A 41,375-nucleotide genomic window follows, 5' to 3' on the forward strand; every position below is an offset into this window, starting at 1 on the left:
GTATTCAGTTTTGAAGGAATGAGGCGAAAAGCTGTATTCCCGATTACTTGTAAAAGTAATGGAGAATGCAGCTTTTTTTGTTGTGTAATAGGTGTGACCGTGCTGAACGAATGCACGGTTTTTTGTTTTCTTTTTTTGTCCCTCTATTTTCCCCTAGGCTAGAAACAATGGAGAGGAGGGGGAGAATGTCTATACATCCACTACGACTATTGGCTATATTGCTTTTTGCTACATGTATAGGTGTAGCGACCTACATCATTTTGAAGCCGCATCAAGTGACCTATATACAATTGCGATCAACAGTGGAAAAAGAAAGTGGCCAATTACTTGAAGCGAGGGATATGGAGCCATTAACACTAAGACTGGGAGGGATCTTTCAACAACCTATTGCCCCAATTCCAGGTTTGATTCCATGGGAAGAAGGACAGAGTCTTGTCGGTTTAGCATTCAACCGTCAAGTGAAGGGAGGCCGACCGTTATTGCAAAGTGATTTGGAGCAAAAAAGCAAGGCGCAAGGCAGCGGAGTGCTATCAGAAAAAATGACAGGTATGAGCATTCCCGTAGACAATGTAGCAGGAGTTTCACCGCATGTATCAAGCGGAGAAAGGGTGCATGTCTATGCTTCCTTTGAAGATGAGTCAGGAGCACATTCTGGACTCCTATTGCAAAACATGCCGATCATAGGCGTTCAACGCGAAATGGAAGGTGATCATCCCAATCTGGTAGCTGTTACTCTCTCCCTGACAAGTGATGAGGCTGTTCTGCTAACACATGCACTTCATTATGGAAAAATCAGATTAGGCTTGGCGGCAGTGAAGGATGGGGGAAATCCGGGAATAGGTGATGCAAAATTCGCTGCAGAGTTAATGAGAACGAAAACACGTTGGGGTATTCAAAAGGAGGAGCATGAGTGAAAAGGCGTTTGCTCATAGTAGATGATGATCGAGATTCAGTTCGCTTGTTAACGGCTCAACTTATAAACAGCAAATGGATAGAAGTGTGCGGGGAAGCACTTGGAGTGGAAGAAGCATGGGAAAAGTTACAGGCAAACCAACCGCATTTGGTGTTGCTGGGTGGTATAAAGGGAACGGAAAGAGGTGTGTTGTGTCAGCAATTTCGGTTAGCCTTTCCTCATCTTTCATTTATTGCTGCTTGCTCAAGCAATGAACTGATGTGGGAGCCATTTTTCCGGAACTTAGGCTTATGGGTTATTGCCAAGCCCATTGAACCAGGGCAAATTGAAGCGTTAGCCATGATGATACAGCCTCAAGGTATGGTAGCAGAAGCCGCGCCACAACAACACCAGTACGTAATCCAGGAACAAACCAGAGGCTATCCGAGCCAGCCGCCCTCATACTCCGAGCCGATCACAGATAGACCAGTTCCTGAATTGACTCGTCCCAAGCAGCTTATTACTGTTTACGGTCCAAAAGGTGGCGTAGGAAAAACATTTATTTCTCGTGAGCTAGCTATTTTCTTTTCCATGCAAAAAAGCGAGGGTCTCCCATTGCGGGTAATTGCTGTTGACTTCAATCTTGATCTCGGTACATTTGCGACTACCTTGAATCTTCCTCGTACCCCTAATCTTTTTACGTGGGTAAAGGATCTTGATGCTCAGTTGCATTCGTTTATTCAGAGTCAAGGAAAAGACCCGTATTCCATAAGCAACGAGGAATGGCAGGAATACGCACAAGCCTTGCCGTTATCTCCGCAACAAATCGAGAAATATATTGTTTCTCATCCTGATACGGGATTGCATGTACTTACCTCTCCCCGTGATATTCGGCAAAGCTTTGAAATCCGTGACTATCATTTATATCTGATTCTCGAAACGTTAAAACAAAGCAACTACGACGTCATTCTCATAGATACGGCACCTGATACAACAGATGCAACGATTCAAGCTCTGTTTTTTGCAGAACATGTTGTGATGGTGGGAAATCCGGTGGTAGACTCCATTGAAAATATTCAACGATTGCTAAAACTGTTGAGAGAAGCAGAGTACCCTGAAGAACGCATTCAAATTTGCATGAATCGTTTGCAGCGGAAAGAAATGTTTACCTTAGATGAAATTCGCGCCTACTTCCAACTTCACCCTAGCAAAAAAATCTTCTCGATACCTGACGATGTGGAAGTAAAAAAATCGATTAACACAGGAACGCCGGTCATGCTCCAGTCAGGAAGAATTCCGGCCAAGGAAGCCATTGAGACACTAGGAAAAGCACTGTTTCCCGTAGACGGGGAGCAAGTGAAGGCTACTGGAAAAGAGAAACTAAAAGAGAAAGCATCTCTCTTTAAGTGGTTATGGGGATGAGGGAGGGTGTCATGTTCGATAAAAAACAGTTACTCGGCATTTCTAATCAAGTCCGCACAGCGCAAGAATTACGATCAGCAGGGAGGGGAATGGCGGGAGTTCCTTCGACGCTTCAAGAACAAATGCAAGCTCCAGATCATGAAAGGACGAATGAAAAATGGGTCGGGACAGATCGAGAAACATCAATTCGTACCCAGATTGTTGAGAAATACGGAAAACGATTATGGGAAGAAAAGCATTCCGCACTCTTTTTAGATGAGCTGACGACAGATATTCGAATGCTGCTGGAGTCGCAAACCACACTGACATCCATACAAATGGAAGCAGAAGTAAAACGACTGCTGCATTCTTTGACGGGTTGGGGGCCATTAGACGCTTTATTAGAGGATAACGACATCACGGAGATTCTTTTTCATCGCTATAACTATCTCGTTATTGAAAGAAAAAGTACTGGTCGTCTTGAATCGCCGGACATTGCTGTTTTTCGAGATGAGGAAGAGCTGCTGCGCTTATTGGAACAAATTGCAGCGACAATGGGGCGTGAGTTTAATGAAACAAAAGCAGAGTTGCATACACAGCTACCAGACGGTTCCCGGGTTGCTGCTACGCATCGCTCTATTTCTCCCGATGGTCATATGCTCACGATCAGAAAACACCGTGAGCTACTCAGCGAGTCCAACTACTTGCGGTATGGTTCCATTTGCGAGCCGATGCTTCTCTTTTTAAACAGAGCAGTCCGTTTATCTCGTGCATCTGGCATTGTCACTGGAGGAACAGGCTCAGGCAAGACACACATGCTCAATCTTATTTCCCAGTATGTTCCTGATTATTTAAGTATTATTACGATCGAGGACGTTTTGGAGATGAAGCTTCAGCATCCTTTTGTGCGCAGATTTTTAGCGAAACCTGCAAATTACGAGGGGAGGGGTGGGTTTTCGATCAAGGATTGTGTTCGTTTGTCCTTGAGAAAAAGGCCGGATGTCATTATGGTCGGTGAGACACGAGGTGGAGAAATCGTAGATATGCTTTGGGCGATGAATACGGACCATCCTGGTAGCTGGAGCACAGCGCATGCAAACTCACCGCGAGCTTTGGTCGATTCAACATTGCCCATTTTATTTGGAAAAGCAGATGAAGGGTATAGTGCTGAGGAGCGCAATTTAATGATCGGTTCAGCACTGGATCTGATTGTTCAAGTAAAACGTTTTGAAGAAGATGGCAGTCGTAAGGTGGTCGCGATAACGGAGGTAGTGGGGACGGGTCAATCGCATGAAGAATGGATAAAACGAGCTTGCAACATTAAACAGGTTCTCCCTGATCGGGTGTATTTGCAGGATATTTACGTGTACGAAGCAACAGGGGTGGAGAATGGGAGAGTAAAGGGTCACTTCAAATGGACAGGCTATCGCCCGGAGCGACTTATTAAGCGATGGCTAGAGAAAGGACTGTCGCGAGAGGAGATTGAGCAAGTCTTTTTTACCACACCAATACCGCTGTAACCGCTATAGGAGGGGAAAGCATGGACATTAGCTTACCTGTTGCGATAGGGATGGGGATGGCCATCACGTTACTGATCATGCCCAACAAATTGTATATGCGAGAGCCGCCGGGGAAGCACGAGATCGTAGAAGTGCTGCAACAGGACAGAAAAACAATTTGGAAGCAGTTTGAGGAGAGGTTGGCGAAATCACGCTCAGGATGGGGGGTAAACCAGTATGTGACCCTCTCTTTTTTATTGGGGATCGCGTCCTTTGGTGTGAGTAGTCAGATCTTGCAGTCTTGGTGGATGGCATTACCTGCTTTGCTGGCAGGGATTATGTTTACTGAACGGTTGGTTAGTGTATGGGGGGCTCGTCGTAAGGACGATTTCGAAGCAGGCAATGTAAAAGCGATTCGTCTCATGGCCAGTTCTTTACGTACTTCTCCATCGTATTTGCATGCGTTTGAACAGGTAGCAGCCAGTCCATTTTTATCTGAAATCGTATTAGAGGAATACAGGCGTGTTGTAGAGCTATTGCGGGCACAAGTCCCATTAGAGCACGTAATGAATCGGTTTTTTGAACGTACAGGATCTGCTGATGTCAAATATTTAGCGACCATTGTTCACATTCAACGTGAAATGGGGGGAGATATGGCCAAAACGCTCGATTTGGCTTCCTCCTCAATATTGCGGCGCCGACAGTCGCTCCGTAGACAAAAAGCAGCTATGGCTCAGATCGTGGCACAAGTGAATTTACTAAGTGTCATGCCGTTTGTTTTTGTCACTGCTTTGTACGTCAACAATCCGAATCATTTCGATCCACTAACGGCCACAATGGGGGGACGGCTGCTTATTTTGGGAAGCTTGGCTTCTATTTTGATTGGGGGAGAAGCAATTCGTTATGTTGCGCATAAAAGCATAAGCAGGGGAGCATAGGAGAGGATGCAATGTTCGTTCTTGTTATTAGTATATGGGTGGGTTTTGCTATATTTTTGTACGGCTTACCGTCTTGTGTGAGTAAGGGAGAACCATTCTCCGCCACACTTTTGGGCAGGATTGATTCCGAGAAACAAGCCAAGCTTGAGCAATCGTTTCACCCAGGGAGAAAAAAGTGGACACTGGTTCGAAGCTTGGAGAAAAACCAGGCGCTACAGCACTTCTACAAATGGACGGGTATTGATAAGAAAAAAATAGAGGAAACATTGGCGCGTCTTGGGATCGATATAAGCCTGACAGAGATTGTTTTGTTTCGGCTCATCAGTATGTGTTTCATTGTTTCATCACTATTTTCATTGTCAGTTAGCATGGTTAACGGTGAAAAAATCGGTATGGCGAATGGGCTTCCCTTAGCGTTTAGCTTATTTTTGTATTTGTTGCCGAACATGCTGCTAGATTGGGCGGACAAGCGAGCAAAAGCTGAAATTCGAGAGCAGGTCCCTATTTTTTTCAGCATTGTGCAATCGCTGGTGGAAGCAGGTATGCCATTGCAGCAGGCTATTAAGCAAACAGCGAGACGCTTTGATACCAGACTTGGCAGAGAGCTTGAGAGCTTAGAAATAGGAGAAAAAAGGCATGGGAACTGGAGAAAGGCGCTTGAAGAACTGGCCTTTCGGTGGGAGGTAGATTCGTTGACTACCATCGCGTTGGAGATGAACGAGGCGATGAAAAAAGGGGTTAGCATATCACAAATGTTGTCTGTCCAAGTAGAGGAGCAAGTGAGACAACAAGAAGACGAGGCCGCTACCCATATGAATCGGTTAAATATCAGGTTATTGCCTTTTGTCATTTTGTTAATGGGACTGCCGTTATTGTTCTTGGTAATGGGTCCTGCATTTATCGGCATCGGAGAAAGCTTGTAGAAAATCAAAAACTAGCGAATGTAAATATTTTTGCGAGAGGCACTGTCTTTTGGCAGAGTGAAAATAGAACCAAAATCTCAATGAGGAGTGAATGGGATGGGAGCTATCGCAGATTACGTCAAGCGTTTTTGGTATGAGGAGGACGGTGTTACGATCGTGGAAATGGTCATTATCATTGCCGTCATCTTGATTGTGCTTATTCCGACACTGACACAACTAGGCACTGCCGAGGATGAGAAGCTGAAGGAACTGCAAGAAAAAATAAGCAAATGACAAACGTTGTCTTGCTTGGTGTGTTAGGAGCGGCAGCGTGGATGGATTGGAGACAAAGGAAAATACCGAATACTCTTGTTTTTCCAGCGATAGCTGTCGGCTTATGGTCTCAGTGGGAAGGTGAGTTATTAGGTGGAGCATTGTTAGGTGTGGCAGGAGCCTTTTTGTTGACAGTTGGTCCCGTCATCTTAAAAGGGATGGGGATGGGGGATCAAAAGCTACTGATGGCTGTTGGTGCTTGGACGAGCTGGAGTGTGGTGTATTCTTTGTTTTTACATTCCATTGTTTTGTGTCTGATTGTTATGGTGTTCTATCCGCAAAATTGGGCTCGACTACGCAACAATTTTCAAATCATAGCAGCCGGATGGACGGCTCATCGACAAGTATGGCTTCCAGGCAGGGAAAGAACAGCCTTTTCATTCCCCTACGCGGTATATTTGCTGGGTGCTTTTGTGTTCCAATCCGTACGTGATGTCATCGGAGTAAGCGGATGATCACACGAATGGGACGCGTGTTACGTACGAGGGTGAAAGATGAGCGAGGTAGCCAAATGATTGAGTTTATTTTGGTGTTTCCTTTAGTTTGGATCCTGATCGTATTCTCCTTTGACCAATTCAGCATGATGTACAACAAGCAAAAGGCATTGGCGGCCGCGTATGAGGCAGGGAGAATTGCTGCAGTGCAGCCCAATTTCGGTTTGGCCAAATTTCATGCGAAAGAGCGAGGCATATCGGAGTTAGCGCAAGGTATCGGAGTCCTTCACAAAGATGTGCAGCTGGAGCTTGATGGGAACGGATGGAGAAAAGGCAGTCATGTAAAAGCTGAAGCAACAGTTTCATTTCAGCTTCTCTCTACGGGGGAATTATACGAGATAAGCGAAAGCTATCACATGATGGTTGAAAATGCGGAGGAGAAGCAATGAATGATCTGTTGCACCATTTTTTGATTCGAGTGAAGGAAGAGCGCGGGGCAACAATGATGACTGTGCTCTTCTATCTCTTCTGCTTGGGCAGCCTGCTCTCTATCCTGTTATTTTTGGAGCAGACAGATTATCTAAAAATGAAGATGCAACATACAGCAGATCTGATTACCAAAGGAGCACGTGCGGCTGGAAAATGGGAGTATGTGGATTCAAACGGTGATAAGCAAATCAGATTGTTTGCGACAACGGAAGAAGCTGATCGACGTGATGCAGATATCATTCGTGGGGCACGTGAAGAAGCGGGGATTCTTTGGAGATTAAACAGGCCGAATCTAGAGGGGACAAGTGATGAGGTCTCTGTCATTCACCAAAAAGATGAACGGCCTTATTTGTACTTGCAAGGAATCTATCATTTAGAAGTAAAGGTTGAAAAGAATATACCTGTATTTTGGGATGAGCTTTTCGTAAAGATGAACAGAGTCTCCCAGTCTGGAGTCTATGAATAAAGTCACAATTTTGAACAGAGGTAGTGTTATTTTTGTCCTAATCCCACGTGGTAATTTAGTATTATATTCCAAAAATGGGGATAGGAGTGAATGACAGTGCCCTCAAAAATAGTCGATCGGTACAAACGAATTCTTAACGGAGAGCAAAAGCGTTTTTCTCCGTATGAGTTCGAAGATGTGCAGTACCGTAAGCAAAAAGTCCAATTAGTTGTTAGATATGCGATTGAGAATGTAAAAAGATGGACGCCAGAGCAGGCGCGACGTGACTTGAGCTTCCAAGATATCAAAGAACTGAAGCTGCATTTGGTGAGAGAATTTATTGAGCCGCCCATCGAGGCAAAGGCTGAGGATGTGTATTATTTCGTTGAATTTGCTTATCCGTATTTACCTCGACTTTCAGAAGAACAACGAGTGCTATGGGTTTACCAAGAAGTGCTTTCAGGCATAAGACGCCATTTTCCCCCAGCTTATTTTCAGAGCATAAAGGGTGAGGAACGGGCAAAGATATGCGTCGATTATATGTGCAAGCATCTACTAAAGCTGGCAGATTTGCGTCAACTGCCAAGTATCTTCAGCAAAACAGAGAGAGCATACACGCTCCTGAAAACATATAAACTCAAAATTCTCGTCGACACGCTCTACTTTTCACCGTTTGATATGGTCACTGAAATGTATCCCGAACTTAGTGATCCCTCTTATTGGGAGGAAATATAAAAATATTTGCACAACCCTGCTGTCTTTTTTTACGGTAGAGATAGTTTCATTGGCTTATAAGCAGATGAAACGGCCGTACTCTACAGGTGAGAGAAGGAGGCGTTGCGTATGGCAACAGTAGAAGCTCACCAGAAATGCTCTGCATCCGTGGAGCAGCTTCTAGGGCGAAAAGTACGCTACCAGAAGCACAAACCCGGCAGGTATCTTTCAGTGGAAAGAGTTCCGCAGGGAGCGTTCCAGATCGAATCCGTACATCGATTTGGAGACAGAGTAGTACTCAATGACGGGCTGATTGTAATGGAGAATGCTCCAACCGTCATGGAGCGCGGGGGAAGGATTGCTCTTCTTTTCGCGACCGGAGAAGAACTTTACTTTGTAACTGAGTAGGTTCTCTTAATCGCCTTACACGGGTGCGTGTGAGGCGACCCATAAAGTGAAATGCCTGGTTTATCAGGCTAAATAAGATTCGACGAGTCGCGAATACTGTTGCAGAAGGTCTATCGTTCTATTAAAAGGTAAATGGGGGTATTTTGACGTGTTGGCAAAGAGTGCAATCGAATTAGTCAACCGCTGCTACGAGGAGACAAACAAGCTGACATTGTTGTCATTGGAAGAGTTTAAGGAATCCTTTATTGCTTTTGTTTTTGGAGATTACCAGGAAGAGTTTATGGTTCAGTATGATCTGGAAGAGTTTTATGAGCATCTGAATCAGCTTCAGTTATCGAATTGCCGGAGAGATTTTGATCGAGCAGTTGAGGAATGGTACATCACAGAGTATGGAAGCGGGTATAAAGGCGTTAATTATCATGACATTTTGTTTACGCTAGTAAAGGAAGCAGTCGTTCAATACCAATCTCCAAATCGGATAGCACTCATCCGAGACGTAACCAAGCTCCTTACTATGCCAAATGGATTTCTCGCCCGATGGCAAAATGGGCAGATTCGTGAGCGCCCAATCCCTACCTATTTTAAATACTTGATGAAGCTGGGAGTACGTACTCACGAAGATATTGAAACGTTGGTAGATATGTGGTTGGTAGAGTACCCAAACGCATTTAATAAGAAGCAGCAGGAGCTATTTGCCAATCCACCGAGAAGAGGAAGACCTAACAACGTCGAGCTCGCTCTGTTAATAGAGCTAGCCATGAAAGTGAGACCAGAAATGACAGCTCAGGAACGGGAGCGACTGCGCAAAATATACTATTATCATCGCAAATCCCTCACTGTTCGAGAGATGGTTGAGAAATTTGAGAAATACATTGCCAGTAAAAATAAATCAAATGATTCCCAGGTGGGATAATCATGTTTCACCAAATGAGTCGCTTTGTCTCCAGGTTCCGTGATTTGGAGCAGCAGGAGGTTTCACAGTCTATTGAGGAAGAGCGGCAATGGAGAGTACTGAAAGAAAAGCTTGCTTCGCCACAAATAGTTGAGCAACAGGAGTTATATCAGCGTAAATGTATTGCCGTTATGAGTTTGTACGCACAGGCTGGAGCTAGTTTTCTTGCAAGTAACCTAGCGTATGCTTGGTCAGGAAAAGGCATTCCTGTCACCCTTTGCGAGTTACCCAAAGTGACTTCCTATTATTATTTTGCACTTGATTTTGAACGTAGAGTTCGACAACAAGTAAGAGAGTCTCCTACACCATCGCTCCTCATGCAGAATAACCATCTTCGCATCCAGATAGAATCCCCAGCACAACTTCAGCACGAATCTTCTCAAACAGATACAGCCAACTGGTTACTACGGATTTGTAAGGATAGTCCCATAGTTGTCATTGATGTTTCTTCCAACTGGAATGATATCCACTCCAAACAAATTTTTGAGCATGCCGACGAAATATGGGTAGTATTTGATGCAGATTTGGCTAGGCTTACCCGTTTGTTCCTGGTAGATCCAGCCCCTGCATGGTGGAAGACAGAAAGAAGAAAAATAAAAATGATAGCAAACAAGTGGAATAGCCAATTATCTCGGACAAGCATCCTGAAAAAAGTAGAAGGAACGCTCTCCCTGTGGGATCAGTATGGAGCTACACAGGTAACAGACTTGATTCCGTTGATGGATGGAGAGAAAACAGCAATGGCAAGCGCCAAAGCCAATCTACTATTGGAGCTTTTCCCAGAGGAAGAGAGTGAGTTTCAGTCATTAATTCATTCTTATAAAGGAAGGATGTTATGAAGAAGCAAACATTGCTTGTCATTTGCTTGATTTCGTTTTTGCTGGCGGGGTCGTCCTTTTATGCAGCGACTCAATATATCGATGCGATGGCTGCAGAAAAGCTGTTTGCCCCAGTTGTAAAGGTAGCAGCAGGGAAAGAAATATCAGCCTTCGAGCCGATTACACAAGATGATGTGATATTGGTACAGGAGGAGGTAGATGAAATTCTTCCTGGTTCAGCGCGTGATTTGGATACCGTTCTGGGGAAAAGGAGTACGCAGACTATATATGAAGGCGAGCAATTATTAGTGGAAAAGCTGACAGATTCGCAGCTTTTACCGGAAAAAGGGGAGGCGCGTTACGAGTTCCCTCTACTATCCATTCACCCTTTAACGGAATTACGCAAAGGCGATCATGTGAAAATTTGGGTCAAATACAAGAGTCTCTCAGAACTGCAGGACTATCCTGCACCATTGCATTTTCGAAAAACAAACGATACGGCAGATTTGTTATTTGAAAGTCAGCTTGCAAGCGTGAGGGACAGTAATGGTATCGAGATATATACACTAAAGCCGAGCTTGTTGCCATCGCCTGATCAGATGAATTCCATCTTTCATGGATCACGAGAAAAGCCGTTGCAGAATGGCGAAAAACGATATCGCGACTACCGAGTTCAGCCAACAGCACTACCTGCTTTTATCGGCTTTAATTTGACAGACGAGGAATATGTGATAGTAAGCGAGGCAATGTCATATGGGATGCTTCAGGTAGGTCATATCATGGGTTCAAAGGAGCAAGCGTCATGAAAATATTAGTTTGTTATCCGATGAAGTCACTCGCCAAGACGTATATGCCTGCGCACAGTGATGTGCTGGTAGCAGAGTCGGCGGAGGAGTTTTCACGGCTTGTGCAGCTTTATATGCCAGAAGCTGTCGTGATCTTTTCCGAAATGTTCAACTCTCCCGTATGGGAATGGCTTCCAGCCTTGAAAGCACAACTCCCGACAAACTCACCGTTAATCATTGTTCCTCTGTATCGGGATGAGAAAATGATTGAGAAGGTAGCAGAGGAGTCCGGGCTAGAGCATGTATACCTGTTATCAGCCCATTTATCACAAGAAGAAATACGCCATCAAATCAGTCTGATTCTAGGCTTCGTGCAAGAGTGCGCAGATATCGGATCGTCAAAAGAAAAGGGGCTTGTTTACGCTTTAATGAGCTACGGAGCTTCTGGCATTACTACCTTTTGCATTAATTATCCTGTCATGCTAGCGAGGCAGCATCCTGAAAAGCGAATTGTCGTACTTGATATGAATGACGCTAAGCCGGATCTAACACGTTTCTTCAAACTCCAACAACATCAATTATCTTTATTTCGTCCCGACTTTATCGATATACAAACAACTGCCAAGCGTAATTGGAGCAATGTCTGCAAACAGAGCGCGCACTTGCCTAATCTGTATTACGCACATGCAGCTAGCAAATGGAAAAGCTCAGAATTAAGCAATCTAATTAATGTATTTCGCATGCAATTTGACTATGTATACGTCGATTGGGGTTACTGCTTTCCTGAGTCCGAGACTCTACAACGGCTGCTCCATACCGTTGACCGCAATCTATTATTCGTGAGGGCTGATCCCTTTAGTATCGATAGTGCCAGAGAGTGGCTTCATAAATGGAGAGAAAAAGGAGTGAAATGCGAGGTTCTGCTCAGTCATTTAGATCCTGGGCAACCCTTTCGAATAGGGGAGGATGTTTCTGTCTACGGTGTGGTACCACGCATTTCGGAGAGCAGGCTCATGCAATCTCATCAGAGCTGCAGTGTATTAATAGAGGAGCTTTTTCCTCCCAAATCGTACATCAGCAGTTTGAAGGAAATTGCTAAGGCACAATATATGGATAAAAGTGCGGTGTTTTGCTGATGAGAGGGATAGAACTAGAACATCGGGTTAGACCGGATATCCAAACCATCGAGGATATTAAACAAGCAGCAAGAGATTATTTAAATCATTTTGGCAAAACGCGAGAAGAGAAGCTAGAGATGCAACGAATTCTCGCTTTGGCAGAACAGGGAGATCGTGATAGTCACAATCATATTATTCTTCGCTTACAGCATTATTTTGAGGAAGTCCTCCAACGACCAGTAACCGAACAAATTTTGCCGTATGTCAACGGTTACGAAGGTCTCACCTTTTCTACATACGGATGGGGCATACTCGATGCTGTTCTCCATTTGTCTCCGTGGGTAGAGGAAGTGCGGATTTCTGCAAACCGCAACATTGCGTACCTGGAGCAAGGGGTCAAAAAATTTCTCTCTTACACACCAAGCTGGAAAGAGGTTGAGACTCTTCAACAAAAGCTGACCAATACAGCGGGTCTTTCTTTTAACGAGAAAAAACCTAGATTGAGCGGATACTTACATTCACTAAAAGCGAGACTGACCATGTTCACTTTCCCCTATTCCAGAGTACCAACCATTCTGGTTAGACGATTTACAACGCCCGCTTTTTCACTCGATCAGCTCCGTACACAGCAACAGCCGGCCTTCGATGAAAGAATTCAATGGCTAATGGAACAGCAAGTGTACGGACGCAGCAATGTGCTGGTTATTGGACCGATGGCTGCAGGGAAAACAACGCTAATGATGTGTATGCTGAAGCTAAAGGATCCTCGGACAGAATATATCACGATTTTTGAGAGTGAACACGAGATGCGATTTGGTGATATTTGGCCAGGTGAAGTGATTGAACTCCAAAACGTGGAGGAAATCGGCATTGAATTAGGGCATTGCTTCAAAGATATGTACCGATCAACCGCAAATACGATTTTGATTGGAGAAATTCGCGAGCCTTTAGAAGCGTACCATTTTATCAATGCTGGAATCAGAGGGACAGACGCTACGATCGGAGCGATGCACGAACGATTTGCTCATAGAGCTTTACATGATTTGACTGATCTTGTCTATCAATACGGAGGGCGGAGTGTCGAGTTGACCCAGGAGCGGATTAGCAGGGCAGTCAATTTTGTCAATTCGCTTACGTACCGCAACAACGGTCACCGTTTTATTGATGCCATTCATACAACAGAGTGGAATTCATCTTTTAACCGAGTCGAATCTATTCCCCTCGTAGGTCGCAACATGCAGACGGGAGTTTATGAATGGACGGGAAATCATCTGAGCCCACATTTAGTTGAATACATGTGTTACGTCGGTAAAGCAGACATTGAAGTGTTGAAAGAGCTACGTCTTACCGATATAGGCAGGCAGCTATGATTTACACATTTCTTTTCCCGGTGTTTCTATGTCTTTTCTCAGGCTTTTTGTTTCTCGGCATACACCTGTACAAGGGATGGAGAAGTCCACGTGTATTCTTCCCGCGTACGGTTGAGGTATGGAGAGAGAAATTTTTAAGGCATTCTACCCGGCGCTTGATGTATGAACGCTTTGAGCGTTGGTGTCTAATCGTGGGAGGTACACCAGAAGGGTACTTGATACTATCCATGACTGGCGGGATAGCGGGATTTATCTCGGGCATTTTGCTAGGAAATATGATTGTATCATTGTCGCTTTTTCTCTTATTCCTCTTGCTGCCAACACTGATTCTATACGCACGCTATACAGTACAAATGAATAAAAAAATCAGCTCATTCTGTCGTTTCGTAGAGTTGTTTGCCCGTTATTATAACAGTCGCAAAAACATCGTCCTTACCTTTCGCGAAATGATAGAGGAATGCCCCAAAGAGTTATTGCCAGACCTCCTTCTGCTCAATAATAGCCTTTCGGATGGGGGGAACTCGGTTGCGGCCGTGGAACAGTTTGCGCAGAGACTCGACCATCCATGGGCTTTTGATTTTGCAACGTATATATCCAGTGGTTTGGAAGGAGAAACAGAAGATATTCAATCACCTCTAAATCGGTTAACGAATGAGATGTTTGTACAACAAGATGAAAAGCATGAGCGTGATAGTGAAATATACTCCATTTGGATCAGCCTGCTTATCGTCATAGCGATTTGCATTTGCTTGATCCCCTACAATCAAGGATTGCTTCAAGATTCCTACCGTCTCTATTTCTACACGCCAGATGGACAAGCCATATTAGCGATTGCAGCGACTGTGTGGACATTTTCGATCCTGTTGGCGTTTATTTGGGGAAGGAGATATCGCTAATGCCAATGCTAATCATGTATACCTACCTTGGACTAGGTGCTCTATTTGTTTTTAGTGCAACGTTTTTGATCGGGAAGTATTTGTTTCACAAGCAAAAGCCTAAGCTGTTTGTTTCCGGAGTGTGGTGGGAAAAGTGGGAGCAGGCACTCAAGCCAGACGAAGACGACAAATGGGAGCAGTTACTATCACGAGCAGGAAGGCCTTTTGGATGGGGAAAACCGGAGTGGGTGTTTCTGCAATTGTTGACTGGAAGTACCGTTTGCATCCTGATTCTTATGTGGGTCGTCGTGAGTCGAATGGAATCATTTCCACTTCTGTCGATGTGCCTGGCATCTGCAGGGAGTTATATGCTTCCTTATATGGGCTTGAAGATGTGGGCAAATCACAGGGAAGACATGCTGAGCACAGATATCGCCAGATTTATCAATCGCTATGTAACCCTTCTAGAAAATCAGGTGCCCATTTATAATGCCATGGTCAAGGCAGCAAGACCGACTAGAAAGCTAAAGGAGTATATCCCTACTTTATCTGAGTGGAACAGAGACGCTAATGAAGCACTTGAGAGCTTTAAACGCAAAATTGGCGTCGACGACGGAATTATTCTCGTATCGAGTATGCGTACAATTGAGACGCTGAGCGAAGGACAAGTAAGTGCTACTATGCAACGAATGGAGTGGGCTGTGGATCATCGCCGAATGTTTCGTCATCGAAAAAAGATAAAGTCTTTGGGGATCGGCTACACCGTCATTGTCTACCCGGCATTTTACATGGGGTTATTGGTGGCCATGTTTCCTTGGTATAAGCTGCTTACAGAAATTCTGGATAAATATTTGACCTGAGGAGGAGAAACTCGTGACCAAGCTATTATCTATCATCATGTGCATCGTTTTCTCTTTAGGAATAATCGTTTCCAGCCTGTCCGAAATAAACACATCGGTAGTAAAAGAGGACGGGCTGAGAGATCGAGCAGTTGGGTGGATCGACAAAGCTATACCTTAAATCATGTATGAGCAAAGGGGAAATTCGAGATGTCGAAAATGTTTTTTATATTTTTAGCGTGCGTCATGGTATTAGGGATAGGTGTCAGCAGCTATGGTAATGAGTTAAGCCCTGCGGCAAACGATTCTGCCGAGAGCATTAACCAATCCATCACATCGCTGAACTACGATACTCGAAATGAAAACATCAACTTCAGGATGCAAAACGGTACATCCTATACGTCGTCAAAATAATGCTGCACATCCACGTTCTTCTCATCATTTCTATTATGGTAGGAAGCTTGTGCGCGGTCCTTTGGAATCTCCAGCCAGAAGAGCAGCTTAGACAAACACAACAAGAAAGGGTGTATCGAGCAGCGACAGTCATCTTCCATTAAAGAGGAGCTGGCGTTTCTAAAACGATGGTTAAAGCAAAAGTCTTTCTTATTTGTTTATTGGTCCTTCTATTGATCACTTCCGCATTGGGAGCTTATCACTTGTACGCAATGGAAAGGGCGATTGCCCGTGGAATCTATGCTGACTTACTGGATGATATGCAGGACATCGGGTATTTGGAGCCTACGTTAGCAGATTACTATCTTCTTAAAATGAAAGAACTGGGTTGGGAAGTGACAGAGGATGCGTTTGCTGGGAGCTGGCCTCGAACCGAGAATGAGCGAGCTCGCAAAGAGCGACAGGAGGCGATTACCTTGTCGGTTATCATCCAGCCTTCAAAAGTGACCCAATGGCTGCATAAGTTTGTGGAGGGGGATACATCCTTTTCCTTTACGGGAAGCCGTCCTTCCGAATACTTTGATCCAGGGTGGTAGCGCATGAATAAAATGATTAGTATTTTGGCTGTAATGGCTATCGTTTTGCCTTTGACGGTAGGTCTGCTTCTCACTGGCCCGCAAAATCTCCTTTCTGCATGCACACAGTTTTTCGGTGATTTACTCGCTGAAGTAACGCGTTTTGGTACAGGCTAATGGGTCAATTAATCGCTGTGATTCTGAACATTATGGTTATGCTACTCGTTCCATTGGGACTTTTACAGGTACATACGGTCGTTCAGGCAAGAAACGAATTATTGGAAGTGAGCGCGGCAGTTACGAAATACGTTAGCAATCACGGGGGGACGAGTGAAGCCAACTTGCAACAAGAGGTTCGGGCATTGATCGCTCGGGAGCTGACAGCGAAAAAGTTTTCCGTTCCAGATCAGGAGCTGTCTGTCAGTGTCAGTCGCACTCGTTCACTTGATCCCGTCATATGGAGCCACGAAGATGAGTTTCTCGTGAAGCTGGCTATTCCATACCCCCGCTTTACCTCATGGATTCCAATGCCAGCTGACTCCTTGCAAGTCCAAAGAACAGGCACAGTTAACATCATGGACTACGATCTGTAAAACTCCCTCCCGTTAGGAGGCTATCGTTACGGGTATAAACATCTTTTCCATTTCTACGATGCTGTTCTTTTTGCTGGTAGGCATGTTTATTGTAGACGCAGACATCGCCATGCAGAAAAAAACAGAAGTGAAGATACTCCTTGAGTTGTCTAATCATCACGCCACCTTTGCTGTTGATCCAGTATTGAAAACAGAAGGTGTGATTGATCTGCTTGAAGACGAGGCTCTTGAACGTTTTGATGACAGAATGCACGAGAATGGTGGCTACCGTCGTGAGCAAGCCATGTTCGTTCCTCAAGCAGACAGTGTGACCACTGATCCCATTCCTTTCTCGCGCCATTATGTGGATTTCCGTTCGTGGCGCAATGACCTCCAATTACGTCTACAGTACAATGGGACAACCCTCGTGACAGAGCGAGCAACGAAAGGGCCAGCTCGTCCGGGAGGCGGAATGCTGCAGATTACCGTCGTAACGGAGCGAGGGGAGGAGCTGCAGCTCGCACCGAAAAAAATGGTTGGTCCATCCCATGTCGTGGTTGCCTACATCCACGAGCGACCGTTTCTGCCGATACTGCCGTCGCATTCGTTTCCAGTCGTATCTGTAGAAGAACTGAAAGATTAGTCAGACTTATTTACAAATTGCAAATTCTTCTGGTACTATGTAGGAAAGTGCTTACCCAGCTTGCGATTGTGAGGAAGTCGCTCTCCGAACATCCCGTTTGCCGGTCCGTTAAGCATAGTAAAAGTGGGGTTATTGACTTGTTTGATAAAGATACCATTTATATCGTAGGAGATGCACAGTCCTCTTCGAACAATCCGATTACACAGCAATTCAGCGCTTTTTTTATCGGATTGGTTGTCGATACTTCCAACGACAAGATCGTAGATGCGGCCTGTTCCTCCACTGTCCAACTGACGTCTGACTTTGCTCGGTCGATCTTTATCGGTCATTCGATTATGGCGTCGGAGGAAATTGGCGAAGAGATTCGCTTTCGGTATTTTGGATCTTCCCAAAAAACATTGATCGCCGCGTTTAAAGACGCGCAAAAGAAGTACAAACAAGCTGTTTCCACGAGAAATAAAGCCACCGTCACCAAATGAATACACACGCTGCTTTATTTATTCGTATGCACGGCATACACGTAAGTAAAACCCAGCAAATGCCATGATCGCGTGCATTTGCTGGGTTTTTTGCTTATTACGAGAGGTCAGTCGCTGCCAGCAACTTGGTTTTACGGATTTTTGATGAAAAGGAGGAGAGTCCTTGCTATCTTTTGTCTTCCGCAGATTTATCTCCATGATCGTGACGTTATGGCTCATCATTACCCTCACCTTTTTCCTGATGCATGCCGTTCCAGGATCTCCTTTTGAAAAAGAAGGAAAGGCATTAAATGAAGCAGTTGCTGCCAACCTCAATGCCTATTACAACCTGGATAAGCCACTCCTTGTCCAATACGGGCTGTATTTGCAAAAGCTGGTGCAGTTTGACCTTGGGCCATCGATTGCCAACAGCTCCGATACGGTCAACAAAATGATCGCCCGTGGATTCCCCGTCTCTTTTCAACTTGGTCTGATTTCTGTCGTCTTTGCGATTGTCACCGGTATCGCGCTTGGTGTGATCGCCGCGCTACGACATAACCGTCTCATTGATTACCTTGCCATGATTATTGCTGTTATCGGGATATCTGTTCCCAGCTTTGTTGTTGCTTCCTTATTAATCAAATATTTGGCGGTCGAATGGAAGCTGTTGCCGACTGCAACGTGGGGTTCCTGGCAGCATGTGATTATGCCAGCGCTTGCCTTGGCATTTGGTCCGATTGCGATTATCGCTCGTTTGACTCGGACCAACATGCTGGAAGTGTTGACCCAGGAATATATTGAAACCGCTCGCGCCAAAGGACTGTCTCCGGTGACGATCGTGTTGAAGCACGCACTGCGTAATGCGATTTTGCCTGTCGTCACGCTTTTAGGCGCACTGATTGCCAACGTGTTGACGGGAAGCTTTGTAATCGAAAAAATCTTTGCGATTCCTGGGATGGGCAAATATTTCGTGGCTGGTATTAATAACCGTGACTACTCCGTCATTATGGGAACGACTGTTTTCTACAGCGCACTTTTGATTTTCCTGATGTTTGTCGTCGATGTACTGTACGGCATCATTGATCCACGAATTAAGCTGCATCGAAAGGAGAGCGAAGGATGATCGTTTCTGATGATTTATTTATCCCCATGCGCAAAGACAACCTCAATGCGGAAGCGATTGTGCGACCTCAACTGACGTTTTGGGAAGAAGCTTGGCTTCGCCTCCGAGGAAACAAGCTGGCCCTGATGGGGTTGGTGGTTATTATCTTGCTTGGGGTTATGGCGACGATTGGACCGATGATCTCTGGTCATGAATACGCCAAACAGTCGATTATTATGAAAAACAAACCGCCTTCTGAAGCGAACTGGTTTGGAACCGATGATTTTGGCCGCGATGTGTTCACACGTGTGTGGTATGGTGCTCGTATTTCCCTGTTTGTCGGCTTGACAGCAGCACTTATCGATTTTTTCATTGGTGTCTTGTATGGAGGAATTGCCGGATATTTGGGCGGGCGAATCGATAATATCATGATGCGCTTCGTCGACATTTTGTACGGCCTTCCTTATTTGTTGGTAGTGATTTTACTAATGGTCGTGATGGGACCTGGACTTTTAACCATTATTATCGCGTTAAGTGCGACAGGCTGGATCGGGATGGCGCGGACTGTACGCGGTCAGGTACTACAAATGAAAAACTCGGAGTACGTACTGGCGGCAAAAACAATGGGGGCAAAGCCTTTCTACATCATTCGCAAACATCTGTTGCCCAACACAATTGGCATCATTATTGTCTATGTCACGTTATCTGTTCCATCTGCCATTTTTGCAGAGGCGTTTCTGAGCTTCCTTGGTCTTGGCATTCAGGCGCCAATGGCTAGCTGGGGTGTGATGGCCAACGATGGACTCTCCACCATTTTGTCCGGTCATTGGTGGCGGCTCTTTTTCCCTGCTTTCTTAATCTCGCTGACGATGCTTGCGTTCAACGTGCTCGGTGATGGCTTGCGCGATGCGTTCGATCCGAAGTCAAGGAGGTAGGCAACATGGATAAAAAGGAAAAGCTGCTGGAAGTCAGCGGGCTTCGGGTGACATTCAAGACGCATGGTGGGGAAGTGAACGCCGTTCGGGACGTGAACTTTACCTTGAACAAAGGGGAGACACTGGCGATTGTTGGTGAATCCGGATGTGGGAAAAGCGTAACGGCGAGGAGCATTATGCGTCTGATCCCGGAGCATATCGGAAAAATCGCGGGTGGAAGCATTCATTTTAAAGGCCAGGACCTGGCAAAGCTGCCGGAAAAGCAAATGCGCGAGCTGCGTGGAAAAGAAATCTCCATGATCTTTCAAGATGCGATGACGTCGCTCAACCCGACAATCACTATTGGTGAGCAGATTATGGAAGGAATCATTCGCCATCAAAAGGTCACCAGAAGCGAAGCCAAGCGGCAAGCGATTGAAATTCTCACCTTGGTTGGGATCGCCAATCCAGAGAGTCGTCTCAAGCAATACCTTCATCAGTTCAGTGGCGGGATGCGCCAGCGGATCATGATTGCGATTGCGCTCGTTTGTAAGCCTTCCATTCTGATTGCGGATGAGCCTACGACAGCGTTGGATGTAACGATTCAGGCGCAAATCATCGAGCTGTTCAAGAGCATTCAGCAAAAGACGGGGGTCTCGATCATTATTATCACGCATGACCTGGGAGTCGTTGCCAAGATTGCGGATCGGGTCAATGTCATGTATGCCGGAAAAGTGGTGGAGTCGGGTCCTGTGCGCGACATTTTTTACAATCCACAGCATCCGTACACCAAAGGCTTGCTGGCGTCGATGCCTCGTCTGGATGCGGATCGCTCGATTCCACTGAGTCCAATCCCGGGAACGCCTCCAGATTTGTTTAGTCCCCCGATTGGCTGTGCATTCGCTGCACGCTGTGACTATGCGCTGGAAGTATGTCGGAATTATCAACCTGCGGAGACCCATGTCCATAGCAAACACGCGGTTTCCTGTTGGTTGCAGGACCCACGAGCGAAGAAGTTGCTGGTGTCGATGCAGCCGCCAACAGGGACCTGATTCATAGCTATTGAGGGCAGTGGTCAAGCCCAGCTTCATTCGTGTAAAAGAGGGTGTCGTCTGACGGCGCTATCCTTTTACGTCATACAAAAAAATAAGGGGGAAGAAACAGTGAAAAAACTATCGACATTGCTGCTAACTGCTACGCTGGGTGTGTCTATGCTCATGGCTGGATGTACATCGGGTCAACCAGCTGCACCAAGTGAGCCTGCACCAGGCAACACGGCACAGCCAAACGCTCCAACGCCAGGTGATCAAGCGGCAAAGCTTTTGCTTTTGAACAATATCAAGGAACCGACGTCATTGGACCCGCCGATTGGCTTCGACGAGCCGTCCTATAACATTTTGAACAACCTGATGGAAGGATTGACCCGTCTGGACGAAAACCAAAAGCCTCAACCAGCGGCTGCTTCCGAATGGAAAATTTCCGAAGATGGAAAAACCTATACCTTTACCCTGCGTGACAACAAATGGTCCAATGGTGAGTCGGTAAAGGCTCAGGACTTCGAGTTCGCGTGGAAACGCATGCTTGATCCTGCATTGGCTTCTCCGGCAGCATCCCTCGCGTACATTATCGAGGGGGCGGAGGCATATAACAGCGGTAAAGGACCGGCGGATGGCGTAAAAGTCAAAGCGGTGGACGAAAAGACATTAGAGGTGGTTCTCGCTCAACCAGCTTCCTGGACGCTCCTGTTGGCGTCCAACCCAGCTTTCTTCCCTGTACACAAAGCAACGGTTGAAAAAGATCCGAAATGGGCAGCAGAAGCGGCAAGCTTTGTTGGAAACGGACCATTCAAGCTGACAGAGTGGGCGCATGACAGCGAATTGAAAATGATGAAAAGCGATACGTATTGGGATGCAGCAAACGTAACTCTGCCTGGTGCCGTTTGGAAAATGATTGACGACGAGAATACCGAGTATCAAATGTTTACGAACGAAGAGCTGCACAGAACGACAACTGTTCCAGCAGACATGGCAGATCAATTGTTCAAGGATGGAAAAGTATTCGTACGTGATGGAGCAGGTACAGAGTTCTATCGTTTCAATGTAACAAAGGAGCCATTTGATAACGCCAATATTCGTAAAGCATTCAGCTTGGCGATTGACCGTCAAACACTGGTCGACCTGGTGCTGATGCGTCAACAAAAACCAGGAACAGGCTTCGTATCTTATGGTTTGCCTGATGCCAACGGTGAGGGCCAATTCCGTGAAGTAGGCGGAGAATTGGTGAACTTCAATCCAGATGAAGCGAAGAAGCTTCTGGAACAAGGAATGAAAGAAAAAGGCTACACAAAGCTGCCAGAGGTTACACTCACCTACCGCAGCGGAACGGCTAACGAAAAAACGGCGCAAGCCGCGCAAGAAATGTGGAAGCAAACACTGGGCGTCGATGTGAAGCTGCAAAAAGTTGAAGGAAAAGTTTTGACGGATATGCAAAAGCAATTGCAGTATCAAATCGCTCGTTCTTCCTGGTTGCCTGACTTCGGTGATGCGATCAACTTCCTGGATATTTTCCAATCGAAGGCAGCAAGCAATCGTACGGGTTGGAGCAATGCGCAATTTGACAAGCTGATCCAAGACGCATACAAGGAGCCAGACGATGCAAAACGTCTGAAGCTGTTGCATGATGCAGAAAAACTCTTGTTGGATGAAGCGCCAATCGCACCGCTGTATTTCTACAACACTTCCTTGCTCTCAAGCGACAAGGTGAGTGGTGTACAAAGCTCTTCACTTAGCTACACAGACCTGAGAAAAGCTGTCGTGAAGTAAGAAAGAGTGACTCGGGAGAAGTCATTTCAAGCGGATGAAATGACTCTCCCCCTTTTTTGCTGAAAATTTTAATAGTGCTATAATTTAGTATGACTATTAGAAAAAACACAGCTAAAGAAAGCACGAGTGCTGGAGAAGATGGAGGAAAACATGATTATTCAAGCCATCGAAGTAAAACGAATATCTGTTCCATTGAAAAAGCCTTTTAAAACGGCTTTGCGTACGGTGCATAGTCTGGAATCTGTTCTGGTGAAAATCACCTGCGACAACGGTATGGTCGGGTGGGGCGAAGCTTCGGCTACTGTCGTCATTACGGGAGACAGCATCGAGAGCATCGAGTCAGCGGTTATGAATACGATGAGACCTCAGCTCATCGGCTTGAATCTGCTTGCCTATGAACGAGTTTTTCAAACCTTGCATCAATCCATGGTAGGAAATACGAGTGCGAAGGCAGCAGTAGACATTGCCCTGTACGACCTCATTTCTCAGCGCGCAGGAATGCCGTTGTATCAATTCCTGGGTGGCTACCGTGACCAATTGGAAACCGATTATACCGTCAGCGTGAACTCCCCGAAAGAAATGGGCGAGGATGCGGCTCTCTATCTCAAGCAAGGCTTTAACGTACTGAAAATCAAGGTCGGCAAGGACAATATCGAGGATGACATTTTGCGCATCCAGGAAATTCGCAAATCCGTGGGCAATCAGGTGAAGATTCGTCTTGATGCCAATCAGGGATGGAATGTAAAAGAAGCGGTGCAATCCATTCGCAAAATGGAGGACATGGGTCTCGGCATCGAACTCATTGAGCAGCCTGTAAAAGCGCATGATCTGGAAGGCTTGAAGCGGGTAACCGATTCGGTCGATACGCCAATCATGGCTGACGAGAGTGTGTTTTCACCAGCGCAGGCCCTGCAGGTTTTGCAAAATCGTGCGGCTGACCTGATTAATATCAAGCTGATGAAAGCTGGCGGCATTTACAAAGCACAATTGATCAATCAATTGGCTGAAGAGTACGGTATTCCATGCATGGTTGGCAGCATGATCGAATCGCGTCTGGCTGTTTCAGCAGCCGCTCATTTTGCAGCCAGTAAGAAGAACATCACTCGCTATGATTTCGATGCTCCGTTGATGCTTTTGCACGATGGCATAGAAGGTGGCGTAACGTACGAGGGTCGCTTGATGCGCATGCCAGAAGAGTCTGGACTCGGTATTCGTTCCGTTAGTATTTGGGAGGGAGAAATCTAAGATGAAATCTGCCATTGTTTCTGTCTCTGTCGCCACTGTGTGGACCAAGCCGGAGTCGCCGCGTGCTATTGACCGAGTGGCACTCCAATCCCCGGTAGATGCGCGTAATTGGCTCGCTTCCCTTACTATAGAAGAGAAGCTTGGTTTTTACGACCAAAACGCGATTCAAACACAAGCACTGTACGGTACGCGCGTAGAAGTAGTTGAGGAGCAAGGAGAATGGTCACAGGTTCTGATTCCTGATCAGACTACGAATAAAAACGCTATAGGCTATCCGGGCTGGATTCCGTCTCGCCAGCTAGCAACGTGGTCAGATGCTTTTGAGATACAGCAAGGCCAAAAGCTGGCGATGGTCACGGCCGCGTTTACCCGTCTACATACAGCCGACCAAAAACCAGACATGGAGCTTGCCTTTTTGACCAAACTGCCGCTAATAGAAGAAAGTGCAGAGTGGATAACCGTAGCTACACCGAATGGAACAGGACTTTTGCCAAAAGCAGATGTACAAATCGTCAAAGCAAACGAGCCCATCGAGCTTTCCGGCAATCGTGGAGAGGCAATTGTAGAAGCGGGTAAGCGATTCCTCAACCTGCATTACTTATGGGGCGGCATGTCCTCTTACGGCTATGACTGTTCTGGATTTGCGTACAACATGCACCGTTCTGTCGGGCTTCAGATTCCGCGTGATGCATCTGATCAGGCAAGAGCTGGACAACTCGTGGAAAAAGAAGCTTTGCTTCCGGGCGATCTGTTGTTTTTTGCCCATGAAGAGGGGAAAGGCAGAGTTCATCACGTGGGCATTTACATGGGGAATGGCGAAATGATTCATTCTCCGGACTCGCGAAGTGTCATTGAGATCGTCAAGCTGGATGGCTACAAGCTCGAAAAGGAACATTGCGTCTCCAGAAGATACTGGTAAACGGATAACGGGGAGGAGTGGCCAGATGCAACGAAAGAAGCTAGTCCAGGTAAAGAACCTGACAAAAACCTTTACGTTGGGTAAAGGGCTCTCACTTACGGCAGCGGATCATGTTTCCTTCGATATATATGAGGGGGAGACGTTTGGACTGGTAGGAGAATCTGGCTGCGGCAAATCGACCACAGGGCGAACAATCATCGGATTGTATCAACCGACGACAGGTGAGGTCATTTTTGACGGGCAAAACGTCCATCAGGCATCATCTGCTGAGCGGAGTAAACTCACACGCCATATGCAAATGATTTTTCAGGACCCGTATGCTTCTCTGAACCCCCGAATGAACATTGCGGAAATCATTTCGGAGGGCCTGCATCTTAACGGGCTATATAAAGGGAAAGAACGGATGAATCGTGTGATTGAGCTGTTGGAGATGGTTGGTTTGCAAAAAGAGCATGCCAACCGTTTCCCGCACGAGTTCAGTGGCGGTCAGCGACAGCGGATAGGAATTGCTCGGGCACTTGCCGTCAATCCTTCATTCATCATTGCCGATGAACCGATTTCCGCACTCGATGTTTCGGTTCAGGCCCAGGTCGTTAATTTAATGAAGAAACTACAGCAGGAACAAAAGCTGACGTATTTGTTTATCGCGCATGATTTGGCGATGGTCAAACACATCAGTGACCGTATTGGCGTCATGTACCTGGGCAATATGGTCGAGATGACCGCTAGTGAAATTCTTTACGAATCACCCAAGCATCCTTACACGCAGGCGTTGTTGGCGGCCATTCCTGTCCCCGATCCCGATTTAGAGAAAAGCCGTGAGCGCACCATTATCGAAGGTGACGTTCCAAGCCCGATCAATCCACCTAGCGGCTGTGTGTTCCGTACGCGCTGTCCGGTAGCCAAACCAGTATGCGCCGAAAAGAAGCCTATCTGGCAGGAAGCGGACACCAACCACTTCGTCGCCTGTCACTTGTATCAGTAATCTTGGTTATTGTCAGAAAATTCGACATTGTCTTTTTGCCATCCTCGGCTACTGGGGATGGCTTTTTCTTCATAAACTTTTAACTCTACCGGATGAAAGGGCTTTCATCAACTATTCGGAGAGGAGAACTGTTAATATTCTGTTAACTGGCAGGAATCAAACAGGTTTTGTCGAAATACGTTTACAGTAAAACATTCCGTGACTCACATACTTCATCGTGAACTTCCATTCCAGAGAAGTGAGGGTTGCATATGACTCTGAGTACCTCCTCGTTCCATTCAACACCCCGCAGGTGGCGGGAAGTGGAGACACAGTTGGGAATAGTTGTCCCTAGGTCGCTTCGATCGGACACCGCTGCTCTACTGTTTTTGGAAAGCGTCGCTGCAACACCCATGTTGGACAAAGAAGAAGAACTTGCTTGCCTGATTCGCTATCAGCAGGATGGTGATCTGGAAGCACGTGAAACGATTGTGCGCGCCTATTTACGCTATGTAGTAAGTACCGCTTTGCGCCATTTGAAAAGAGGGATGCCGTTCCTGGATTTGATTCAGGAGGGCACGATTGGTTTGTTTACCGCGATTGACAAATTTGATGTGGAACGTGGCGTGCGTCTCTATCATTATTCGCATTGGTGGATCTCACAAGCGATCACCCGTGCTATTAACGACAAAGGAACTTTGATCCGCATTCCTGTCCACATGCATGAGCAGATTCGCCAGTATCAAAAGCAAGTTTTGCATCTCATCCACGCTTTGAACCGTACGCCGGATCGACAAGAGATTGCCGTTCTCTTGGATATTCCGTTGGAAAAGGTGGAGGCCATCGAATTGGCTTTGATGATGAAGATGGAATCCATTGACGCTGAGCTGGATAGTGAGAAATGGCAGGCTTGGCATGAAGACGAGAGCTTGAGCTACGCAGAAATCATGGATGATGGGTTGTCCTCTCTGGATGACTGGATTGAAAAGGTAGACCTTCGCTCGCAAATGCGTGCAGCGTTGGAGCGGCTTAGTCCCCGCGCCCAAGAAATTATCTCCATGCGTTATGGTCTCTATGATGATCAAGTGTATACGCTGGAGGAAGTGGGGAAAATGTTCGGTCTTACCCGGGAGCGTATTCGCCAGATTGAAGCGACGACGATTGACCGATTGCGGACGCAAAAAGCTTCTCATGTATTAAAAGATTATTTAACCTAACATAGGATTTCGTTACTTCGGCCCCTCTTCGTATAGAGGGGTTTTTTCTGTCAGAAATGGTCGAATTCGCAAAGTGTCAGACTCATAGCTGGAGAAGCGTAGTCTTTTTCTCCTTGTGGTAAACTGGTAAGATAGCTTCATGATTTTTTCGTTATTTAATGAGGTAGATCGTAAAGGAGGATCGCTACATGGGCGATTATATGATAAGAGCAACTGGTTTTAATGGGCATGTTCGTGCATTTGCCGCACGCACAACAGAATCTGTCGAAGATATGCGTCGTCGTCACGACATGTGGAATACAGCTACAGCAGCAGCGGGACGTACGCTGACCATTAGCTTGATGATGGGGGCTATGTTAAAAGGAAACGAGAGCCTCCATGTCAAAGTAAAAGGAGGCGGACCAATCGGGCAGATCATCGCGGAAGTAAACGCACATGGTGAAGGAATTGCTTATGTATCCAATCCTCACGTCCACTTTGAGCTAAACGATAAAGGTAAGCTCGATGTAGCGCGTGCAGTGGGAACAGACGGGTTTGTGTACGTGACGAAAGATCTCGGTCTCAAGGAGCCGTATCAAGGCAGTGCGCCGATCGTCTCTGGTGAGATTGGGGAAGACTTCACTTATTATTTTGTGATGTCCGAGCAAACGCCTTCAGCAGTAGGGGTGGGTGTACTGGTTAATCCTGAGGACCGTTCTGTTTTGGCTGCGGGTGGATTTATTCTTCAGCTGTTGCCGAATACGCCTGAAGAGGTTGTAGCAGCAATTGAAGAACGCTTGGGACAGCTTCCGCAAGTATCTCGCATGATTGGCGAAGGCTTGACTCCTGAAGAAATTTTGGACCGCGTATTGGATGAGCCAAAAATCCTGAGCCACACTGACATTCAATTTAGCTGCAAATGTACAGTGGATAAGGTTGTTCAGGCATTGATCAGTATGGGACGCGAAGAAATGGAAGGTCTGATCGAAGAACAGGGCGAAGCAGAAGTACACTGTCATTTCTGTAATGAACGTTACCATTATGACAGATCCGCGTTGGAAGACATCCTGAAAGACATGTAAGCGCGGCGTCAAGTAGGGGAGTGTTGGCATGACCAACGTAAAAGGGTTGTGGGCATTCATTGGGGCGCTTGTATTGTTGCTGCTTGCCGTTACCTGGGCGTGGTACCAGGCATCAGGCAAGCTGCAGCCTGCGGCCATTGTAGGGGATAAGACGATTAGCAACGATGAGTATGTAACGGCGCTGAAACAAAAGTTTGGTAAGCAGGTGCTAAACGACATGATTAATCGGGAAGTCGTTTTTCAAGAGGCGAAGCGATCCGGCGTCACGGTTGATCCGAAGCAGCTGGAGCAAGAGCTTTCCCAGATTCGCGACAGCTATGGCAGTCGGACAGACAGCGAGTTTGAGGCTGCACTGTTAAAACAGGCGGGAACGACCGTGGAAGCCCTCAAGCAGGAGATTTCTTATCAAATCCTGCTGCAAACCCTGGCAACGAAGGACATGATCATCAAGGATGAAGAAGTGCTAAACGTCTACAATAGCCGATCTGACCGTTATACCCGACCTATGCAGATGCATTTGGGACAAATCGTCGTGGCATCATCAAAGGCAGCGGAACAAGTTTTGGCTGATTTAAAAAACGGAGCCGACTTTCAGACGATTGCCAAAGAGCGCTCGATTGATGCGGATACCGCGGCTAACGGCGGCGATGTAGGCTGGGTTTCCATCAAGGATAATCGATTGCCCGACGAGGCGAAGCCCATCGTAGAAAAGCTGGAGAAAGACAAATATAGCGAAGCGATCAAAATAGACGATCAATACGTCATTTATCAACTGACAGAGCGCAGGGAAGCTAGTCAACGGACGTTTGAAGAGGTAAAAGATGAGCTGCGCCGAGAAATCGCCTTTGCCCAGGTGGAGTCGCTAGATGTCGTGCTGGAGCGATTGCGAAAATCGGTAGGAGTCCAGATTTCTGGGCAAATGCCTCATTGACCAAATAGGCTACCGTTGATATAATTATGTCAATAAATCCTAGCGTTTTACTCGGTTATTAAAAATAGGAGGGGCAGAACATATGCGCGTGGCTAATTCCATTATCGATTTGATTGGATTTACTCCGCTTGTAAAGCTGAATCGTGTTGTCACCGAAGATATTGCAGACATTTACTTGAAGCTGGAGTTCTTCAACCCGGGCAGCAGTGTAAAAGACCGAATTGCGTTGTCGATGATTGAGGCAGCAGAGGCAGAGGGAAGTCTGAAACCGGGTGATACTATCATTGAACCTACGAGCGGAAATACCGGTATTGGACTCGCGATGGTTGCTGCTGCAAAAGGCTATCGTGCTATTCTGGTCATGCCAGAGACGATGAGTATTGAGCGACGCAACCTGTTGCGTGCGTATGGTGCGGAGCTAGTTCTCACACCAGGCAGCGAAGGGATGGGCGGAGCGATTCGCAAAGCAGAAGAGCTGGCGAAAGAAGATAGCACGTATTTCATTCCACAACAATTTAATAACTTGGCAAACCCGGCTATACACCGTGAGACGACTGCACGTGAGCTTCTGGACCAAGCGAAGGAAATCGGCGGCGTAGATGCGTTTATTTCCGGTATCGGTACAGGCGGAACGATTACGGGTGTAGGGCAGGTTCTTCGTGAACACTATCCGAATGTACAAATCGTAGCTGTTGAGCCTGCGGCTTCGCCAGTTCTGTCTGGCGGCAAACCAGGTCCACATAAAATCCAAGGAATCGGGGCTGGCTTTGTCCCGGATATTCTTGATACACAAATTTACGACGAAATCATTAAGGTAGAAAACGAGGACGCTTTTGAAACTGCGCGTCGTGTTGCTCGTCAGGAAGGCATTCTCGGAGGGATTTCTTCTGGGGCGGCGATCCATGCGGCTCTGCAAGTAGCAGCGAAGCTCGGCAAAGGCAAAAAAGTGATTGCTGTCATTCCTTCGAATGGTGAGCGTTATTTGTCCACGCCTCTGTATCAGTTCGAAGATTAATCAGAAAAAGACACGGCAAGACCACGCAGCGCCCCGTTGGCGACGTGGTCTTTTCTTTTTGTACTAGGCAACTATATAATGAACGGATAAATAGTGAAAACCGGAGCGTGAAGAGGAAGAATGTTCCCTACCTTTGCTGATTGCCAGACGTATGCCTTATCTTATCCGTTGGTTCCCCTTGCCCTGCGTAAACCGTGGTCTTCGACGATTGATCCGTGGCAGGTGCTCACAAAACTACAGCCTTCTCTGCAAAATGCTGTCCTGTTGGAAAGCGGACGAGCTGGGCGGTATACCTTTTTGGCATATGAGCCTATCGCTACGCTGCGCAGTCAGCGAGGAGAAACCATCGTTTCGTACCCAGAAGGAAAAATAGAGAGCATAGAGGCTCACAACCCATTGAATGCTTTACGAGAGCTGCTGTCTCGTTACTGTACCCCTACGCTTCCAAATATGCCAGATTTTTCCGGTGGCGCCGTAGGCTATATCAGCTATGAGATGAACCGCTTTTTTGAGCCTAGCTTGCCACAGATAGCGACTGACGACTTACAGTTGCCAGACCTGTATGTTATGATAATGCAAGACCTTCTCGTCTTTGATCATGAGACCCGAGAGATCATTTGCCTGACGCATTTGAGTGCGGATAATTTGACCGAAGAGAGCTATCGACAAGCAGCATTCCACCTGGAAAAACGCATGGACTCGATTGCTTCATTGGCAATGGATTGCGATGAGACAGATTGGGAAGCTTTGCGCAAAAGACCGCTAGCCAAACTAGTGCCAGCGTCCGTATCCTTTGCCAAAGACCAATTCGAGGATGCCGTTCGTCGGGTGCAGGAGTACATCGCCCAAGGGGATGTTTTTCAGGTCAATCTGTCGGTACGGCAAAGCAAGTCGGTGCAGGTGACAGCCCCAGAAGTGTATGATGTGCTTCGCAAGCTGAATCCGTCTCCTTATATGGGCTATCTGAGCTTCCCTGAATTTCAATTGGTTAGTGCCTCGCCAGAACTACTTGTAAAGGTAAAAGGCAAGGAAGTGCATACGCGTCCGATCGCCGGTACACGTCCGCGTGGATTAACGGACGAGCAGGACGATGCATTGGCACGTGAGCTGATTGATAATGAAAAGGAACGCGCAGAGCATGTCATGCTGGTTGATCTGGAACGCAATGACATGGGCCGAGTATGTCGCTTTGGCAGTGTGGAGGTCAGCGAATTCATGGTCGTGGAGAAATATTCCCACGTCATGCATATCGTTTCTCACGTCAAAGGAGAGCTGGCAGCAGGCAAGGATGCGCTGGATGCGATCGAAGCGACTTTTCCGGGAGGGACGATCACCGGAGCGCCAAAAGTTCGCACGATGGAAATCATCGAGGAGCTGGAGCCAGTCAAACGAGGCGTCTATACGGGATCAATCGGCTGGTTTGGCTTCAATGGTGATATCGAGGTCAACATTGCCATCCGTACCATGGTGATCAAGGATGGCGTAGCTCATGTGCAGGCTGGAGCGGGTATCGTGATTGACTCGGTTCCTGAGGCTGAGTATGCCGAGTCATTGAAAAAGGCAGAAGCGTTGTGGAAAGCGCTTGAGTTGAGCGAGCAGAGAACGATGAGTTGAGAGGAGACGAGTGTACGATGATTTTGATGATTGATAACTACGATTCCTTTACCTACAATTTGGTGCAGTATGTGGGAGAGCTTGGGGAAGAGCTACAAGTGTATCGCAATGACAAAATTACACTGGAAGAAATCGAACGATTGGCACCTGATTATTTGATGGTGTCTCCAGGACCGTGCACGCCAAATGAAGCGGGGATCAGCATGGATGCAATCCGCCATTTTGCCGGAAAAATTCCGATTTTGGGTGTTTGTTTGGGCCATCAGTCCATTGGGCAAGTGTTTGGCGGAAAAGTCATTCGGGCCGAGCGCTTGATGCACGGAAAAACGTCCGAAGTTTTCCATGATGGCAAAACCATCTTTCAGGACATCCCTTCCCCTTTTACAGCGGCACGCTACCATTCCTTGATTATTGAGGAAGCGTCCATTCCGAGCGAGCTGGAAGTAACCGCCCGAACAGCCGAAGGCGAAATTATGGCTGTACGCCATCGGGAATACCCAATCGAAGGTGTCCAGTTCCACCCTGAATCGATTATTACGGAGCACGGCAAACAATTGCTGAAGAACTTCCTTACCGCATACGCGCGCCATACGACAGGTTAACACATAGATACGACAGGGAAACCGCCTTTTTTCGAGGGCGGTTTTTTGTTCTATTAGTCGGAAAGATAAGCGAAGCTAAGACAACCCCAAAGGCTTGGCATAGTCATGTCTAATAGGTAGGGGTTTATTAGTGTGAGACAGTTGTTGTGACATCTCATCCTAAGTTTCAAAGGTATCGATGAACCAATAAAGGCTGGTGAGAAGAAAAAGCGCAGGGCTCGTAGACCTTGACAGCGCCTACCCAGTCGGAACTTCAAAAAGGGGACCACGGTTGTCGAACACCTCTTCTTTGAGAAACTTCCGCCCGTAGGGTGGCTTTGGCTCGACGGTCCCCTTTTTGAAGTGGAGACGGGCAGTGATTCCCCATGCTGGCGTGTCAGAGTCGAAGAGAATTGTGCTTTTTCTTCTCCTCCACTATGTTGACTCAAACCAGAAGACCCTTTCCTCTCTTGAGCAAATGTAAATCGATCTTTACTGTTTCCTTAAATTTCTTTACATTCCCCACGTCATTTCTCAATATTGGAAGATTACAATCAAGTTGAAAATAAACAATAATTCATTTCTTAGGAGGTACATGATGTTCCGTACATTCCCCAAAAAACTCGTTCCCGTAGCAGTAATTTCCTCGCTGGCTTTTACAGCGTTCTTTGGTCCTACTACAGGTCTTGTAAAAGCAGCAGAAAATAATAATAACGCAAAAGTGAAAAATGTAATTTTCTTGATCGGTGACGGCATGGGTACTGCTTATACAACCGCACATCGTTATATGAAGGATGACCATTCGACTCCACTGATGGAGCCGACAGAATTCGATAAATATTTGGTCGGTGCACAAATGACTTACGCAGAAGACCACAAGCAAAACATTACAGACTCCGCTTCTGCTGCTACGGCGATGTCTTCCGGTAAAAAAACCTACAATAATGCCATTGCAGTAGACAACGACAAATCAGAAGTAGAAACTGTACTCGAACGTGCGAAAAAAGTAGGCAAATCTACTGGCTTGGTAGCTACTTCCGAGATTACACATGCTACACCTGCATCTTATGGTGCCCATGACGAAAGCCGCAAAAATATGGATGCGATTGCGAATGATTACTATGATTTGAAAATTAACGGCGAGCATTCTATTGATGTAATGCTTGGCGGTGGCTTGAAAAACTTCGTTCGAAAAGATCGTGACCTGACGAAAGAATTTAAGAAAGATGGCTACAGCTACGTTACTTCGAAGAGCGAACTATTGGACGACAAAAACGGCAAAATTCTCGGATTGTTTGCAGATGGCGGAATGGACAAAATGATCGACCGCGCCGACGAAACACCTTCCCTCGAAGAAATGACAAATGCCGCGATCGATCGTCTAAGCAAGGACAAGGATGGGTTCTTCCTGATGGTAGAAGGAAGCCAAATTGACTGGGCTGGACATGACAACGACATCGTTGGCGCAATGAGCGAGATGGAAGATTTCGAGAGAGCTTTCAAAGCAGCGATTGATTTCGCGAAGAAAGATGGAAATACCCTGGTTATCGCGACTGCTGACCACTCCACAGGTGGATTGTCTGTAGCGGCTAAAGATGAATACAACTTCTTGGTAGAGCCGATTAAAGCAGTGAAACGTACGCCTGATTTCATTTCGACTGAGATTGCAAAAGGTGCAAATGTAGAAAAAACACTCAAGAAGTACATTGACCTGAAGCTGACTCCACAAGAAATCGCATCAGTGAAGAAAGCTGCTGAAACAAAAGACCAAGTGAAAATTGATAATGCCATCGAAGCGATTATCGATACACGCTCCTTTACTGGCTGGACAACGGGTGGACACACAGGTGAGGATGTAAACGTCTATGCATATGGCCCTGGAAAAGAGAACGTCTCTGGATTGATCGACAACACCAAAAATGCAGATGTCATCTTTGAAATCTTGGGTGGGAAAAAATAAGCGAGAGTAAAATTTCGTGAGTGATGGGCTACCATGCTTCAGTGGTAGCCTTTTTCGCTTGGTGCTGGGAGTAGATTGGATGCTTTATGCACATCCTTTGAAGAGACTGGGTATTCGACAGGAAAAGGAGTGTGGCTAGCTATGCTATCGAGCATCGGTATTCCCGGATTGATCTTGCTCTTGATCATCTCCTTGTTGCTTTTCGGTCCGAAAAAGCTGCCGGAGATTGGTCGTGCACTCGGGCAGACTTTGAATGAGTTTAAGCTGTCCATGAAAGATTTGACGCCGGATGAAGAGGAGAAAAAGATATGATATGATGCTCTCGACTATATTATCGGGAGAGAGCGAAGATGCACGTTTATGTAAACGGGACGATTTGTCCTGCTCATGAGGCTACAGTATCAGTATTGGACCACGGGTTTTTATACGGCATTGGTCTGTTTGAAACATTACGTGTATACGACCGCAAGCTATTTCTATGGGACGCTCATTACGCCCGGCTTTGTTCCGGGCTTTTTGCGTTGCAGATTCAACCTGCTTGGACAAAGGAAGAGCTGGCTTGCGCCATTAGGATGACCATCGATGCCAACGAGTTGCGTGATGCTTACGTCCGCTTGAGTATTACGGCTGGCTCAGAAGGAGTAGGCTTGGTAGCAGGGGGGTACGAGCGTCCGTCCTTATTCGTATTTGCCAAACCCGTAGCACCTCTGGCAGTACCTCCCGAGCCAAAACGATTGCAGACATTGGCGTTGGCTAGACAGACAGCGGAAGGTCAGCAGCGTTTTAAATCGCACAATTACTTAAACAATGCTCTTGCTCGCCAAGAACTCGGTGCCCGTCCCGAAGTGGAAGGTCTGTTTTTGACGCATGATGGCTTCGTGGCGGAAGGAATTGTGAGCAATGTATTTTGGATCAAGAACGGTCAGTTGTTTACCCCTTCTATTGATACAGGCATTCTTGATGGTGTGACGCGGCGACATGTTTTGACTTTGGCACAGCAATTATCCATGCCTGTCGAAGAAGGTCGATATCGCTTGGAAGAGCTACTCAATGCCGATGAAGTCTTTACGACAAATTCCGTGCAAGAGATTGTTCCGATTAGCGAAATTGACGGGTATTCCGTCGCTTCGACATATGGTACATATTCGCGCGAACTGCACCGGGCATACCGTCAGTCTGTAGCGGCTAGCGAGTAAATTATGGTATGCTACTATTCAATGTGCGAAGACGGAAAAAGGAGTTTGATCATGAAATACAATTCATTTCGAATCCATGCTGCGACCTTCGCTGAGATGGTATCGGAGCTTGTCAAAAGGGGTGTTCCTGTTCCAGAAGCTGAACGCATGGCGGAATCGGGGACGAGCCTGAAGATTCACACGGAAAACATGAGTGTGGCTGTAGCAGAGAGTGTGAGAGAGATTATGTACTCTTTCGATGCGGAAGCCATTATTTCAGACCAACCGGGTACTGCCGACAAAACATACGTGCTGTTGATGGCTTCCCATAAGCAGATGGATTTGGCGTTGGATCATATGAAAACCCAAACAGACGAATTACGAGCGTTGGCGGCAGAGGTACGGGAAGTTTTAGCTATGCCTGCCAAGCTTCGTACGCGCCGCGAGCTAAACTGTGGTCAGTATGTCCTGCCACTAGGGGAGCGCACGTTAGTCATGGGCATTTTGAATGTGACACCTGATTCGTTCTCGGATGGGGGTCGCTTTGTCAATGTGGAGGCAGCACTGGCACAAGCACGTGCGATGGTTGAGGCCGGAGCTGACCTGATTGATATCGGGGGAGAGTCGACGCGTCCAGGATCGGAACCAGTCGATGAGGCCATGGAGCTGGACAGAGTGCTGCCAGTCATTCGGATACTTTCGCAGGAATTGTCTGTTCCTCTGTCCATTGACACCTACAAAGCGTCGGTTGCAGAACGGGCTATTTTAGAAGGTGCGCATATTATCAATGACGTATGGGGAGCGAAGCGTGATCAGCGGATGGCAGAGGTAGCTGCTCGTCTCGACGTGCCCATTATCCTGATGCACAATCGCGAAGACACGGACTACCACGACTTTTTCCCAAACTATATCAAAGACCTGCGTGAGTCCGTACAGATTGCCATGCAGGCAGGGGTAAAACAGGAGCGAATTATCCTCGATCCGGGGATCGGGTTTGTAAGGACTGTCGAGCAAAATCTCGAGACGATGCGCAGGCTGGATGATCTGGTAGGTCTGGGCTATCCCGTTCTGCTGGCCACTTCACGCAAGCGAATGATCGGTCATGTTCTCGATCTGCCCGTAGATGAACGTGTCGAAGGTACTGCAGCGACAGTTGCCCTCGGGGCGGCAAAAGGCTGCCATATGGTACGAGTGCATGATGTCAAAGAAATGAAGCGCGTTACCAAGATGATGGACGCGATGATAAAAGGGGGCATTTAACCTTGGATAAAATCTACTTCAATGGCATGTCTTTTTACGGATATCACGGTGTGTTTGGAGCAGAGGCTGAGCTAGGCCAACGGTTTTATGTCGATCTGGAGCTATCGCTCGATTTATCCAAAGCCGGAGCAAGTGACGATCTTCAGGATACAGTCAATTACGCCGATATCTTTACTTGTGTGCAAAAAATTGTCGAGGGTGAACGGTTTCAACTGATAGAGAAACTGACTGCTGTGATAGCGGAACGTCTACTTTCGCAATTCCCTTTGCATGAAGTCAAAGCAAAAGTGACCAAGCCGAATCCGCCGATCAATGGGCATTATGAGTCGGTTGCGATTGAGATGATCCGTAGAAGAGAGGATTTTTCTTCATGACAGTTTGTGCATATTTGGCGCTAGGCTCTAACCTTGGGGATCGGGCACAGAACTTACGCCTGGCGATTCAGAGATTAAACGAGCAACCTGGAATTCGTGTGCTGCGTGTCTCCTCTGTTTATGAGACCGATCCATTTGGTTACGTCGAACAAGACGCATTTCTGAATATGGCGATCGCTGTGGAAACAGAACAGACCCCGGATCAGCTACTAGATACGGCTTTGTCAGTAGAGCGTGAGCTGGGGCGTGTGCGAACGGTTCGGTGGGGACCGCGCACGATTGATATTGACTTACTGTTGTACGGGACATCTCGTGTTTCGCAAGACAATCTCATGATTCCTCATCCTGGGCTGAGCGCGCGTGCTTTTGTACTCGTGCCGCTTCGAGACGTTTGGGAAGGCGGCGTTTTACCTGAGCATAACCAGACCATTGATCATTATCTTTCCTTATTGGTAGAAGATCACAAGGGGGTACGTGAGTGGGGAGCAATCAATTGGGAAATCGAATCCGGTCCTTCCGAAAGCTAAAAGGGTATACGCAACAGTCCCTTTCGGAAAAGATGGGAGTGTCACTGTCGTTTGTCGGATCATTAGAGAGAGGAACTCGTAAACCAACAGAGCCCGTATTACGGAAGATCGCCAGCACTTTACAGGTAGACTACGATGAATTATGTGCTATAAATAAGTGATGTAATGAAGTTTGGATAGGATTGTCCTCTCCAAGACCCCGACTAAGCGGGAATTAAGGAGGCGAAAATAGATGAAAATCGGCAATATCGAATTAAAAAACAACGTGGTTCTCGCTCCAATGGCAGGTGTCTGTAATCCTGCTTTTCGTCTGATTGCCAAGGAGTTCGGTACTGGATTGGTTTGCGCCGAGATGGTAAGCGACAAGGGTATCGTGCACGGAAACAAAAAAACGATAGATATGCTGTTTGTCGACGAACGCGAAAAACCACTAAGTTTGCAGATTTTTGGCGGAGACAAGGAAACCTTGGTGAGTGCGGCGAAATATGTAGACCAGCATACGAATGCGGATATCATTGATATCAATATGGGCTGTCCTGTGCCGAAAATTACGAGCTGTGATGCAGGTGCGCGTCTGTTGCTCGATCCAGATAAAATCTACGAAGTCGTATCTGCTGTGGTCGATGCGGTCGACAAGCCGGTTACCGTGAAGATGAGATTGGGCTGGGACGAAGAGCATCTGTACGTACTGGATAACGCTAAGGCAGTAGAACGTGCAGGCGGCAAAGCGATTGCTGTTCATGGACGTACCCGCGTACAAATGTACAAAGGGCAAGCTGACTGGGACTGGATCCGTCGGGTGAAGGAAACCGTCTCGATTCCGGTGATCGGAAACGGGGATGTGGCTACTCCTGAGGATGCGAGACGCATGTTGGATACAACAGGCTGCGATGGTGTTATGATTGGACGCGCTGCGCTTGGAAATCCGTGGATGCTGTATCGCACGATTCAATATCTGACGACGGGAGAGCTTGGTCCGGAGCCAACCGCACGTGAAAAGATGAATATTTGTTTATTGCATGCAGAGCGTTTAATCGCACTGAAGGGTCCGAGAGTGGGAGTCCTAGAGATGCGCAAGCACGCGGCGTATTACTTGAAAGGCTTGAAGGGCTCGACGCACACGAAAAATCTCGTGAATGCGGTTGAGACAGAAGAGGAGCTTCGTCGCGTCCTCATGAACTATGTCGAGTGGATCGAAAACTACACAGATGACAACGAAGAACCGCTGGAAACAGCGCGTGATGAGGCTGTCAGCTACTAAAACTGGTGGTTCATTCCAGACATTGACAAGGGTTCCTTCATATCCTATAATACTCCGTAATATTGGGAGCCGAGCTGCCAGTCCACACTGGCAGCTTTACCTTTGAACCTCACAGACGATTGCATTCTGCTGTATATTGTATAGAACATCTACATATAATCCTTTGTACTTTACCCAGTATAATGGAATCATTTTTTAAAACGGGGGAATTGAACCATGTCTGAAAAAGAAGTCATCCTTACACCAGAAGGTTTAACGAAGCTGGAACAAGAGCTTGAAGATTTGAAAACGGTTAAACGCAAGGAAGTAGCAGCTCGTATTAAAGAAGCGATCAGCTTTGGAGATATCAGTGAGAACTCTGAATACGAAGAGGCAAAGAATGAGCAAGCGTTCATCGAAGGCCGCATTTTGACGCTGGAAAAAATGCTGCGCAATGCCCGCATCATTACAAATGAAGATGTGGATACAGGGGTCGTAAGCGTAGGCTCCCGCGTGAAGCTGAAAGACCTCGAGTTCGGTGATGTTATGGATTACACGATTGTAGGTTCGGCTGAATCCGATCCGATGAACAACAAGATTTCCAACGAGTCCCCGGTAGGTCAAGCGCTGCTTGGTAAAGCAAAAGGCGCGATTGTTGACGTAAACGTACCGGCAGGAGTCATTCAGTACGAGATTCTTGATATTAACCTGTAAGCAGTCGATCTATGGCGTACCTTTTGCGAGGTACGCCGTATCGCTATTATAAAAGTCTGTACAAAATTGTTAATGCAGGCATTTTCTAGAGGAGTGAGTAAAATGGCAAACGAGCAAGACCTACAGCAAGAAGAACAGCAACAGGAAGGGCTTCACGAGCTTCTTCAAGTGCGTCATGACAAAATGAATCAATTGCGTGAGTGGGGCTTTGATCCGTTCGGTAAAAAATTCGAGCAAACGCATCACGCTGCAGATATTACGAAATCCTTTAGCGAAAAGAGCAAGGAAGAGCTGGAAGCGGAAGAGAACGTGGTTACGATTGCAGGCCGCTTGATGGCGAAACGTGGAATGGGTAAAGCGAGCTTTGCTCAGCTGCTGGATCGTTCCGGTCAGATTCAAATCTACGTCCGTCAGGATACCGTTGGCGAAGAGCTGAGCAAAGTATTTGATTTGGCTGATATCGGTGACATGGTCGGTGTAACAGGTGTTGTTTTCAAAACAAAGACGGGCGAGCTCAGTGTAAAAGCAAAGGAACTGACCTACCTGACCAAATCACTGCGTCCACTGCCTGAGAAATATCATGGCCTCAAAGATATCGAGACCCGTTACCGTAAGCGTTACGTGGATTTGATTGTAAACCCAGAAGTTCGCGATACGTTTATTACGCGTAGCCGTATTCTGACTTCGATGCGTCGTTATTTGGACAACCTTGGCTATCTGGAAGTAGAAACACCTACACTCCATGCGATTGCCGGTGGTGCATCTGCTCGTCCATTTATCACGCACCACAATGCATTGGATATGCAGCTTTATATGCGTATTGCTATTGAGCTGCACTTGAAACGCCTGATTGTCGGTGGTCTGGAAAAGGTGTATGAGATCGGTCGCGTATACCGCAACGAAGGGATCTCTACTCGCCACAACCCTGAATTCACGATGATTGAGCTGTACGAAGCGTATGCCGACTACCAGGATATTATGAGCCTTACTGAAGAAATGGTTGCTCATATCGCACAGGAAGTATTGGGCACTATGAAAATTCAGTACCAAGGCAACGAGATTGACCTGACACCAAAATGGCGTCGTGTACACATGGTAGATTTGATTAAGGAAAATCTCGGCGTAGATTTCTGGAAGGAAATGAGCGACGATGAAGCGCGTGCTTTGGCAAAAGAGCATGGCGTATCCGTTGAGCCTCACCATACGTTCGGACATGTAGTGAATGAATTCTTTGAACAAAAGCTGGAGCATACGTTGATTCAGCCTACCTTTGTTTACGGTCATCCTGTGGCGATTTCGCCATTGGCTAAGAAAAATGACCAGGATCCGCGATTCACGGATCGTTTTGAGTTGTTTATCGTAGCTCGTGAGCATGCTAATGCATTTACAGAGCTCAATGATCCAATTGACCAGCGCGAACGCTTTGAAGCACAGCTCTTGGAAAAAGAAGCTGGTAACGACGAAGCGCATGATATGGACGACGATTTCATTGAAGCGCTTGAGTATGGTATGCCGCCAACTGGAGGACTAGGAATCGGTATTGACCGTTTGGTGATGCTGTTGACGAACTCTCCTTCCATTCGCGATGTACTGTTGTTCCCGCACATGCGTAACCGCGACTAGCAATGAAGAATAAGACCATCTGAGAAAATCTCAGGTGGTTTTTATTTTTTTACTTGCACTTAAATGCGTTAAGTGATATATTAATACCTGTTCTTCTTTTTTACATAAATCGATTACAAATTGCTGAAAAAAGTTCTTGCTTTTATCTCAGCTTATGTGATAGATTAATGAGGTCGCTGAAAAACACGTTGAAAAAACTTGTTGACACGATCTGGACAACCTGATAAGATGAAATGGTTGTTGCGAAAATGCTCTTTGAAAACT

The 41,375-nt window shown here is 46.6% G+C and carries 47 protein-coding genes; all 47 read left to right on the forward strand.

All coding sequences use genetic code 11. The annotated features are described in order from the left end of the window. Positions 1-185 precede the first annotated feature (185 nt). The 47 genes from cpaB to lysS all read left to right on the forward strand — a co-directional run bounded on the left by cpaB (position 186) and on the right by lysS (position 41,111). A complete protein-coding gene (gene cpaB / locus C7R93_RS22125; protein WP_106840847.1) occupies positions 186-914 on the forward strand; it encodes a Flp pilus assembly protein CpaB in 729 nt (242 codons plus the stop codon). Continuing rightward, positions 911-2,314, forward strand: coding sequence for a CpaE/TadZ family protein (locus C7R93_RS22130; RefSeq protein ID WP_106840848.1), 1,404 nt, complete (start codon positions 911-913; stop codon positions 2,312-2,314). Before cpaB ends, C7R93_RS22130 begins: the two co-directional genes overlap by 4 nt. Positions 2,315-2,325: 11 nt before the next feature. Next, entirely contained in the window at positions 2,326-3,813 is a 1,488-nt protein-coding gene (locus C7R93_RS22135; protein ID WP_106840849.1) for a TadA family conjugal transfer-associated ATPase, read from the forward strand. A gap of 20 nt (positions 3,814-3,833) precedes the next feature. Further along, the gene (locus C7R93_RS22140) at positions 3,834-4,730 is read left to right on the forward strand and encodes a type II secretion system F family protein (protein WP_106840850.1); all 897 of its coding nucleotides are present in this window, start codon (positions 3,834-3,836) and stop codon (positions 4,728-4,730) included. Between the two features lie 11 nt (positions 4,731-4,741). Further along, the gene (locus C7R93_RS22145; RefSeq protein ID WP_106840851.1) at positions 4,742-5,653 is read left to right on the forward strand and encodes a type II secretion system F family protein; all 912 of its coding nucleotides are present in this window, start codon (positions 4,742-4,744) and stop codon (positions 5,651-5,653) included. 96 nt (positions 5,654-5,749) lie between these two features. Further along, positions 5,750-5,926 (forward strand): hypothetical protein, encoded by a 177-nt coding sequence (locus tag C7R93_RS22150; protein ID WP_017246982.1) that lies wholly within the window; start codon positions 5,750-5,752, stop codon positions 5,924-5,926. Further along, on the forward strand, positions 5,923-6,420 hold the full coding sequence (locus C7R93_RS22155) for a prepilin peptidase (RefSeq protein ID WP_106840852.1): 498 nt from the start codon (positions 5,923-5,925) through the stop codon (positions 6,418-6,420). Before C7R93_RS22150 ends, C7R93_RS22155 begins: the two co-directional genes overlap by 4 nt. Continuing rightward, positions 6,417-6,848 carry a TadE/TadG family type IV pilus assembly protein gene (locus tag C7R93_RS22160; RefSeq protein ID WP_106840853.1) on the forward strand — a complete coding sequence of 144 codons (432 nt, stop codon included), beginning with the start codon at positions 6,417-6,419 and terminating at the stop codon, positions 6,846-6,848. Before C7R93_RS22155 ends, C7R93_RS22160 begins: the two co-directional genes overlap by 4 nt. Next, on the forward strand, positions 6,845-7,354 hold the full coding sequence (locus C7R93_RS22165; RefSeq protein WP_106840854.1) for a hypothetical protein: 510 nt from the start codon (positions 6,845-6,847) through the stop codon (positions 7,352-7,354). The genes C7R93_RS22160 and C7R93_RS22165 overlap by 4 nt, the downstream gene beginning before the upstream one ends. Before the next feature lie 96 nt (positions 7,355-7,450). Further along, positions 7,451-8,068, forward strand: a complete 618-nt coding sequence (locus tag C7R93_RS22170; RefSeq protein ID WP_106840855.1) for a DUF4046 domain-containing protein — start codon at positions 7,451-7,453, stop codon at positions 8,066-8,068. Between the two features lie 108 nt (positions 8,069-8,176). Then, positions 8,177-8,455, forward strand: coding sequence for a hypothetical protein (locus C7R93_RS22175; RefSeq protein WP_106840856.1), 279 nt, complete (start codon positions 8,177-8,179; stop codon positions 8,453-8,455). 148 nt (positions 8,456-8,603) lie between these two features. Next, a complete protein-coding gene (locus tag C7R93_RS22180) occupies positions 8,604-9,368 on the forward strand; it encodes a hypothetical protein (protein WP_047074825.1) in 765 nt (254 codons plus the stop codon). A 44-nt stretch (positions 9,369-9,412) separates the two neighbouring features. Beyond that, entirely contained in the window at positions 9,413-10,246 is an 834-nt protein-coding gene (locus C7R93_RS22185; RefSeq protein WP_244191631.1) for a CpaE/TadZ family protein, read from the forward strand. Beyond that, the gene (locus tag C7R93_RS22190) at positions 10,243-11,031 is read left to right on the forward strand and encodes an SAF domain-containing protein (RefSeq protein ID WP_106840858.1); all 789 of its coding nucleotides are present in this window, start codon (positions 10,243-10,245) and stop codon (positions 11,029-11,031) included. Before C7R93_RS22185 ends, C7R93_RS22190 begins: the two co-directional genes overlap by 4 nt. After that, positions 11,028-12,146, forward strand: coding sequence for a P-loop NTPase family protein (locus C7R93_RS22195; RefSeq protein WP_106840859.1), 1,119 nt, complete (start codon positions 11,028-11,030; stop codon positions 12,144-12,146). Before C7R93_RS22190 ends, C7R93_RS22195 begins: the two co-directional genes overlap by 4 nt. Continuing rightward, on the forward strand, positions 12,146-13,498 hold the full coding sequence (locus C7R93_RS22200; RefSeq protein ID WP_106840860.1) for an ATPase, T2SS/T4P/T4SS family: 1,353 nt from the start codon (positions 12,146-12,148) through the stop codon (positions 13,496-13,498). Before C7R93_RS22195 ends, C7R93_RS22200 begins: the two co-directional genes overlap by 1 nt. A 191-nt stretch (positions 13,499-13,689) precedes the next feature. Continuing rightward, complete coding sequence (locus C7R93_RS22205; protein ID WP_244191632.1) at positions 13,690-14,394, forward strand: hypothetical protein; 705 nt, start codon at positions 13,690-13,692, stop codon at positions 14,392-14,394. Further along, positions 14,394-15,233, forward strand: a complete 840-nt coding sequence (locus C7R93_RS22210; protein ID WP_106840862.1) for a hypothetical protein — start codon at positions 14,394-14,396, stop codon at positions 15,231-15,233. Before C7R93_RS22205 ends, C7R93_RS22210 begins: the two co-directional genes overlap by 1 nt. A 13-nt stretch (positions 15,234-15,246) precedes the next feature. Beyond that, positions 15,247-15,393, forward strand: coding sequence for a hypothetical protein (locus C7R93_RS30395; RefSeq protein WP_167402495.1), 147 nt, complete (start codon positions 15,247-15,249; stop codon positions 15,391-15,393). A gap of 484 nt (positions 15,394-15,877) precedes the next feature. Then, positions 15,878-16,201 carry a hypothetical protein gene (locus C7R93_RS22220; RefSeq protein ID WP_244191634.1) on the forward strand — a complete coding sequence of 108 codons (324 nt, stop codon included), beginning with the start codon at positions 15,878-15,880 and terminating at the stop codon, positions 16,199-16,201. Positions 16,202-16,204: 3 nt separating this feature from the next. Next, positions 16,205-16,357 carry a hypothetical protein gene (locus tag C7R93_RS30400; protein WP_007725191.1) on the forward strand — a complete coding sequence of 51 codons (153 nt, stop codon included), beginning with the start codon at positions 16,205-16,207 and terminating at the stop codon, positions 16,355-16,357. Further along, complete coding sequence (locus C7R93_RS22225; RefSeq protein ID WP_106840864.1) at positions 16,357-16,773, forward strand: hypothetical protein; 417 nt, start codon at positions 16,357-16,359, stop codon at positions 16,771-16,773. The genes C7R93_RS30400 and C7R93_RS22225 overlap by 1 nt, the downstream gene beginning before the upstream one ends. Before the next feature lie 58 nt (positions 16,774-16,831). Continuing rightward, entirely contained in the window at positions 16,832-17,395 is a 564-nt protein-coding gene (locus tag C7R93_RS22230; RefSeq protein ID WP_106840865.1) for a hypothetical protein, read from the forward strand. Positions 17,396-17,532: 137 nt separating this feature from the next. Then, the gene (locus tag C7R93_RS22235) at positions 17,533-17,874 is read left to right on the forward strand and encodes a DUF3870 domain-containing protein (protein ID WP_012683929.1); all 342 of its coding nucleotides are present in this window, start codon (positions 17,533-17,535) and stop codon (positions 17,872-17,874) included. Between the two features lie 163 nt (positions 17,875-18,037). Next, positions 18,038-18,976 (forward strand): ABC transporter permease, encoded by a 939-nt coding sequence (locus C7R93_RS22240; protein ID WP_106840866.1) that lies wholly within the window; start codon positions 18,038-18,040, stop codon positions 18,974-18,976. Then, positions 18,973-19,890, forward strand: coding sequence for an ABC transporter permease (locus C7R93_RS22245; protein ID WP_106840867.1), 918 nt, complete (start codon positions 18,973-18,975; stop codon positions 19,888-19,890). The genes C7R93_RS22240 and C7R93_RS22245 overlap by 4 nt, the downstream gene beginning before the upstream one ends. A 5-nt stretch (positions 19,891-19,895) precedes the next feature. Beyond that, complete coding sequence (locus C7R93_RS22250; protein WP_106840868.1) at positions 19,896-20,921, forward strand: ABC transporter ATP-binding protein; 1,026 nt, start codon at positions 19,896-19,898, stop codon at positions 20,919-20,921. Between the two features lie 111 nt (positions 20,922-21,032). After that, the gene (locus C7R93_RS22255) at positions 21,033-22,691 is read left to right on the forward strand and encodes a peptide ABC transporter substrate-binding protein (protein WP_106840869.1); all 1,659 of its coding nucleotides are present in this window, start codon (positions 21,033-21,035) and stop codon (positions 22,689-22,691) included. Between the two features lie 150 nt (positions 22,692-22,841). Continuing rightward, positions 22,842-23,936, forward strand: coding sequence for a dipeptide epimerase (locus C7R93_RS22260; protein ID WP_106840870.1), 1,095 nt, complete (start codon positions 22,842-22,844; stop codon positions 23,934-23,936). 1 nt (position 23,937) lies between these two features. Continuing rightward, a complete protein-coding gene (locus C7R93_RS22265) occupies positions 23,938-24,855 on the forward strand; it encodes a C40 family peptidase (protein ID WP_106840871.1) in 918 nt (305 codons plus the stop codon). Positions 24,856-24,880: 25 nt separating this feature from the next. Then, positions 24,881-25,840 carry an ABC transporter ATP-binding protein gene (locus C7R93_RS22270; protein WP_106840872.1) on the forward strand — a complete coding sequence of 320 codons (960 nt, stop codon included), beginning with the start codon at positions 24,881-24,883 and terminating at the stop codon, positions 25,838-25,840. A gap of 251 nt (positions 25,841-26,091) precedes the next feature. Beyond that, entirely contained in the window at positions 26,092-27,036 is a 945-nt protein-coding gene (locus tag C7R93_RS22275) for a sigma-70 family RNA polymerase sigma factor (RefSeq protein WP_106840873.1), read from the forward strand. A gap of 188 nt (positions 27,037-27,224) precedes the next feature. Next, the gene (gene hslO / locus C7R93_RS22280) at positions 27,225-28,097 is read left to right on the forward strand and encodes an Hsp33 family molecular chaperone HslO (RefSeq protein ID WP_106840874.1); all 873 of its coding nucleotides are present in this window, start codon (positions 27,225-27,227) and stop codon (positions 28,095-28,097) included. 28 nt (positions 28,098-28,125) lie between these two features. Next, the gene (locus C7R93_RS22285; protein WP_106840875.1) at positions 28,126-29,028 is read left to right on the forward strand and encodes a peptidyl-prolyl cis-trans isomerase; all 903 of its coding nucleotides are present in this window, start codon (positions 28,126-28,128) and stop codon (positions 29,026-29,028) included. 82 nt (positions 29,029-29,110) lie between these two features. Further along, a complete protein-coding gene (gene cysK / locus C7R93_RS22290; protein ID WP_106840876.1) occupies positions 29,111-30,043 on the forward strand; it encodes a cysteine synthase A in 933 nt (310 codons plus the stop codon). Between the two features lie 120 nt (positions 30,044-30,163). Continuing rightward, entirely contained in the window at positions 30,164-31,657 is a 1,494-nt protein-coding gene (locus tag C7R93_RS22295) for an anthranilate synthase component I family protein (RefSeq protein WP_106840877.1), read from the forward strand. A 17-nt stretch (positions 31,658-31,674) separates the two neighbouring features. Beyond that, complete coding sequence (gene pabA, locus C7R93_RS22300; protein WP_056493388.1) at positions 31,675-32,259, forward strand: aminodeoxychorismate/anthranilate synthase component II; 585 nt, start codon at positions 31,675-31,677, stop codon at positions 32,257-32,259. Positions 32,260-32,836: 577 nt separating this feature from the next. Then, a complete protein-coding gene (locus C7R93_RS22310; protein WP_106840878.1) occupies positions 32,837-34,198 on the forward strand; it encodes an alkaline phosphatase in 1,362 nt (453 codons plus the stop codon). A gap of 141 nt (positions 34,199-34,339) precedes the next feature. Beyond that, on the forward strand, positions 34,340-34,510 hold the full coding sequence (tatA, locus tag C7R93_RS22315; protein WP_106840879.1) for a twin-arginine translocase TatA/TatE family subunit: 171 nt from the start codon (positions 34,340-34,342) through the stop codon (positions 34,508-34,510). 38 nt (positions 34,511-34,548) lie between these two features. Then, the gene (gene pabC, locus C7R93_RS22320) at positions 34,549-35,394 is read left to right on the forward strand and encodes an aminodeoxychorismate lyase (RefSeq protein ID WP_106840880.1); all 846 of its coding nucleotides are present in this window, start codon (positions 34,549-34,551) and stop codon (positions 35,392-35,394) included. A 51-nt stretch (positions 35,395-35,445) separates the two neighbouring features. Then, positions 35,446-36,633, forward strand: coding sequence for a dihydropteroate synthase (folP, locus tag C7R93_RS22325; RefSeq protein WP_208637843.1), 1,188 nt, complete (start codon positions 35,446-35,448; stop codon positions 36,631-36,633). A gap of 2 nt (positions 36,634-36,635) precedes the next feature. Further along, entirely contained in the window at positions 36,636-37,007 is a 372-nt protein-coding gene (folB, locus tag C7R93_RS22330; RefSeq protein ID WP_106840881.1) for a dihydroneopterin aldolase, read from the forward strand. Continuing rightward, positions 37,004-37,534, forward strand: coding sequence for a 2-amino-4-hydroxy-6-hydroxymethyldihydropteridine diphosphokinase (gene folK, locus C7R93_RS22335; RefSeq protein ID WP_106840882.1), 531 nt, complete (start codon positions 37,004-37,006; stop codon positions 37,532-37,534). Before folB ends, folK begins: the two co-directional genes overlap by 4 nt. Then, entirely contained in the window at positions 37,486-37,695 is a 210-nt protein-coding gene (locus tag C7R93_RS22340; RefSeq protein WP_106840883.1) for a helix-turn-helix domain-containing protein, read from the forward strand. The genes folK and C7R93_RS22340 overlap by 49 nt, the downstream gene beginning before the upstream one ends. Positions 37,696-37,766: 71 nt before the next feature. Beyond that, a complete protein-coding gene (dusB, locus tag C7R93_RS22345; protein WP_106840884.1) occupies positions 37,767-38,795 on the forward strand; it encodes a tRNA dihydrouridine synthase DusB in 1,029 nt (342 codons plus the stop codon). 216 nt (positions 38,796-39,011) lie between these two features. After that, entirely contained in the window at positions 39,012-39,488 is a 477-nt protein-coding gene (greA, locus tag C7R93_RS22350) for a transcription elongation factor GreA (protein WP_007725265.1), read from the forward strand. A 102-nt stretch (positions 39,489-39,590) separates the two neighbouring features. Beyond that, the gene (lysS, locus tag C7R93_RS22355) at positions 39,591-41,111 is read left to right on the forward strand and encodes a lysine--tRNA ligase (protein ID WP_106840885.1); all 1,521 of its coding nucleotides are present in this window, start codon (positions 39,591-39,593) and stop codon (positions 41,109-41,111) included. The last annotated feature ends 264 nt before the right edge of the window (positions 41,112-41,375 follow it).

Origin of the sequence: Brevibacillus fortis, from assembly GCF_003013395.1 — a bacterium.
Taxonomy (GTDB): Bacteria; Bacillota; Bacilli; order Brevibacillales; family Brevibacillaceae; genus Brevibacillus; species Brevibacillus fortis.

Bases quoted from the DNA above. Each gene is read 5' to 3' on its own strand.
- C7R93_RS22275 (WP_106840873.1), top strand. From the start codon at position 26,092: ATGACTCTGAGTACCTCCTCGTTCCATTCAACACCCCGCAGGTGGCGG.
- pabC (WP_106840880.1), top strand. From the start codon at position 34,549: ATGCACGTTTATGTAAACGGGACGATTTGTCCTGCTCATGAGGCTACA.
- C7R93_RS22225 (WP_106840864.1), top strand. From the start codon at position 16,357: ATGGGTCAATTAATCGCTGTGATTCTGAACATTATGGTTATGCTACTC.
- pabA (WP_056493388.1), top strand. From the start codon at position 31,675: ATGATTTTGATGATTGATAACTACGATTCCTTTACCTACAATTTGGTG.
- tatA (WP_106840879.1), top strand. From the start codon at position 34,340: ATGCTATCGAGCATCGGTATTCCCGGATTGATCTTGCTCTTGATCATC.
- C7R93_RS22230 (WP_106840865.1), top strand. From the start codon at position 16,832: ATGCTGTTCTTTTTGCTGGTAGGCATGTTTATTGTAGACGCAGACATC.
- C7R93_RS22210 (WP_106840862.1), top strand. From the start codon at position 14,394: ATGCCAATGCTAATCATGTATACCTACCTTGGACTAGGTGCTCTATTT.
- C7R93_RS22295 (WP_106840877.1), top strand. From the start codon at position 30,164: ATGTTCCCTACCTTTGCTGATTGCCAGACGTATGCCTTATCTTATCCG.
- folP (WP_208637843.1), top strand. From the start codon at position 35,446: ATGAAATACAATTCATTTCGAATCCATGCTGCGACCTTCGCTGAGATG.
- C7R93_RS22190 (WP_106840858.1), top strand. From the start codon at position 10,243: ATGAAGAAGCAAACATTGCTTGTCATTTGCTTGATTTCGTTTTTGCTG.
- C7R93_RS22245 (WP_106840867.1), top strand. From the start codon at position 18,973: ATGATCGTTTCTGATGATTTATTTATCCCCATGCGCAAAGACAACCTC.
- hslO (WP_106840874.1), top strand. From the start codon at position 27,225: ATGGGCGATTATATGATAAGAGCAACTGGTTTTAATGGGCATGTTCGT.
- cysK (WP_106840876.1), top strand. From the start codon at position 29,111: ATGCGCGTGGCTAATTCCATTATCGATTTGATTGGATTTACTCCGCTT.
- C7R93_RS22250 (WP_106840868.1), top strand. From the start codon at position 19,896: ATGGATAAAAAGGAAAAGCTGCTGGAAGTCAGCGGGCTTCGGGTGACA.
- C7R93_RS22175 (WP_106840856.1), top strand. From the start codon at position 8,177: ATGGCAACAGTAGAAGCTCACCAGAAATGCTCTGCATCCGTGGAGCAG.
- C7R93_RS22135 (WP_106840849.1), top strand. From the start codon at position 2,326: ATGTTCGATAAAAAACAGTTACTCGGCATTTCTAATCAAGTCCGCACA.
- lysS (WP_106840885.1), top strand. From the start codon at position 39,591: ATGGCAAACGAGCAAGACCTACAGCAAGAAGAACAGCAACAGGAAGGG.
- C7R93_RS22150 (WP_017246982.1), top strand. From the start codon at position 5,750: ATGGGAGCTATCGCAGATTACGTCAAGCGTTTTTGGTATGAGGAGGAC.
- folK (WP_106840882.1), top strand. From the start codon at position 37,004: ATGACAGTTTGTGCATATTTGGCGCTAGGCTCTAACCTTGGGGATCGG.
- C7R93_RS22270 (WP_106840872.1), top strand. From the start codon at position 24,881: ATGCAACGAAAGAAGCTAGTCCAGGTAAAGAACCTGACAAAAACCTTT.
- C7R93_RS22140 (WP_106840850.1), top strand. From the start codon at position 3,834: ATGGACATTAGCTTACCTGTTGCGATAGGGATGGGGATGGCCATCACG.
- dusB (WP_106840884.1), top strand. From the start codon at position 37,767: ATGAAAATCGGCAATATCGAATTAAAAAACAACGTGGTTCTCGCTCCA.
- C7R93_RS22200 (WP_106840860.1), top strand. From the start codon at position 12,146: ATGAGAGGGATAGAACTAGAACATCGGGTTAGACCGGATATCCAAACC.
- C7R93_RS22160 (WP_106840853.1), top strand. From the start codon at position 6,417: ATGATCACACGAATGGGACGCGTGTTACGTACGAGGGTGAAAGATGAG.
- C7R93_RS22145 (WP_106840851.1), top strand. From the start codon at position 4,742: ATGTTCGTTCTTGTTATTAGTATATGGGTGGGTTTTGCTATATTTTTG.
- cpaB (WP_106840847.1), top strand. From the start codon at position 186: ATGTCTATACATCCACTACGACTATTGGCTATATTGCTTTTTGCTACA.
- C7R93_RS30400 (WP_007725191.1), top strand. From the start codon at position 16,205: ATGAATAAAATGATTAGTATTTTGGCTGTAATGGCTATCGTTTTGCCT.
- C7R93_RS22265 (WP_106840871.1), top strand. From the start codon at position 23,938: ATGAAATCTGCCATTGTTTCTGTCTCTGTCGCCACTGTGTGGACCAAG.
- C7R93_RS22260 (WP_106840870.1), top strand. From the start codon at position 22,842: ATGATTATTCAAGCCATCGAAGTAAAACGAATATCTGTTCCATTGAAA.
- C7R93_RS22195 (WP_106840859.1), top strand. From the start codon at position 11,028: ATGAAAATATTAGTTTGTTATCCGATGAAGTCACTCGCCAAGACGTAT.
- C7R93_RS22285 (WP_106840875.1), top strand. From the start codon at position 28,126: ATGACCAACGTAAAAGGGTTGTGGGCATTCATTGGGGCGCTTGTATTG.
- C7R93_RS22165 (WP_106840854.1), top strand. From the start codon at position 6,845: ATGAATGATCTGTTGCACCATTTTTTGATTCGAGTGAAGGAAGAGCGC.
- C7R93_RS22310 (WP_106840878.1), top strand. From the start codon at position 32,837: ATGTTCCGTACATTCCCCAAAAAACTCGTTCCCGTAGCAGTAATTTCC.
- C7R93_RS22220 (WP_244191634.1), top strand. From the start codon at position 15,878: ATGGAAAGGGCGATTGCCCGTGGAATCTATGCTGACTTACTGGATGAT.
- greA (WP_007725265.1), top strand. From the start codon at position 39,012: ATGTCTGAAAAAGAAGTCATCCTTACACCAGAAGGTTTAACGAAGCTG.
- C7R93_RS22155 (WP_106840852.1), top strand. From the start codon at position 5,923: ATGACAAACGTTGTCTTGCTTGGTGTGTTAGGAGCGGCAGCGTGGATG.